The organism is Sphingomonas sp. ABOLE, from assembly GCF_003950455.1.
Taxonomy (GTDB): domain Bacteria; phylum Pseudomonadota; class Alphaproteobacteria; order Sphingomonadales; family Sphingomonadaceae; genus Sphingomonas; species Sphingomonas trueperi.
The window spans coordinates 1-57,671 of sequence record NZ_QQWY01000005.1; the positions used below are offsets into that span (position 1 = coordinate 1).

The 57,671-nt window shown below is 67.1% G+C and carries 44 protein-coding genes and 1 tRNA gene (1 of these 45 running past the window's edge); 14 read left to right on the forward strand and 31 right to left on the reverse strand.

Going from position 1 to position 57,671, the window contains the following annotated elements:
* Positions 1 to 531 precede the first annotated feature (531 nt).
* Entirely contained in the window at positions 532 to 1,047 is a 516-nt protein-coding gene (rplJ, locus tag CA234_RS04430; RefSeq protein ID WP_125972030.1) for a 50S ribosomal protein L10, read from the forward strand.
* A 60-nt stretch (positions 1,048 to 1,107) separates the two neighbouring features.
* Positions 1,108 to 1,485: a 50S ribosomal protein L7/L12 gene (gene rplL, locus CA234_RS04435; protein ID WP_121078416.1), complete on the forward strand. Its 378-nt coding sequence runs from the start codon at positions 1,108 to 1,110 to the stop codon at positions 1,483 to 1,485.
* A gap of 1,255 nt (positions 1,486 to 2,740) precedes the next feature.
* Here rplL and CA234_RS04440 read toward each other — a convergent pair.
* The 5 genes from CA234_RS04440 to CA234_RS04460 form a co-directional block, all read right to left on the reverse strand.
* Positions 2,741 to 3,274 carry a hypothetical protein gene (locus CA234_RS04440; protein WP_125972026.1) on the reverse strand — a complete coding sequence of 178 codons (534 nt, stop codon included), beginning with the start codon at positions 3,272 to 3,274 and terminating at the stop codon, positions 2,741 to 2,743.
* 122 nt (positions 3,275 to 3,396) lie between these two features.
* Positions 3,397 to 3,954, reverse strand: coding sequence for a hypothetical protein (locus CA234_RS04445; protein WP_125972178.1), 558 nt, complete (start codon positions 3,952 to 3,954; stop codon positions 3,397 to 3,399).
* Between the two features lie 193 nt (positions 3,955 to 4,147).
* Positions 4,148 to 6,055, reverse strand: coding sequence for a CocE/NonD family hydrolase (locus CA234_RS04450; protein ID WP_125972024.1), 1,908 nt, complete (start codon positions 6,053 to 6,055; stop codon positions 4,148 to 4,150).
* Between the two features lie 122 nt (positions 6,056 to 6,177).
* The gene (locus CA234_RS04455; protein ID WP_126001007.1) at positions 6,178 to 7,494 is read right to left on the reverse strand and encodes a hypothetical protein; all 1,317 of its coding nucleotides are present in this window, start codon (positions 7,492 to 7,494) and stop codon (positions 6,178 to 6,180) included.
* 211 nt (positions 7,495 to 7,705) lie between these two features.
* Positions 7,706 to 9,997, reverse strand: coding sequence for a TonB-dependent receptor (locus tag CA234_RS04460; protein WP_126001008.1), 2,292 nt, complete (start codon positions 9,995 to 9,997; stop codon positions 7,706 to 7,708).
* A 374-nt stretch (positions 9,998 to 10,371) separates the two neighbouring features.
* Between CA234_RS04460 and rpoB the strand changes: the two genes are divergently transcribed.
* From rpoB to CA234_RS24730, 3 genes are all read left to right on the forward strand, one after another.
* Positions 10,372 to 14,517, forward strand: coding sequence for a DNA-directed RNA polymerase subunit beta (rpoB, locus tag CA234_RS04465; protein ID WP_125972018.1), 4,146 nt, complete (start codon positions 10,372 to 10,374; stop codon positions 14,515 to 14,517).
* 162 nt (positions 14,518 to 14,679) lie between these two features.
* Positions 14,680 to 18,963 (forward strand): DNA-directed RNA polymerase subunit beta', encoded by a 4,284-nt coding sequence (rpoC, locus tag CA234_RS04470; protein ID WP_125972013.1) that lies wholly within the window; start codon positions 14,680 to 14,682, stop codon positions 18,961 to 18,963.
* Between the two features lie 301 nt (positions 18,964 to 19,264).
* On the forward strand, positions 19,265 to 20,533 hold the full coding sequence (locus tag CA234_RS24730) for a nidogen-like domain-containing protein (protein ID WP_126001009.1): 1,269 nt from the start codon (positions 19,265 to 19,267) through the stop codon (positions 20,531 to 20,533).
* 27 nt (positions 20,534 to 20,560) lie between these two features.
* On the opposite strand, the gene CA234_RS04480 is transcribed toward CA234_RS24730, so the two are convergent.
* A complete protein-coding gene (locus CA234_RS04480) occupies positions 20,561 to 21,712 on the reverse strand; it encodes a carbohydrate porin (RefSeq protein WP_241213238.1) in 1,152 nt (383 codons plus the stop codon).
* A 129-nt stretch (positions 21,713 to 21,841) separates the two neighbouring features.
* Between CA234_RS04480 and CA234_RS04485 the strand changes: the two genes are divergently transcribed.
* Positions 21,842 to 23,641 (forward strand): methyl-accepting chemotaxis protein, encoded by a 1,800-nt coding sequence (locus CA234_RS04485; protein WP_241213239.1) that lies wholly within the window; start codon positions 21,842 to 21,844, stop codon positions 23,639 to 23,641.
* A 47-nt stretch (positions 23,642 to 23,688) separates the two neighbouring features.
* Here CA234_RS04485 and CA234_RS04490 read toward each other — a convergent pair whose 3' ends face one another.
* Entirely contained in the window at positions 23,689 to 24,063 is a 375-nt protein-coding gene (locus tag CA234_RS04490; protein ID WP_126001010.1) for a response regulator, read from the reverse strand.
* Positions 24,064 to 24,179: 116 nt separating this feature from the next.
* The gene (locus CA234_RS04495; RefSeq protein ID WP_126001011.1) at positions 24,180 to 24,407 is read right to left on the reverse strand and encodes a hypothetical protein; all 228 of its coding nucleotides are present in this window, start codon (positions 24,405 to 24,407) and stop codon (positions 24,180 to 24,182) included.
* Between the two features lie 348 nt (positions 24,408 to 24,755).
* Between CA234_RS04495 and CA234_RS04500 the strand changes: the two genes are divergently transcribed.
* Entirely contained in the window at positions 24,756 to 25,124 is a 369-nt protein-coding gene (locus tag CA234_RS04500) for a response regulator (protein ID WP_126001012.1), read from the forward strand.
* Positions 25,125 to 25,135: 11 nt separating this feature from the next.
* Here CA234_RS04500 and CA234_RS04505 read toward each other — a convergent pair whose 3' ends face one another.
* From CA234_RS04505 to CA234_RS04525, 5 genes are read right to left on the reverse strand one after another with little or no spacing between them, the layout of a single operon-like run.
* Positions 25,136 to 25,750, reverse strand: a complete 615-nt coding sequence (locus CA234_RS04505) for an ATP-binding cassette domain-containing protein (protein ID WP_126001013.1) — start codon at positions 25,748 to 25,750, stop codon at positions 25,136 to 25,138.
* Positions 25,740 to 26,429, reverse strand: a complete 690-nt coding sequence (gene modB, locus CA234_RS04510) for a molybdate ABC transporter permease subunit (RefSeq protein ID WP_126001014.1) — start codon at positions 26,427 to 26,429, stop codon at positions 25,740 to 25,742. Before modB ends, CA234_RS04505 begins: the two co-directional genes overlap by 11 nt.
* Before the next feature lie 10 nt (positions 26,430 to 26,439).
* Positions 26,440 to 27,216, reverse strand: a complete 777-nt coding sequence (gene modA / locus CA234_RS04515) for a molybdate ABC transporter substrate-binding protein (RefSeq protein ID WP_126001015.1) — start codon at positions 27,214 to 27,216, stop codon at positions 26,440 to 26,442.
* Positions 27,217 to 27,273: 57 nt separating this feature from the next.
* Entirely contained in the window at positions 27,274 to 28,341 is a 1,068-nt protein-coding gene (locus CA234_RS04520; RefSeq protein ID WP_126001016.1) for a glycosyltransferase, read from the reverse strand.
* Positions 28,338 to 30,848: a DegT/DnrJ/EryC1/StrS family aminotransferase gene (locus tag CA234_RS04525; protein WP_126001017.1), complete on the reverse strand. Its 2,511-nt coding sequence runs from the start codon at positions 30,846 to 30,848 to the stop codon at positions 28,338 to 28,340. The genes CA234_RS04520 and CA234_RS04525 overlap by 4 nt, the downstream gene beginning before the upstream one ends.
* 399 nt (positions 30,849 to 31,247) lie before the next feature.
* Here CA234_RS04525 and CA234_RS04530 point away from each other — a divergent pair, with 399 nt between their 5' ends.
* Positions 31,248 to 33,698 (forward strand): TonB-dependent receptor, encoded by a 2,451-nt coding sequence (locus CA234_RS04530; protein WP_346962885.1) that lies wholly within the window; start codon positions 31,248 to 31,250, stop codon positions 33,696 to 33,698.
* A gap of 66 nt (positions 33,699 to 33,764) precedes the next feature.
* Here CA234_RS04530 and CA234_RS04535 read toward each other — a convergent pair whose 3' ends face one another.
* From CA234_RS04535 to CA234_RS04545, 3 genes are all read right to left on the reverse strand, one after another.
* The gene (locus CA234_RS04535; RefSeq protein ID WP_126001019.1) at positions 33,765 to 34,508 is read right to left on the reverse strand and encodes a hypothetical protein; all 744 of its coding nucleotides are present in this window, start codon (positions 34,506 to 34,508) and stop codon (positions 33,765 to 33,767) included.
* A 105-nt stretch (positions 34,509 to 34,613) separates the two neighbouring features.
* Complete coding sequence (locus tag CA234_RS04540) at positions 34,614 to 34,940, reverse strand: hypothetical protein (RefSeq protein WP_126001020.1); 327 nt, start codon at positions 34,938 to 34,940, stop codon at positions 34,614 to 34,616.
* Positions 34,941 to 35,079: 139 nt separating this feature from the next.
* Positions 35,080 to 35,679 (reverse strand): hypothetical protein, encoded by a 600-nt coding sequence (locus CA234_RS04545; RefSeq protein ID WP_241213240.1) that lies wholly within the window; start codon positions 35,677 to 35,679, stop codon positions 35,080 to 35,082.
* A 140-nt stretch (positions 35,680 to 35,819) separates the two neighbouring features.
* Here CA234_RS04545 and CA234_RS04550 point away from each other — a divergent pair, with 140 nt between their 5' ends.
* Positions 35,820 to 36,026, forward strand: a complete 207-nt coding sequence (locus tag CA234_RS04550) for a hypothetical protein (protein WP_126001021.1) — start codon at positions 35,820 to 35,822, stop codon at positions 36,024 to 36,026.
* Positions 36,027 to 36,140: 114 nt separating this feature from the next.
* Here the strand turns inward: CA234_RS04550 and CA234_RS04555 are convergent, their stop codons facing one another.
* Complete coding sequence (locus tag CA234_RS04555; RefSeq protein WP_164521707.1) at positions 36,141 to 37,349, reverse strand: reverse transcriptase domain-containing protein; 1,209 nt, start codon at positions 37,347 to 37,349, stop codon at positions 36,141 to 36,143.
* Between the two features lie 780 nt (positions 37,350 to 38,129).
* Between CA234_RS04555 and CA234_RS04560 the strand changes: the two genes are divergently transcribed.
* A complete protein-coding gene (locus CA234_RS04560; protein WP_126001023.1) occupies positions 38,130 to 39,146 on the forward strand; it encodes a hypothetical protein in 1,017 nt (338 codons plus the stop codon).
* 238 nt (positions 39,147 to 39,384) lie between these two features.
* On the opposite strand, the gene lepA is transcribed toward CA234_RS04560, so the two are convergent.
* Entirely contained in the window at positions 39,385 to 41,193 is a 1,809-nt protein-coding gene (lepA, locus tag CA234_RS04565) for a translation elongation factor 4 (RefSeq protein WP_126001024.1), read from the reverse strand.
* 162 nt (positions 41,194 to 41,355) lie between these two features.
* On the opposite strand from lepA, the gene CA234_RS04570 reads away from it, so the two are divergent.
* A complete protein-coding gene (locus tag CA234_RS04570) occupies positions 41,356 to 42,318 on the forward strand; it encodes a CsgG/HfaB family protein (protein WP_126001025.1) in 963 nt (320 codons plus the stop codon).
* A gap of 103 nt (positions 42,319 to 42,421) precedes the next feature.
* On the opposite strand, the gene CA234_RS04575 is transcribed toward CA234_RS04570, so the two are convergent.
* The 3 genes from CA234_RS04575 to pnuC all read right to left on the reverse strand — a co-directional run bounded on the left by CA234_RS04575 (position 42,422) and on the right by pnuC (position 45,950).
* Positions 42,422 to 44,701 (reverse strand): TonB-dependent receptor, encoded by a 2,280-nt coding sequence (locus CA234_RS04575; RefSeq protein WP_126001026.1) that lies wholly within the window; start codon positions 44,699 to 44,701, stop codon positions 42,422 to 42,424.
* Positions 44,702 to 44,874: 173 nt separating this feature from the next.
* A complete protein-coding gene (locus tag CA234_RS04580; protein WP_125971972.1) occupies positions 44,875 to 45,399 on the reverse strand; it encodes an ATP-binding protein in 525 nt (174 codons plus the stop codon).
* On the reverse strand, positions 45,396 to 45,950 hold the full coding sequence (pnuC, locus tag CA234_RS04585) for a nicotinamide riboside transporter PnuC (protein WP_125971969.1): 555 nt from the start codon (positions 45,948 to 45,950) through the stop codon (positions 45,396 to 45,398). Before pnuC ends, CA234_RS04580 begins: the two co-directional genes overlap by 4 nt.
* 187 nt (positions 45,951 to 46,137) lie before the next feature.
* Between pnuC and CA234_RS04590 the strand changes: the two genes are divergently transcribed.
* A tRNA-Pro gene (locus CA234_RS04590) sits at positions 46,138 to 46,214 on the forward strand.
* Between the two features lie 84 nt (positions 46,215 to 46,298).
* On the opposite strand, the gene CA234_RS04595 is transcribed toward CA234_RS04590, so the two are convergent.
* The 4 genes from CA234_RS04595 to CA234_RS04610 form a co-directional block, all read right to left on the reverse strand.
* Positions 46,299 to 47,663 (reverse strand): protein arginine N-methyltransferase, encoded by a 1,365-nt coding sequence (locus tag CA234_RS04595; protein WP_125971967.1) that lies wholly within the window; start codon positions 47,661 to 47,663, stop codon positions 46,299 to 46,301.
* Positions 47,664 to 47,842: 179 nt separating this feature from the next.
* On the reverse strand, positions 47,843 to 49,132 hold the full coding sequence (locus CA234_RS04600) for an outer membrane protein transport protein (protein WP_125971965.1): 1,290 nt from the start codon (positions 49,130 to 49,132) through the stop codon (positions 47,843 to 47,845).
* A gap of 48 nt (positions 49,133 to 49,180) precedes the next feature.
* Positions 49,181 to 49,588, reverse strand: coding sequence for a DUF2147 domain-containing protein (locus CA234_RS04605; RefSeq protein WP_126001027.1), 408 nt, complete (start codon positions 49,586 to 49,588; stop codon positions 49,181 to 49,183).
* Positions 49,589 to 49,745: 157 nt separating this feature from the next.
* Positions 49,746 to 50,468, reverse strand: coding sequence for a S8 family serine peptidase (locus CA234_RS04610; RefSeq protein WP_125971961.1), 723 nt, complete (start codon positions 50,466 to 50,468; stop codon positions 49,746 to 49,748).
* A gap of 132 nt (positions 50,469 to 50,600) precedes the next feature.
* Between CA234_RS04610 and ybaK the strand changes: the two genes are divergently transcribed.
* Entirely contained in the window at positions 50,601 to 51,074 is a 474-nt protein-coding gene (gene ybaK, locus CA234_RS04615; RefSeq protein ID WP_125971960.1) for a Cys-tRNA(Pro) deacylase, read from the forward strand.
* A gap of 3 nt (positions 51,075 to 51,077) precedes the next feature.
* On the opposite strand, the gene CA234_RS04620 is transcribed toward ybaK, so the two are convergent.
* The 4 genes from CA234_RS04620 to CA234_RS04635 form a co-directional block, all read right to left on the reverse strand.
* Complete coding sequence (locus CA234_RS04620; protein WP_241213241.1) at positions 51,078 to 51,665, reverse strand: hypothetical protein; 588 nt, start codon at positions 51,663 to 51,665, stop codon at positions 51,078 to 51,080.
* A gap of 61 nt (positions 51,666 to 51,726) precedes the next feature.
* On the reverse strand, positions 51,727 to 52,614 hold the full coding sequence (locus tag CA234_RS04625; protein ID WP_125971956.1) for a type II secretion system protein GspK: 888 nt from the start codon (positions 52,612 to 52,614) through the stop codon (positions 51,727 to 51,729).
* Positions 52,611 to 53,165, reverse strand: a complete 555-nt coding sequence (locus CA234_RS04630) for a type II secretion system protein GspJ (RefSeq protein ID WP_125971954.1) — start codon at positions 53,163 to 53,165, stop codon at positions 52,611 to 52,613. The genes CA234_RS04625 and CA234_RS04630 overlap by 4 nt, the downstream gene beginning before the upstream one ends.
* Positions 53,162 to 54,196, reverse strand: a complete 1,035-nt coding sequence (locus CA234_RS04635; protein WP_125971952.1) for a penicillin-binding protein activator — start codon at positions 54,194 to 54,196, stop codon at positions 53,162 to 53,164. Before CA234_RS04635 ends, CA234_RS04630 begins: the two co-directional genes overlap by 4 nt.
* A gap of 83 nt (positions 54,197 to 54,279) precedes the next feature.
* Here CA234_RS04635 and CA234_RS04640 point away from each other — a divergent pair, with 83 nt between their 5' ends.
* Entirely contained in the window at positions 54,280 to 54,912 is a 633-nt protein-coding gene (locus tag CA234_RS04640; RefSeq protein WP_125971950.1) for a type II secretion system protein N, read from the forward strand.
* Positions 54,913 to 54,955: 43 nt separating this feature from the next.
* Here CA234_RS04640 and CA234_RS04645 read toward each other — a convergent pair whose 3' ends face one another.
* Both CA234_RS04645 and CA234_RS04650 read right to left on the reverse strand, forming a co-directional pair.
* Positions 54,956 to 56,182 (reverse strand): type II secretion system F family protein, encoded by a 1,227-nt coding sequence (locus CA234_RS04645; RefSeq protein WP_125971948.1) that lies wholly within the window; start codon positions 56,180 to 56,182, stop codon positions 54,956 to 54,958.
* Between the two features lie 176 nt (positions 56,183 to 56,358).
* Positions 56,359 to 57,671, reverse strand: partial view of an ATPase, T2SS/T4P/T4SS family gene (locus CA234_RS04650; protein ID WP_125971946.1) — the 3' portion only. The gene runs 154 nt beyond the window's last position; 1,313 of the gene's 1,467 nt are visible here — the last part of the coding sequence; its start codon lies beyond the right edge, outside the window; the stop codon is at positions 56,359 to 56,361.

The following is a 57,671-nucleotide window of genomic DNA, read 5'->3' on the forward strand; positions in this document are numbered from 1 at the left end:
CAAATTCCTCCCCGGAATGGGGAGGGGGACCGCGCTGCGCAGCAGCGTGGTGGAGGGGCCGCCGCGCTAGCGGCGGGTTGCCCGGTGGGTTCAGCCGAACCGCGCCTGCGGCGCGGCCCCTCCACCACCGCCTGCGGCGGCGGTCCCCCTCCCCGTGCCGGGGAGGATTTGGTTCGGGGAGGATCTGCTTCCCCCACCCTTGACTCCCTGCCCGAATCCGCTATTGGGCGCGCTCCTTCTCCGGAAGGAATCCGTCCGAGACAGCGAGGGGCCGGGATTTGCCGGTCTTGAAAATACTCGCCTAGACGGGGACAGAATTTACCGGCGGCTTGGCCGGCTCTCTTGGCGCGATTGCGCGGGTGGGTCCAAGCGTTCCGGGTCACGCCCCAGGGACACGCGCCCCGGCCTCGTGACGATCCTTCCCCTCGGACAATTTGAGCCTGGCCCGCGTTCGCGCGCGGGTCGTGAACCGGGGTTGCCCCTGTCCGCCTTGTGCGGGGAACGGGCAGCCTCATGTATGAGGAGACCGGCATGGATCGTTCCCAGAAGGCCGACGCCGTTGCCGAGCTGAACCGCACCTTCAACGAGGTTGGCGTGGTGGTTGTCACCCGCAATCTCGGCATGACCGTCAAGCAGTCGACGGACCTGCGCAACAAGATGCGTGCAGCCGGCGCGACCTATAAGGTCTCGAAGAACAAGCTCGCCAAGATTGCCACCCAGGGCACCGATTATGCGGTGCTCGCGGACCTGCTGACGGGTCCGACGGCACTGTCCACCTCCGTCGATCCCGTGGCTGCGGCCAAGGTGGTCTCGGAGTTCGCCAAGACGAACGACAAGCTCGAAATCGTCGGCGGCGCGATGGGCAATGTGCTGCTGGATCCGGCTGGCGTGCAGGCACTCGCCTCGCTGCCGTCGCTGGACGAGCTGCGCGGCAAGCTCGTGGGGCTCATCGCAGCACCCGCGACCAAGCTCGCCACCGTCACCCAGGCACCGGCGGCGCAGATCGCCCGCGTGCTTGCGGCGTACAGCGAAAAGCAGGCTGCCTGAGCTTCGGCTTCGAGCGACCTTACTTCTATCCCGAAACTATTGAACTGATTGGAGTTTATCATGGCTGACCTTAACGCGATCGTCGACCAGCTTTCCGCCCTGACCGTGCTCGAGGCCGCTGAGCTCTCGAAGCTGCTCGAAGAGAAGTGGGGCGTCTCGGCCGCCGCTGCCGTCGCCGTTGCCGGCCCGGCCGCTGGTGGCGCCGCTGCCCCGGCTGCCGAAGAGCAGACCGAGTTCGACGTGATCCTCACCGGCGACGGTGGCAAGAAGATCAACGTCATCAAGGAAGTCCGCGCCATCACCAACCTCGGCCTCACCGAAGCAAAGGCCCTGGTCGAAGGCGCTCCGAAGCCGGTCAAGGAAGGCGTGTCGAAGGACGAAGCCGAGAAGATCAAGAAGCAGCTGGAAGAAGCTGGCGCGACCGTCGAGGTCAAGTAAGCACTTCCCAGCCGGTTTCAAGGCCTGGATACTGGAAGGAGGCGGTCCGGCGACGGGCCGCCTCTTTTCTTTTGCGCCAATCCACTCAGGATAGCGGCGGCACGTATCGGATCGCGGCGAGCGCCGGGGGTGCCGGCCGATCGAGCCAGATCGGTCCAGGCCGAGCGCTCCGCCCCGCCGCCCCGAGCAGGAAATCGGCACCGAAGCGATGAGGCTGAGGCCGCCGCGCCAGCGCAAGTCGCAGAGCAGCATCGCGACGAACATGGGCCTGCCGCCGTGCTCCACCACGTATAGCTGGTCCCGCCGGATGGTGCGCCGCGCCGGCAGCCGCACTCGGGCGCCGACCGCAAGGTCGAGCGGACCACTCTGGTTCTGCGCGGGTGGACCGGCATGAAAGGCCGCGCGCCACTTGTCCTGATCGGGGCTAGCGCTGATCAACGTGAGTGCGGGCCGCAACCCCTCGACTGCCCGGGCCTGTGCATTGATCAGTTCCACTTCCAGGTCGAACGCCACCGCGCCCGCCAGGAAGACAATCCGGGCGCTGACGATGTCGATCGCTACTGGCTCGGCGATGCCATGGGATTGTGCCAGTGGCGGCGCGGGTCGGCGCGGTCGCGCAGAGACCGCGCGCTTCGGCTCGGGCACGTCCCGGTCCGCCGGCGCCGGACGCCGCCGACGGGACCACCACGTCGCACCTGCCACCGCCGCCGTGCCGAACGCTATCAGGCCGAGCCACGGCCAGCCAGCCCGATCCTCGGGAGGGGCCACGGGCGCTCGCGGTGGCGTCGCCACGGGGGGCGTCGATCTCGGTACCGGCTGGACGGGCGTAGGGGCAGCGGCGGGCCTGGACACGGGCGACGCCGGTCGCGGAGAAGGCGCAGGAGGGGAAGCGTGGCTTCGCGGCACAGCAGGCGACCGCCTCGAATGCGACGTGACGTCCGGGATGATTACAGGCTGCACCAGCGGCGCGGCTGTCGTCGACGGAGACGGAGTGGGACTGGGAGCAGGCGTGGCGGGCAGACGAAACCGCTCCGGGAGGACGCCGGGAATGGCCTGCGGCGCGCGATCGCCAGCGGACGCGTCCTGGGCCCAAGCGGGCGCTCCGAGCGCATCGATCATGACCAGCCCAAATGCTGCGCGCTGCCTACCCCTGCTCACGCACCGGCATTGATCTGCCGAAGCTGAACGCCGGCTGCACCTCTCGGCCCCTCATCCGCGCCGAGCGACGACTCGTTCGGCGCCGTCGCCGGGCCGCTCAGTTCTTTTGTCGGGAAGCGCGCGTCTCGTTGCGGATGCGCTCGGAGCGGGCGCGCTCCATCCGCTCGATGCGCTCGCGTTCGAGCCGCTCGCGATCCTCGCGCGCAAGCTCGTCGCGCTCGCGATCCTCCTTGGCCATCCGCTCCGCGATGCGCAGGCGGATCGCTTCCAGTTCGGGCGAAGCTTCCTCACCGGTCGCCTGCTTGCGCCGCGCGTCATGGCGACCGACCGCTTCTTCCGCTGCGATACGATCGGACCAGTGGCGGACCGGCAAGGACTGCTTCTTCTTGCCCGTGGGCTTGCGATTCTGGAAGCGCAGCATCGCAATGCGATACATGCGGAACATCTTCCCCGCATGCAGTCCTGTAAGCAGCGCAGCGAGCAGCGCCACGCCGATATAGATGCCGCTGTTCGGCTGCGGCGCGCGCAGCACCAGCAGCACCATCAAATAACTGAGCAGCGTCATCAGCACGCAATAGGCGCCAAATTCCAATGACATCATCAAATAGTGACGGACGGTATCGGACTTCATGAACGCAACCCCCATCGACGGCCCCCATCGCGCGCACCCCACGCACGGCCGCCGTTGTTTGGCACTGCATCATGAAGCAAGCGCGTTAACGAATCCTAACCGGAGGTGAAACGATCGCTGCATCAGCTCCGGAAAATGGGCGGACGCGCCCCCTCCTCCTCCTCCTCCTCCTTTCGCAGCATACGATCGGCGATGCGGTCGCGGATCGCCTCGACCGACATGTTGGGATCGATCGTGAATTCCCCGCCTTCCTTGTCGGGGTCGACACCGAGCACCGAGCAGCGCTCGCGATAGGTGCGTTCGAGCGCTTCGAGCCGCTCAAGCAACCGCACCCTCTCGGCATCACCGCCACGCGCCTCAAGACGCTCCGCGGCAATCCGCTCGGACCAGCGCATCGTCCGTCGCTCTTCGTCGCTCATCTGCGACAGTTCCACGACAAGCTCGTCGGGCAACAGCGCCAGGCGCCGCATCGCGCGCCGGTAGCGCCGGAACATGCGCACCGCATAAAAGCCGGTGAATACCGCCATTCCGATGCAGGTGTTAATATACCAGCTGGAATTCGCTTGCGGCGCATAGTTGACGAGCACGTACATTGCCGCGCCGATGCCTGTCATGAACACGAAGTAGACGAAGAACTCGATCGTCTCGCGAAGATAGCCCCGAATAGCCGAGACGTTCATGGCTGCGCTCCCGAAACACAGCCCTGGCACGGCTGCTCGTTTCGGGGGCCAATTCAACCTGAATAAGCTTAAGAAAAGATGCAGACGCACAGGTAATTCTTCAGTGCTTCTACGTATATTTAGGTACTTATCCCTAGCCACGCGTACACCACAGCGGCGCCCGCCTTCGCAACCGCGAAGGCGGGCCCACGGTTCAACGTGCCTTGGCGGCGCTCTGGTCGACCGGCACCACCGGCAGCAACACCGCGCTCGACTGCTTGCCGCCGTACAGGATCGTCACCGTCGCCTTCTGATAGTCGCCGGGCTTAGCGAAGAAGATATTCTCCACATATTTCTGCGGGTTGCGATCATAGACCGGGAACAGGGTCGACTGGACCTGCACCATGATGCGGTGGCCGGGCAGGAAGGTATGGTTCACTACCGGCAGCCGGAACTTGTATTCCTGCACTTTGCCCGCCGGGATCGCCGAGGGATGCTCGAACGAGTTGCGGTAGCGGCCGCGGAAGATATCCATCGCGATGGGCAACTGAAAGCCGCCCATTTCCTTGTTGGAGGCGATCTCGTCCGGATAGACGTCGATCACCTTCACGACGAAGTCGCCGTCGGTGCCCGTCGTCTTGGCGAAAATGTCTGCGAACGGCGTGCCCGACAGGCGCACCGGCGCCGTCAGAATCGGGGTCGCATAGGTCAGCACGTCCTGGCGGCCGTCGACGAAGCGCTGGTCGGTGACGAGATAGGTGCTCCAGCGGCCGTCGCTGAAGTTGATCGGGCGCGGTAGGTAGGGCACCGGCTTGGCGGGATCGGAGACATAGCTGTCTTCCCCTGCCGCGGCCTTGTCGAAGCTGGCGGCCTCGCCCGTGCCGAGATAGAGCGGCGTCAGCTGCGCGCCGAGCGGCCACTTGTTGAGGAAGTCCCAGTGGTTCTCGCCGGTATTGTAGATGCTGGCGACCGGCGGGGTATAGGCGGGCGAACCGTCCTTCAGATGCGCGTTGAAGAAAGGCAGCAGGATGTCGCGACGCGCCTGCAGCGCGGTATCGCCCTCGAAGTTCAGCTCGCCGAGCTTCGAGCCGTTATAGTTGAAGCCCGAGTGGCGCCACGGGCCCATCAGCAGGAAGTTGTTGGTCGCCTGCGGGGTCTTCTGCAGCTCCTCCCAGGCGTGGATCGCGCCATACATGTCCTCGTGATCCCACAGGCCCTGCTCCCACAGCGTCGGCACGTTCGAGGGATTGGCGGCGAGGATCTTGTCGAGCGCCTGGCCCTGCCAGAAGGCGTCGTAGGCAACGTGCTGGCTCAGCTTCTGCCAGAAGGGCAGCTGGTCATAGCCATATTGCTTGGCCCAGTCGCCGGCCGAGCCGATCTTGCGGAAGGTGTCGTAATCGTCCCAGCCACCATTGGGGGGCGTCGGGCCGCCGGCCTTGTAGCCGGTGATTCCCGAGATCCAGCCGATATTGGGCAGGCGGAATGCGCCGTGGTGGAACCAGTCGTCACCCATCCAGCCATCGATCATCGGGCTTTCGGGAGCTGCGACCTTGAGCGCCGGGTGCGGATGGAGCAGCGCCATCACCACCGTCCAGCCTTCATAGGACGAACCGAGCATGCCGACCTTGCCGTTCGATTCCGGCAGGTTCTTCACCAGCCAGTCGATCGTGTCCCAGGCATCGGTCGTGTCGTCGACCTTGGTCGGGTTGAGCGGGCCGACCGGCGGGCGGGTCACGACGAAGTCGCCTTCGGAGCGATACTTGCCGCGAATGTCCTGGAAAACGCGGATATAGCCGGCCTGGGTGAACACCTCGTCGCCCTGGGCGAGCACCGAGAGCATCTTGTTGCTGTCGGTGCGGCGGACGCGGTTGTACGCGTCGTAGGGCGTGCGGGTGAGCAGGATCGGGGCGTTCTTCGCGCCCTTGGGGATCACGATGGTGGTGAACAGCTTGGTGCCGTCGCGCATCGGCACCATCACCTCGCGGCGGATATAGTCCTTCGCGCCTTCCGGCAGCACGAACTTGGCGGGGATGTCGTTGAACGGTTGCGCCTGCTGCGCCTGCGCGACCGGGATCAATGCGGTCGTCGCGAGCGCGGCGAGAAGGAAGGTACGAAGCTGCATAATGTCTCCCCAGAGAACCGGAGCTCGGGGTGATAGTGTTACATTTGCAGCATGGGAAGCGGCCGCGCGCGAAAAGGCCCGCGCTCCTTGTCGGGAGCGCGGGCCGGTTGCGGTTCAAGCGCTTAGGCGTGGGCGGGGGTACCGAGCAGTTCTGCTTCAAGGTCCTCGACCAGGTGCGGGCGGGTGGCACCGATCGGGCCAACCCCGTCCGCCGCCGGCGCGGCGCGGCCGATGCGGAAGGCGGCGCTGGTGCGGCCCTCGCGACCGTCGGGCAGGCGATAGCGGGCCTCCGCGACGACGACCGGGGTGAAGGTGCGGCCCAATTCGCCCTTGGGCACGGCGAGGTGCGCGTCGACGCGGGTGCCGTCACCGGCATCGATCGTCACCGGCGGTACATCGGCGGCCGGACCATGGCGGGTGAGCAACTGCTCCATCTCGCTCGTCTCGGCGTCGGCAAGCAGGAAGGTCGAGATGCGCACGTCGCGGGCGGGCGTGTCGCCGGCATTACCGACGGTCAGCTCGATATCGACCAGCGCTTCTTCCTCGCTGGTGCCGGCACGTACCGGACGCAGGCCCAGTTCGAGCCAAGGACGGTTGGCGACCGGCGCCGGCGCATCGACGACATGCTCGAGCACCGCCTCGTCCGCCGCGGCCAGCTTGGCCTCGACATGGGCTTCGGCGACCGGCTCGGCGATCGGGTGGCGATCGGCAGTGACGGGGGCCATCACCGGCGCCGCAGAGGCGGCCGCGAGACCAATATCACTGCGCGGTGCCACGGGCTGCGGCATGGGGCGATGCGCCACCGGCTCGGTGGTGGTCGCCGTCTCGCGCACCAGCAGGTCGGCGTCGTCACGGCGACGGCGGAGCAGGAAGATGGAAGCGGCGGCGGCAAGGATAACGGCGAGAGCGCCGAGGATCCACGGGACCAGCGAGGTCGAGCGCGTGCTCTCGGTGGTCGTCTCGTTCGTCTGCGTCACGTCGGCGGCAGGCGTCGCGGGCTGCGCGACCGGCTCAGCACGCTGCGGCTGGGCTGCCGGCGCGGACGCCGGGCTGGCCGCCTGCTGCGTCGGCGTCGCAGCGGGTTGCGCGGCAGGCGCTGCCTGGCGCGGCTGGGCTGCAGTACGCGCCTCGGCACGCGGGGCACTACGCTCGGCGCGCGCCGTTCGGGCCGGAGCGGCATCGGTGGTCGAGGGCGCCTGGTTGGCGCTGCCGGCCATCTGCTGCTCGACCGACGGCACCGCCTGCACGACCGGCGCGGCCGGGGCCATGCGGATTTCGGGTGCCGTCGCGGCAACCTGCGGCGCGGCAGTTTCTACTGCCGGCGGCGGGGTTACCGTCTGCTGAGGCGCGGCCTCCTGGGCGAAGGCGGGGGTGGCAAGGAACGCGGCACTGATTAACAGTGCGGCGCGGGGGCGGAGCGGGGTCTGACACTGTTTCATGACGCGGGTTCAACGGACGGACCCTGGATTCGGCCCTGGCATCTGCGACGAACCGTGAAGGCGGCCGGACGAGACGAGCCATTCACCACCCATTCAGGCACGGTTCTTGCCCGTCCAGCGTGCTGAAACACCCCAGCAACGCGTTGAAAAGAAAGGGGCTTGCCGCACAATCGCGGCAACCCCCTCCCCTTTCGCAACAGCAGTGAAACGATCAGAATCTGCCCGTCAGCTGCACCCCGTAGAAGCGCGGCTCGGCCGGGATATAGGTGGGATCGTTGAACCCGCCGCCGGTGTTGCCGGCATCGAGCAGATACTTCTCGTTCGCGGCGTTGCGCACGAAACCCGCGATCTCGTAGCGACCCTCGGCGAAGCGCATGCCCGCCTTCACGTTCACGAGCGTCACCGGCCCCTGCGAGATTGCCTCCTTGTTCGGGATCTCGAAGTAAATCTTGCTGCGATAGGTCACGCTCGGCGTCGCGAACACGCGAATGCCGTTGCCGACCGGTGCGTCGACCGTGAGGCCCGCCGCCCACTGGACGCGCGGCTGCAGGCGGAAGCGGTTGCCGGCATAGATGCCGTTCGCCTTGGTCTTGTCGATCCCGCCGTCGATATAGCCGCCATTGGCGAACAGCGTCAGCCAGTTGGTCGGGCGCAACTGGCCTTCCGCCTCGAAGCCGAGATTGCCTGCGGTACCCGCGCTCTCGGTGATGCTGCTGCCGACCGGGCGGCCCGAGGGATCGTTGGCGTCGGTCACCGTACGGCTGATCTGGAAGTTGCGGTACTTCTGGTAATAGACGCCCAGCGAGCCGGCGAACATGCCGCTCGACAGCTTCACGCCGCCTTCATAGTTCCACACCGTCTCCTCGGGGATGATGCCCGTGGTGGTGGCGGTCTGGTTCACCACCGGCGAGCGGCGTCCCTTCGAGATGGTGGCGTAGAGATTGACCGCATCGTTCAGGCGGTACAGCACATTGAAGCGCGGCAGGAAGGCCTGGAAGCTGTCCTGGCTCCACAATGTGCCCTTGGTGGTGACCTGGCCCGGAATCAGCGGCGCCTTGGAGAGCACCGAATTGGGCGCGATCGAGACATAGCCGGACTTGCGCTGCTCGATCAGCGCGCGGATGCCGGCGGTCACCTCCAGCTGATGCACGGGCATCCACGTCACTTCGCCGAACATCGAATATTGGTCGTTGATGCCCTTGTTGGTGAAGATCGAGCTGTAGGGGATCTGGGTCGCCGCCCCTTTCGTGAGGATCGAGGTCGCCTGCGCCGCAGTCACTACGCCCGTCGCCGAGACGCAGCCCAGCGCTGGGATCAGATTGGCGGCGCACTGCAGATAGATGCCCTCTTCGGTCGAGAAGGGTACTTCCTGGCGGTTGTTTTCGTGGAAGACGTTCCAGCCGAAGCTGGTGCGGACATGGTCTCCTACATAGGCGAAGCGCGATTCATGGCTGAGCTGCGCGCCATAGGCGCCCTCGGCGAATTCCAGCCACCATGCCGCCGAACCATCGGCATCGAACACTTCGAGCGAGTCGAACTTGCGATAGCCGTTCACGGTGGTGAAGCTCCAGCCGTCGCCCAGGTCGTAGCGCGCGGTGAGGTTCACGTCGTACACGTCGCGGGTCAGCCCGAGCTTGTCCTTGCCGAACACCTGCTTCGACAGGGGCGAGCCCGACAGGTTGGCCGCACCGAACGGATTGCCCGGCCCCTGCGACGTGGCGAAGCGCTTCGAGATGAACGGCGTACCGCTGTTGCGCTGGCGATCATAGGTACCGATCAGGTCTACCGTCAGCGCCGGGGTGGGCGTGTAGCGGACCGAGGCGCGCAGGCCGAGCTGGTTCTGCGCATAGAGATCGTCCTGCGTCGGCGAGAGGTTCTCGACATAGCCGTCGCGCTTCTTGAACTCGCCCGCGACGCGCGCCGCGATCACGTCGTTGCCGACGTTGAGGTGCCCGCCGACCAGATAGGCATTGTAGTTGCCGTAGCCGGCGGTGAGCTCGCCGGACACGCCGGGCTTCGGCCGCGCGGAGATGATGCTCACCGCGCCGATCGTCGAGGCAGTGCCGAACAGCGTCGCCTGCGGGCCCTTCACGACCTCGATCCGGTCGACATCGTAGATCGCCTGATAGGCGCCGCGCGAGCGCGAGATGTCGACGCCGTTATAATAGAGCGTGACGCGGGCCGCCTGCTGGGCCGAGCCGCTGTCCGAGGTGATGCCGCGGATCACGATGCCGGGATTGTTGGCGCTCTGCTCCTGGATGTTGAGGCCGGGGACATAGTTGGAGAGCTCGTCGAGATCGTCGACGCCCAGGCGCTTCATCTGCTCCTGCGTCACCGCGGTGATGGTGATCGGCACGTCGCGCAGCTTCTGCTCGAACTTCTGCGAGGTGACGATGATGTCGCCCCCGAGCCCCTCGTCCTGCACAGCCTCCTGCGCGTGCACGGCCGTCGCCGACACGGTGGCGAGCAGCGCTGCGATCAGACCCGTTTTCTTATAGTGCATTCTTTGCCTCCCTTGGTCGGAAGGGCGGTTGGCAATGGATTGTTAAGGCTTCACGGCGCCGCTGCGACAAAATTGTTGCGATCGCGTATACCGTCGGTGTCCAATGGTGCGGCCTGGAACCTTATTCCGGCGCACCGCCCGCGCCCTTTGACATCCCCTTCCCCACGCCCTATATCCCCGCTCTGGCCCTCCGATCGGGAAATGACGCGCCGTCGCGCAGCGTGTCGTACGAATGGATCGGAACGGCTTGTCAGACGCCTGTAGAGCTGCCGAATCCCGAGCATGGGGGTCGCGCGGCCTTTCGGCGTCGCTTTGCACGTCCTGGCTCCCGGACAGGGGCACCGAGTTTACGGCTGACGAGGCAACACACACCTATGGCTACCAAGGCAATTGAGGGCGGCACGCTGAAGCGCCGCATCCGCAAGGTGTTCGGCGACATCCACGAAGTGGTGCAGATGCCGAACCTGATCGAGGTTCAGCGCGAATCCTACGAACAGTTCCTGCGGTCGGACCCCTCGATCGGCTATGTCTCCGGCCTCGAGAAGACGCTCCGCAGCGTGTTTCCGATCCGCGACTTCGCCGGCACCGCCGAGCTCGACTTCGTGACCTACGAGCTCGAGGATCCGAAGTTCGACGTGGACGAGTGTCGCCAGCGCGGCATCACCTATGCCGCGCCGATGCGCGTGACGCTGCGCCTCATCGTGTTCGAGGTCGATCCCGATACGGAAGCCCGGTCGGTGCTCGATATCAAGGAGCAGGACGTGTACATGGGCGACATGCCGCTCATGACCGAGAACGGTACGTTCTTCATCAACGGCACCGAGCGCGTCATCGTCAGCCAGATGCACCGCTCGCCGGGCGTGCTGTTCGACCATGACCGCGGCAAGACCCATGCTTCGGGCAAGTATCTCTTCGCCGCGCGCGTGATCCCGTATCGCGGGTCGTGGCTGGACTTCGAGTTCGATGCCAAGGACATCGTCAACGTCCGTATCGACCGCAAGCGCAAGCTGCCGGTCACCAGCCTGCTGTACGCGCTGGGGCTGAGCTCGGAAGAGATCCTCAACTATTTCTACAACCGCGTCACCTTCCTGCGGGGTCCGAACGGCTGGCAGATCCCCTTCCAGGTGGAAAACTGGCGCGGTTCGAAGCCGATGTTCGACATCGTAGACGCCAAGTCGGGCGAGGTCGTGTTCCCGGCCGGCCAGAAGATCAGCCCCCGCGCAGCCAACAAGGCGGCGAAGGACGGTCTCGAGACGCTGCTGATCCCGACCGAGGAAATCTTCGGCCGCTACAGCGCCTATGACCTGATCAACGAGCAGACCGGCGAGATCTACATCGAAGCCGGCGACGAAGTCTCGGCCGAGAACCTGGAGAAGCTCGACAAGGCCGGCATCGACCGGATCGAGCTGCTCGACATCGATCACATTGCCACCGGTCCGTGGATCCGCAACACGCTCAAGGTCGACAAGGCCGAAGAGCGCCAGCAGGCGCTGGCCGACATCTACCGCGTCATGCGCCCCGGCGAACCGCCGACGCTCGAGACCGCGGAATCGCTGTTCGCCGGCCTGTTCTTCGATCCGGAGCGCTACGACCTCTCGGCCGTCGGCCGCGTGAAGCTCAACATGCGCCTGGGCCTCGACACGCCCGATACCGTGACCACGCTGCGCACCGAGGACATTCTCGAGGTCGTCAAGACGCTGGTGAACCTCAAGGACGGCAAGGGCGAAGTCGACGACATCGACAATCTCGGCAACCGCCGCGTCCGTTCGGTGGGCGAGCTGCTCGAGAACCAGTACCGCGTCGGCCTGCTCCGCATGGAGCGCGCCGTGAAGGAGCGCATGTCGTCGGTCGACGTGTCGACGGTGATGCCGAACGACCTGATCAACGCCAAGCCCGCGGTCGCCGCGGTGCGCGAGTTCTTCGGTTCGTCGCAGCTGTCGCAGTTCATGGACCAGACCAACCCGCTCTCCGAAGTGACGCACAAGCGTCGCGTCTCGGCGCTCGGGCCGGGCGGTCTCACCCGTGAGCGCGCAGGCTTCGAAGTCCGCGACGTCCACCCGACCCATTATGGCCGTATCTGCCCGATCGAAACGCCGGAAGGCCCGAACATCGGTCTGATCAACAGCCTCGCGACGTTCAGCCGCGTCAACAAGTATGGCTTCATCGAGACGCCGTACCGCAAGATCATCGACGGCAAGGTGACCAACGAGGTCGTCTATCTGTCGGCGATGGAAGAGCAGAAGCACACGATCGCGCAGGCATCGGCCGAACTCGACGAGAACGGTGCGTTCGTCGACGATCTCGTCTCGGCCCGCCAGGCCGGCGAATTCCTGATGGCGCTGCGCGATCAGGTGACGCTGATGGACGTGTCGCCGAAGCAGCTCGTCTCGGTCGCCGCCTCGCTGATCCCCTTCCTTGAGAAGGACGACGCGAACCGCGCGCTGATGGGCTCGAACATGCAGCGCCAGGCCGTGCCGCTGGTGAAGGCGGAAGCGCCCTTCGTCGGCACCGGCATGGAAGCGACCGTGGCCCGCGATTCCGGCGCCGCGATCGCCGCCAAGCGCTCGGGCGTGGTCGACCAGGTCGACGCGACCCGTATCGTGGTCCGCGCCACGGGTGACGTCGATGCCAGCGAGAGCGGCGTCGACATCTACACGCTGATGAAGTTCCAGCGCTCCAACCAGTCGACCTGCATCAACCAGCGTCCGCTGGTGAAGGTGGGCGATCTGGTGCAGGCCGGCGACGTGATCGCCGACGGCCCGTCGACCGAGTTCGGCGAGCTGGCGCTGGGCCGCAACGTGCTCGTCGCGTTCATGCCGTGGAACGGCTACAACTACGAGGACTCGATCCTGATCAACGAGCGCATCGTGAAGGACGACGTGTTCACGTCGATCCACATCGATGAGTTCGAAGTGATGGCGCGCGACACCAAGCTTGGGCCGGAAGACATCACCCGCGACATCCCGAACGTGGGTGAAGAAGCGCTCCGCAACCTCGACGAAGCCGGCATCGTGTATGTCGGCGCCGAAGTGGAGCCGGGCGATATCCTGGTCGGCAAGATCACCCCGAAGGGCGAAAGCCCGATGACGCCGGAAGAAAAGCTCCTCCGCGCCATCTTCGGCGAAAAGGCCAGCGACGTGCGCGACACCTCGCTGCGTCTGCCCCCGGGCGTGGCCGGCACGATCGTCGACGTCCGCGTGTTCAACCGTCACGGCATCGACAAGGACGAGCGTGCCCTGGCGATCGAGCGCGAGGAAATCGAGCGCCTGCGCAAGGACGCCGACGACGAACGCAACATCCTCAACCGCGCGACCTGGTCGCGTCTGCGCGAGATGCTGCTGGGTCAGGTCGCCACCGCGGCGCCGAAGGGCCTGAAGAAGGGCGTCACGATCGACGAGGACCTGCTCGACAGCGTCGACCGCCACGAGTGGTGGAAGTTCGCGGTGCAGGACGATGCCATGCAGGGCAACCTGGAAGCGGTGAAGGGCCAGTATGACGAGGCCGTGAAGCGCATCAAGGACAAGTTCGAGGACCGCCGCGAGAAGCTGGAGCGGGGCGACGAGCTGCCGCCGGGCGTGCTGAAGATGGTCAAGGTGTTCGTCGCGGTGAAGCGCAAGCTGCAGCCGGGCGACAAGATGGCCGGCCGCCACGGCAACAAGGGCATCATCTCCCGCATCCTGCCGCAGGAAGACATGCCGTTCCTCGAGGACGGTACGCCGGTCGACTTCGTGCTCAACCCGCTGGGCGTGCCGAGCCGCATGAACGTCGGGCAGATCTTCGAGACCCATCTGGGCTGGGCCGCGCGCGGCCTGGGCCGGAAGATCGGCGATGCGCTCGATGCATGGCGTGCAGCCAACCCGAACCCGCAGGCCGGCGAAGCGCCGGAAGCGGTGAAGGAGCTGCTCGGCACCGTCTATGGCGACAACTACAAGGCCGAGCTGGATCGCCGCTCGACCGAGCAGCTGGTCGACCTGGCGCAGAACGTCCGCTCGGGCGTGCCGATGGCCACCCCGGTGTTCGACGGCGCGGTGGAAGCCGACGTCTCGGCGATGCTGCGCATGGCGGGCCTGGACGAATCCGGCCAGGTGACGCTGTTCGACGGCCGCACGGGCGAGGCGTTCGACCGCAAGGTGACGGTGGGGTACAAGTACGTGCTCAAGCTGCACCACCTGGTCGACGACAAGATCCACGCGCGGTCGATCGGGCCGTACAGCCTCGTCACCCAGCAGCCGCTGGGCGGTAAGGCGCAGTTCGGTGGCCAGCGCTTCGGTGAAATGGAAGTGTGGGCGCTCCAGGCCTATGGCGCGGCGTATACGCTCCAGGAAATGCTGACGGTGAAGTCGGACGACGTGGTCGGCCGCACCAAGGTCTACGAAGCGATCGTCAAGGGCGACGACACCTTCGAGGCCGGCATTCCGGAGAGCTTCAACGTGCTCGTTAAGGAAATGCGCTCGCTGGGCCTTAACGTCGAGCTGAAGAGCCAGGAAGAAGACGACGGTCTGGCCGAGGCGGCCGAATAAGAGAATGCACTCCCCCTCCCGCGTGCGGGAGGGGGCCGGGGGGTGGGCTCCCGGCCTGTAGCGGAGTGATCGGTTGAAACCGGGTGCCCACCCCTTCCCAGGCCTGCGGCCTGGGCCCCTTCCCCTCCCGCTCGCGGGAGGGGAGTTGAAGGACCAAATGCCATGAACGAACTTACCAACTTCGCGAACCCGCTCGCCAAGCCGGAAACCTTCGACCAGATCCAGATCGGGATCGCGTCGCCGGACCGTATCCGCAGCTGGTCGTTCGGCGAGATCAAGAAGCCCGAGACGATCAACTATCGCACGTTCAAGCCCGAGCGTGACGGCCTGTTCTGCGCGCGCATCTTCGGTCCGATCAAGGATTACGAGTGCCTGTGCGGCAAGTACAAGCGCATGAAGTACAAGGGCATCGTCTGCGAAAAGTGCGGCGTGGAAGTGACCGTCTCGAAGGTCCGCCGTGAGCGCATGGGCCATATCGAGCTGGCCGCGCCGGTCGCGCATATCTGGTTCCTGAAGTCGCTGCCGAGCCGCATCGGCCTGCTGCTCGACATGCAGCTCAAGCAGCTCGAGCGCGTGCTCTACTTCGAGAGCTACATCGTCACCGAGCCGGGCCTCACCCCGCTCGAGAAGTTCCAGCTCCTCACCGAGGACGAGCTGCTCGACGCGCAGGATGAATATGGCGAGGACGCCTTCTCCGCCGGCATCGGCGCGGAAGCGGTCAAGATCATGCTCATGGATCTCGACCTCGAGGGCGAGCGCAAGGAGCTTCTGGAAGAGCTGGCGACGACCAAGTCGGAGCTGAAGCCCAAGAAGATCATCAAGCGCCTCAAGGTCGTCGAGAGCTTCATCGAATCCGGCAACCGCCCGGAATGGATGATCCTGGACGTCGTCCCGGTCATCCCGCCCGAACTGCGCCCGCTGGTGCCGCTGGACGGCGGCCGCTTCGCGACCTCGGATCTCAACGATCTGTATCGCCGCGTGATCAACCGTAACAACCGCCTCAAGCGGCTGATGGAGCTGCGCGCGCCGGACATCATCGTCCGCAACGAAAAGCGCATGCTGCAGGAAGCCGTCGACGCGCTGTTCGACAATGGCCGCCGCGGCCGCACCATCACCGGTGCGAACAAGCGTCCGCTCAAGTCGCTGTCCGACATGCTCAAGGGCAAGCAGGGCCGCTTCCGTCAGAACCTGCTCGGCAAGCGCGTCGACTATTCGGGCCGTTCGGTCATCGTGACCGGTCCGGAGCTCAAGCTGCACCAGTGCGGCCTGCCGAAGAAGATGGCGCTCGAGCTGTTCAAGCCGTTCATTTACGCCCGTCTCGACGCCAAGGGTCTGTCCATGACCCTCAAGCAGGCGAAGAAGTGGGTCGAGAAGGAGCGCAAGGAAGTCTGGGACATCCTGGACGAAGTGATCCGCGAGCACCCGGTTCTGCTGAACCGCGCGCCGACGCTCCACCGTCTTGGCATCCAGGCGTTCGAGCCGGTGCTGATCGAGGGCAAGGCGATCCAGCTCCACCCGCTGGTCTGCTCGGCGTTCAACGCCGACTTCGACGGTGACCAGATGGCCGTCCACGTTCCGCTGAGCCTCGAGGCGCAGCTGGAAGCGCGCGTCCTGATGATGTCGACCAACAACATCCTGTCCCCCGCGAACGGCAAGCCGATCATCGTGCCGTCGCAGGACATGGTGCTGGGTCTCTACTACATCACCATGGAGAAGGAAGGCGAGCCCGGCGAAGGCATGATCCTCGCCGACATGGCGGAGGTCCACCAGGCCCTCAACGCCGGCGCGGTGACGCTGCACTCGAAGATCACCAGCCGCGTGCCGCAGACGGACGAGAACGGCCAGACCTACCTCAAGCGCTACCAGACCACCCCGGGCCGCATGCTGCTCGGCGAGTGCCTGCCGCACAGCCACAAGGTGCCGTTCGACGTCGTCAACCGCCTGCTCACCAAGAAGGACGTGGGCGACGTGATCGACGAGGTCTATCGTCACACCGGCCAGAAGGAGACCGTGCTGTTCGCCGACGCGATCATGTCGCTGGGCTTCCGCCACGCGTTCAAGGCCGGCATCTCGTTCGGCAAGGACGACATGATCATTCCGGAAGCCAAGGTTGCCCTGGTCGACGAGACCAAGGCGCTGGTGAAGGACTTCGAGCAGCAATATCAGGACGGCCTGATCACGCAGCAGGAGAAGTACAACAAGGTGATCGACGCCTGGAGCCGTTGCGGCGACCAGGTGGCCGCGGCGATGATGGACGAGATCAAGGCGGTCAAGAAGGACCCCGAGACCGGCCGTCAGAAGCCCGACAACGCCATCTACATCATGGCGCACTCGGGTGCCCGTGGTTCGGCGGCGCAGATCAAGCAGCTGGCCGGCATGCGCGGCCTGATGGCCAAGCCGTCGGGCGAGATCATCGAAACGCCGATCATCTCCAACTTCAAGGAAGGTCTGACCGTCCTTGAATACTTCAACTCGACCCACGGCGCTCGTAAGGGCCTCGCGGACACCGCGTTGAAGACGGCGAACTCGGGCTACCTCACCCGTCGTCTGGTCGACGTGTCGCAGGACTGCGTCGTCCTCGAGGACGATTGCGGCACCGAGCGCGCGCTGGAGATGAAGGCGATCGTGCAGGGCGGTTCGGTGATCGCCTCGCTCGGCGAACGCATTCTGGGCCGCACCACGGCCGAGGACATCGTCGATCCGAAGACCAACCAGGTGGTGATCCCGGTGGGCACGCTGCTCGACGAAGCGATGATCGCGCAGATCGAGGCGCTCAGCACGCCTGCGGTGAAGATCCGTTCGCCGCTGGTCTGCGAAGCCAAGCTCGGCGTGTGCGCCAAGTGCTACGGGCGTGACCTCGCCCGCGGTACCCCGGTGAACATCGGCGAAGCGGTGGGCGTCATCGCGGCGCAGTCGATCGGCGAGCCGGGCACGCAGCTGACCATGCGTACCTTCCACATCGGCGGTGCGGCACAGCTCAACGAGCAGTCGAACCTCGAAGCCCCCGTGGACGGCAAGGCCGAGTTCCGCGACCTGCGCCTGATCGAGGATCAGCGCGGCCGTCGCGTGGTGCTCAGCCGCTCGGGCGAGATCGCGATCATGGACATGGATGGCCGCGAGCTGGCCGTGCACAAGATCCCGTACGGCGCCTATGTGATGTTCGACGACGGCCACCTGGTCAGCGCCGGCGATCGCATGGCCGAGTGGGATCCGTTCACCATGCCGGTGATCACCGAAACCGGTGGTGTCGTGAAGTATCAGGACATCATCGAAGGCAAGACCATGACCGAGCAGGTCGACGAAGCGACGGGCATCGCCCAGCGCGTCGTCACCGAATTCCGCGGTGCGGGCAAGAAGGAGGACCTGCGTCCTCGCATGACCCTCACCGGCGAGAATGCCGCCGAAGCCGCCCGCTACATGCTGGCGCCGGGCGCGGTGATCTCGGTCGAGGACGGTGCCACGGTGCAGGGCGGTGACGTTCTGGCCCGTGTGGCGCGCGAGTCCGCCAAGACCCGCGACATCACCGGCGGTCTGCCGCGCGTCGCCGAGCTGTTCGAAGCGCGCAAGCCCAAGGAAAATGCCATCATCGCGAAGGTCTCGGGCCGCGTGGTGTTCGGCAAGGACTACAAGGCCAAGCGCAAGATCGGCATCCAGCCGGAGGACGGCGGCGAGGTCGTCGAGTATCTGGTCCCGAAGTCGAAGGTGATCGACGTTCAGGAAGGCGACTATGTCAAGCGTGGCGACAACCTGATCGGCGGTTCGCCGGATCCGCACGACATCCTGGAAGTGCTCGGCATCGAGCCGCTGGCCGAATATCTCGTCAGCGAAATCCAGGAAGTCTATCGACTGCAGGGCGTGAAGATCAACGACAAGCACATCGAGGTGATCGTTCGCCAGATGCTGCAGAAGGTCGAGATCACCGATGGCGGCGACACCACGCTGCTGGCGGGCGAACAGGTCGATCGCGACGAGATGGACGAGCATAACGAAAAGCTCCAGCCGGGCCAGCAGCCTGCGCAGGGCAAGCCGATCCTGCTCGGCATCACCAAGGCGTCGCTGCAGACCCGCAGCTTCATCTCGGCCGCGTCGTTCCAGGAAACCACCCGCGTGCTCACCGAAGCCGCGGTGCAGGGCAAGAAGGACACGCTGCTCGGCCTGAAGGAGAATGTGATCGTCGGCCGCCTGATCCCCGCCGGTACCGGTGCGGGCATGGGTCGCCTGCGCGTCGCGGCCACCTCGCGCGATGCGGCGCTGCGCGTCGCCCAGCGCAAGATGCAGGAAGCCTCGCTCATCGCGCCGGCGAGCGCGGCGGAAGAGCATGCCGCCGAACTGGCCCGCTCGGCACGCGATGCGGCCGGCACCGGGGACGATCCCCTGGCGCAGGTTGCACCCTCGGGCCACGGCACCGACGCGGATGCCGGCGAGTATCTGAACGAGGCGGAGTGATCCGCCCCGTTCGGGGGCGCCGAGCCTGACCGAGCATGACACGAAAGAGCCGCCGTCCGGGATGCCGGGCGGCGGCTTTTTCGTTGCCGTGCCATGACCGCCGGAAAGGTTCGGAGTCGATCAACTTGGCCGCAGCACCGCCCGCGCGCGTCCCCTGCCCTCCGCTTTTCCCAAGCCAACCGCGCGACATGCGCCGCGAGGGTGATCCTGTCCGGGGCGGAGGCGATTGTCCCGCGGGAGGGATCAACAGCCGCCGCCCGCTTTGCTACCCAATACGGGACAGTCGGGGTGGGAGAGGATCATGCGGGACATGGCGACGGCCGTGGCGAGCGCGCTGGCGCTCGTCCTGGCGACATCGGCGGGGGCGGCAACGCTGCGCGGGGGCATGGGCGGCCCGGCAGGCTATGGCAATCTCGTCCTGCAGCCCAATGACGACGATTTCAGCGCGGTGCAGAACAGCCCGTTCCTTATCAACTTCTTCGGCTATTCGGGGCGATCCTTCTTCGTCAACAACAACGGCAGTATCAGCTTCGGCCAGGGGATCTCCAGCTTCACGCCGGTGCCGTTCGACGGCCATGCGGCGGCGCCGCTGATCGCGCCCTTCTGGGCGGACGTGGACACGCGCTGCAGCGGCTGCGGGGCGGTCTATCTCGGCTCCCAATCCGCCAACAGCTTCACGGTCACGTGGAACAATGTCGGCTATTTCGAAGAGAATGGCAGCAAGCTGAACAATTTCCAGATGACGCTGGCCGGAATGACCAATTCCGGCGACTTCGACATCGAGTTCCGCTACGATCGCATCGAATGGACGACCGGCGACGCCAGCGGCGGCACCGGCGGGCTGGGCGGCGTACCGGCGCAGGCCGGGTTCGATGCCGGCGACGGCGCCCATTTCTATTCGCTCCCCGGCTCCTTCTCGTCCAGGGGCGCGCTCAACTTCACCAACATCACCAACGTGACCGGCGGCGATGCAGGCGTGTTCAAATTCTCCATCCGCAACGGCGCCGTCCTCGCCGACGGCACCTCACCCGCCACGCCGCTGCTGCCCAGCAACGTCACCAACGGCAATGGCGGCCCCGGCTTCGGCTTCCAGTTCCAGGTCCAGCAAAACCAGCGGGTCTTCGTCGATCCGATCGTCGCGACCGGCTATGATTTCGAGGTCGGCGCGGGCAGCCCGGACATCCTCAGCGCGCTGTTCCCCGATCTCGGCGATCCCGACGGCTATACCATCTACCTGCTCAGCGACCTGACGACTCCGTTCGCTACCGGGGTGGGCGCGGGCGGCACCCCCTTCCTCGTCGACTTCGCGGCGATCGGCGGCGTGTCGGGCTTCCGCATCGCCGGCATCGATCCGGCGCTGGAGCTGGATCCGGACAACCCCAACGCCTTCGTGACCGGCCTGACCTTCGAGGTGACCGGGCCCACCATGGTCGACCTGACCCAGACGCCGATCCGGTTCGACACCGACAGCGCGGTGCCGGAACCTGCCAGCTGGGGCATGCTGCTGCTCGGCTTCGCGGGCATCGGCGGCCTGTTGCGCCGCCACCGGCAAGCGCCGGCCCGCGCCTGACGCACGCGCGGCGCGCAGCCCGGCCGATCAGAAGGCGATCGTCAGCCGCAGCGTGCCCACCACCACCCCGCGCGCCTTTTCCACGCCGCCGCGATCGGCGATGAACTGGAGGTCGGGCTGGACGGTCAGCCATGTGGCGAGCTGGTCCGAATAGGTCAGCTCGAAGGTCGTTTCGGCACGCGACGGGCGCGCGCCCGCGTCGAGCAGCACCGCGCGGTAGCCCGGGGTGGTCACGCCGCGGCTCATCCCGAACGAGGCCTGCGAATCCGGGCGCCCGGCAATGAGCCGCTCGACCAGGAACCCCGCCTGCCAGCCGCCCTGGAACGGCGTCGCGGCACCGCCGGACATGCCCGCGCGGCCGAAGACGGTCAGCGATCGCTTGCCCTCCCCGCCGGTCAGCTGCAGTTCGGCGATCGCATAGCCGCCATGATCGACCCGCTGGAGGGGAACGCCGTCGGCGTCGACCTCGGTATAGTCGTCATGCCGCTTGGTGTAGCGCCAATAGCCGCCGGCGATCTTGAGGCCCGGCCGCTCGATCCCGGCCTCGCCGATCAGCAGCAGGCCGTCGCGGAAGCTGAAGTCGAGCCCGTGGGGATCGCCCAGGCATCCCGCCGCACCGTTGAGCACCGCCGCGCGGGCATAGGCGATGTCGCCGAAGCGATGCTCCACCCGCACCGTCAGCGCGGTCGACGGAAAGATCGACGGGCCGTTCGGTCCCGTCGCCGCGAGCTCGGATCCCGCGCCGAACGAGGGCGAGAGCAGCAGCCCCGCCGCGCCATTGACGTAGAATTCGCTGTTGAGATCATAGGCGCCCGCGCGCACCGTGCTGTGCTGCCCGATGCGCTGCTCCACCCAGGCTTCGAACAGCCGGACATGGTGGCTCGCCACCTCGATGCTGTCGACGCCCTGCAGCGTGCCCGCCGCCCCGTTGGGCCGCCCGCCCATCGTGCTCATCACATCGACATGCGCGGTAGCGCCCTGCCAGCCGACCAGCCGCGCCAGATCGGCATCGGCGGTGAGGTGGGTATCGTCGAGCACATAGGTCCGTTCCCGATCACCGCCGCGCGCCACGCTGACGACGTCAATCGTTTCCACAAGGTGCACATCGACCACCCTCTGGGCAAATACGTAGTCCGGCAATGTACAGCCCAGCACGAGGGCGAACAGAAAACGCTTCATCACCAAGCATCCCATCACCCCACGACCAGAGTTTTAGGATGCCGGACTCTGTTTTATCGAATCTTGTCTATAATTTTTCTGGAGAGGGCGCTTCTCATTGCTGACGCGTCAAAAGCCTGGAGCGAAGTCGTGCAGTCGATCGCGTACGCAACCCGCAAGCTAACCATCGCCATCATCCTGCTTTTCCTGCTCTGCGGGGGGACCGGCATCGTCTCGTCCTGGCTGCTCGGCGCAGCGCTGAGCGAGCAGGCGACGGCGTCGGGGCTGCTCCGCAATCATATGGAGGCGGACATGATGCACGATGCGGTGCGCAGCGACGTGCTTGCCATTCTCGCCTCCAGCGAGCCCGGTATCGGCATCAAACTGGAGGATGCGCGCAAGGATCTCGACGAGCATCTCGGCACGCTGCGCACGCGCATCGCCGAGGACGTCGCGTTCAAGGGCGACGCCGCGATCGAAGCCGCCGCCGCCAAGGTGGGCGACCCGATGGTCGCCTATGCCAATGCCGCCCAGCAGATCGCCGACGCCGCCGCCGCCGGCAATCCGGCCGCTGCCAAGCGCCAGCTGCCCGGCTTCTTCCAGCAATTCTCCGTTCTCGAAGACTCGATGGCGGCCGCGTCGGATGCGATCGAGCACTATTCCGACGGCACCGCCAAGGCAGGCGCGACGCTCGGCTGGATCACCACCGGTCTGCTGGCCGCGACGCTGCTCGCCGCGATCGGCGGTGCGCTCTATGCCGCGCGCCTCGCCCGTCGCCGGCTGGTCGATCCGCTGATCGCCCTGTCCGACACGGTGGAGAAGCTGGTGACCGAGCCCGGTACGCCGCTGCCCGAAACCGATCGCCAGGACGAACTCGGCGCGCTCGCCCGTTCCATCGCGCAGTTCAACCAGCAGGTCGAAGCCGCCAATGCCGAGAAGCAGGCGACCACCGAACTGATCGTCGAAACGGTCGGCTCGGGGCTGCAGAAGCTGGCGGGCGGCGACCTCACCACCCATGTCGATGCCGACCTCAGCGGCCCGTTCGCGCGGCTCAAGCAGGACTTCAACGTCGCGGTGGACAGCCTGCGCACCCTGATCGGCTCGGTCCATAGCGGCGCCGGCTCGCTGCGCCGCGCCTCGACCGAGATCACCGCCGCGTCGGAAGACCTCGCCCGGCGTACCGAAGCCAATGCCGCGAGCCTCGAGACGACCACCGCCGAGATCAGCCAGATCGACGAACGCCTGCGCACTTCGGTCCGCGCCGCAAGCGAAACCGTGGGCCGCGCCGACCAGACGATCGAGGCGGTCAGCTCGGGCCGCGCGCGCGTGAGCAATGCGGTGACGGCGATGAGCCGCGTCTCGGAGAGCGCCAAGGGCATCGACGCGGTGATCGAAGGCCTCGACAAGATCGCCTTCCAGACCCGCGTTCTCGCGATGAACGCCGCCGTCGAGGCAGGCCGCGCCGGCGAGGCGGGCCGTGGCTTCGCCGTCGTCGCCGACCTCGTCTCCGCGCTGGCGATGCGCGCCGAGGAAGAAGCCGGCCGCGCCCGCGACCAGCTGACCGTCACCCAGGTCGAGATCGGCACCGCGGTGGCGGCGGTCGAGGATGTCGACGGCGCGTTCAGCTCGATCTCGGAAAACGCCCAGTCGGTGCACAAGCTGCTCGGCCAGGTGGCGGCGGACAACCGCGTCCAGTCGGAATCGATCTCGCGGCTCAGCGAGACGATCCGGGTGATGGACAATTCCACCCAGCAGAACGCCGCGATGGTGGAGGAGACTTCGGCAGCGGCGCGCAACCTGATGGCCGAGATCGGCCAGCTGGTGGAGCAGGCTGGCCAGTTCCGTATCGAGGGCGGCGGGGCTGCGGCGCCTGCGTGGGATTCGGGACGCACGGCTTATGCACTGCCGGTCGCCAGCGTATCGGCAATCAGCGAGGAGGCTTGGGTGTAAGGTCGTACGCCGAACCTTCGCTCGGCTGCACGCCCGAGCGTAGCCCCCTAGGCGAGGCGCCCCGCCTGCTGCCCGACAAGCCTGGCCAGTTGCGTCGGCCGGTAGGGCTTGGGCAGGAAGAGGCTGTCGTCGGGCAACTCTTCCGGCTCCAGCCATTGCTTGCCCGAGGTGACAATCACCTTCACGCGCGGAAATCGGGTGGAGACGATATCCGCCAGCTCCAGCCCGTCGATCGGCCCCGGCATGTTGATGTCGGTGAATACGACCGCAACTTCATGCTTTTCCAGAAGCGCGAGCGCCTCCGTTGCATCGGGCGCCTCAAGAACCTGAAAGCCGCTTTCGGCGAGCGCGTCTGCTGCGATCATGCGCACAAAGGTCTCGTCTTCAACGACGAGAACCGTGGGTTCTTCCGAGCTGGTCATAACTGCCTCCAGCACATCAACGTCTTAACGTATCGCAAGTTGCTCCAATGATTTTCCGGACGTGGATTGGTTCTCCGACATATACTTGAAAGGGGGAACGCCCCACACACACAAGTTCAGACGCGGCCAGACAGTACGCAGATGCAATCCGCGAACCGGAGAACGCGCAGAAGCTCGCCGCTCGACCGTACCACTTCGATGCGCCCACGCAGATCGAGAAGGCCGTTGGTGAGGTCCTCGCAGAGAAGCGAACGGACGAACCCGATTGCGGTCCGCAGCGCCGCGTCGTCGTCGAGGAGGTCGGTGCCCTCGGGATCGAGGAGTGCGCCGCCACCGTCGTGCACGTGGAAATAGTAGCGCTACATCGCTGCGATCCAACCGGCCCCTGTCCGATAGCCAGAAGAGCCCGCCGAGGGGGAGGCGGGCTATTCCTTGTGCCGCACGGAGCTTGCGGGGGAATGCTCCGGCGCCGTGCGACCCGGCTTGTCTGAGAGACTGTCCCGGTAGCGCCCTTCTGCCGATCTCGAACGGGGTCGACAATTAGGTACTAAGACCATGGCACGGAGCAACGAAGCGTTAGGAGCGTTCGACAGCAACAAGTCCAGACAAGACGTGGTTAATATACGTCAAGCAAACTTAGGTTGTGGAACGAGCGCACCCCGATTTCATTCTCACGTGCTAAGGGAGCGAAGATGGGACACGAATTCTCCTCGACCATCCTTATCGTGGACGATGAGGATTACATCCGAATACTGGCAGCCTCCCTGCTCAAAGAGGAAGGCTTCCAGGTTCTGGAGGCATCCGACACTTCGGAAGCGCTGGCACTGGCGGCCAAGCACGATATCGACGTCCTGTTGACGGACCTGCACATGCCCGGGTTGCTCGACGGATTACAGCTTGCTGCCGAGATTCGCGCGTCGGATCCGCTGGTGCACGTGATCATCTCCTCCGGAGGCGATCCATCGGTGCTCAAGGACGACGAGATGGGTGCCGTCTTCCTGCCGAAGCCGTACCGGCCCCACCAGCTTACGCGCGCCGTTCGCATGAACGCGATCGGCTGAGCGCCCCCCCCCTACTCCCCGAACGCCACAATCCGGTCCCCCAGCCGCTCCGCCTCGGCGCGTTCGTGGGTGACGAGCAGGATCGGCAGGCCGATGTCGTCGCGCAGGCGCTCCAGCAGCGTCAGAATCTCCTCGCGCCGGGGGCGGTCGAGCGAGGCGAGCGGTTCGTCGAGCAGCAGGAAGGCCGGATCGGTGAGCAGTGCGCGGCCGATCGCCACCCGCTTCGCCTCGCCGCCGGAAAGCGTGCGCGGCCAGCGATCGAGCAGAGGCGCGATGCCGAGCAGGCCGATCACCCGGTCCACGTCCACCGCCCCACCCTTGCGCCAGCCATAGAGCAGGTTGGCGCGGGCGCGCAGGTGCGGGAACAGCCGCGGCTCCTGGAAGACATAGCCGGCACGCCGCGCCTCGGGCTGGAGGTCGACGCCTGCGGCGGCATCGAACAGCGTGCGCCCGCCCACCCGGATATGCCCGGCATCGGGGCGCAGCAGCCCGGCGACCATGTTGAGCACGCTCGACTTGCCCGCGCCCGAGGGGCCGAACAGCACCGTCACCCCCGCGCCGGGCGCGACGCGGCAGGCGATCTCGGTCTCGCCCAGCGTGCGGCGCACGTCGATGTCAAAGGACATGGGTACCCCTGCCCGTCCGCCGCGCGACCAGCTCGGACGCCAGCAGCGCGATAAAGGCGATCGCGATCGACACCCCCGCCAGCCGCAGCACCTGCCCCTCGCCCCCCGGCACCTGCAGCGCCGAATAGATGGCCAGCGGCAGCGTCTCGGTCTCGCCGGGTACGTTGGAGACGAAGGAGATGGTCGCGCCGAACTCGCCCAGCGCGCGCGCGAAGCCGAGCACCAGCCCGGCCAGCACGCCCGGCAGCGCGAGTGGCAGCGTAACGGTGGCGAAGGTCCGCACCGGCCCGGCGCCGAGGCTGCGCGCCGCCTGCTCCAGCCTTTGGTCCACGGCTTCCAGCGAGAGCCGGATCGCGCGCACCATCAGCGGCAGCGCCATCACGCCGGCCGCGATCGCCGCCCCGCTCCAGCGGAACAGCACGGTCACGCCGAACCAGCGTTCGAGCAACCCGCCGATCGGCCCCGCCGGTGCAAAGGCGAGCAGCAGCATCCAGCCGGTCACCACCGGCGGCACCACCAAGGGCAGATGCACCAGCGCATCGAGCAGCAGCTTGCCCGGAAAGCGCACCCGCGCCAGCAGCCAGGCCAGCGCGAAGGCCAGCGGCAGCACCGCGAGCACCGCCACGCCCCCCACCTTCAGCGAGAGGAGGACGATGCCCCATTCCTCGGCGCTCAGCACGCGGCCATGCTCATAGCGGCGTGAAGCCGTAGCGTGCGAAGATCGCCTTGCCGCGCGCGCTGATCAGAAAGCGGCGGAACGGCTCGGCATCGGGGCTGGCGGCGGTCTTCAGCCGCGCCACCGGATAGCGGATCGGCGGATGGCTCGCTGCCGGGAAGATGCCAGCGATCCGCACCTTGGCAGAGGCACGCGCATCGGTGGCGTAGACGATGCCGAAGGGCGCCGCCCCGCGCTCGACCAGCGCGAGTGCGGCACGCACATTCTCGGCGCGTACCACCCGGGGCGCCAGCCGATCCCAGGCGCCGATCTTCTGCAACGCCGCCTTGCCGTAGAGCCCCGCGGGCACCGCATCGGGATCGGCCATCGCCAGCCGCGCCTGGCCGATCGCGGCGAGCAGCGGTCCGGCGCGGTCGAGCGGCACATTGCGCCGGTCCGCCGCCGCACCGGCGAGGACCAGCCGATTGCCGAGAAAGGCGACGCGGGTGCCGGGGGCGAGCTTGCCCGCCTTGTCCACCGCGTCCATCCAGGGCTCGTCGGCCGAGACGAACAGGTCCGCCGGCGCCCCCGACTGGATCTGCCGGGCGAGCGCCGAGGAGGCGGCGAAGGACAGCACCGGCCGTGCATGCCGCAGCCGCGCCCACGCATCGGCGGCCGCATTCATCGCTTCCTGCAGGCTCGCCGCGGCAAGCACCAGCGGGGCGCGGGGCGCAGCCTGGGCGGGAACAGCAAGCGTGGCGGCGAGCGTGGCGAGCAGCCAGCGGCGGGTCGGGGTCGGCGAAACGGGCATGGACGCGAAACCTCCGGGGAAGCGATCATATCCGGTTCGCGGGTCGACGGCGGCCTGTCAAGCGAGGCGGCGCCATGCCCTGCGCTGCCCAACCGCCCGGGCCGCGCCGATCAATCCGCTCGCCACGAGGTCGACCGGCCGCGCATCGCCCAGCGCCGCCGCCGGCGGGCGTGCGGCGAGCGCCTGCTGCAGCGGCAGGCGGCCGGAGCGCACCGCCGTCCGGCACAGGCGCCACCAGAGCCGCGAAATCTCCCGGTCCACCCGCGCCAGTGTCGCCGCATCGTGCCCCTGCTGCCCGAAATGCGCCCGAAGCACCGCGATCCCGTCGATCAGGCGGCGCAGCAGCGCACGGTCACCGATCGGTGTCTTGGCCATCACATACCGCACCAGCAGCCCGGCAATGTCCGGCGCGGTCTCGCCCAGCAGCGCCCGGTGCCGATCTCGCAGCAGCGTCTCGGCATGCGCGGTCATGGTCCCGTTGAAAACCTGCGAGGCGCCGCCGGCGTGCTGACGGTACCGCGTCAGCACGGTATCGATCTGGTCGATCCGGCCGAACGCGCGCAGGCGATGGTAGAGGTCGAAATCCTCGACATAGCGGCATTCGGGCCGCTCGAAGATGTCGAGCCGGCGCGCGGCGTCGGCGCGGAACAGCACCGAGGACCAGACCAAGGGGTTCTGCACCAGCATCAGCCAGTCGATCAGCCCCGGCGTCAGCGGCCGCACCCACTGCCCCGCCCGCACCCGCCCCTCGACCAGGCAATCGGCGGCGGTGCTGACCAGCACGGTGTCGGGATGCGCATCGAGCCAGGCGACCTGCCGGGCGAAGCGTTCGGGCAGGCAGAGATCGTCCTGGTCGAGCCCGGCGATGTAGCGCCCGCGCGCGGCGGCGAAGGCGCGGTTGCGCGCGACCACCGGCCCGCCGTTCACCGCGCTCTCGATCACCCGGATCCGCGGGTCGCCCGCGCCCCGCAGCACCACCACGGTATCGTCGCGCGAGCCGTCGTCGACCGCCACCAGCTCCCAGTCGCCGAACGTCTGCGCCTGCAGGCTGGCCAAGGTCTCGGGCAGCAGCGCGGCGCCATTATAGGTCGCCATCACCACCGAGATGGCGGGTGTCGGGCTCATGCCGCCGCGCGTGCCCGATCGGCGAGGATCTGGTCGACGATCATCCGGCCGATATCGTTCTGCCACAGCCACAGGCCATTCGCCTTGCCGCTGAAGCTCGCCTCGCCGCCCAGCTGCCCGTCGGGCACATGGCCCGAGGCGAGCCCGAGGCCATAGACGCCGGGCAACACCCGCCCCTCTGCATCGAGCACGCGGCATTGCTGGTCGACCAGCCTTGGCCGGCCGGGATGGTCGGCCATCAGCGGAATGCGCGCACCGTCGACGTCGTAGAGCGGCAGCGCGCGCGGGCGATAGCCGAGCGCACCGATCACGACGTCCGCCGCTTCCAGCTCGGCGCGCATCTCGGCGTCGTTCTCGCCGGTCAGCCGGCACAGCGCCATGCGGGGATCGGGTGCGCGCCCACCGACGCCGAGCATCCGCAGCACCAGTTCGCGCGCCTCCAGCCGGAAGCCCGCGAGACGATAGACGAAGCCGCTCAGGGGGCAGATGTCGTCCGGCCCGAAATCGGTGAAGCCGTCGCCATGCGCTTCCTCGACCGAGCGATAGAAGGGCCGTAGCGGCCGGCGATGATAGAGCCGCAGCGCCCCCGCCCCCAATGGCAGCGCGGGGCTCGCCTTGAGCAGCAGCACCGCCGCCGCCATGGCGCTGGTCGATCCGCCGACGATGGCGATGCGCGGCGCCCGCACGCCCGCCAGCCGCGCGCGCAGCCGGTCCAGTCCGCCGAGCCGCAGGAAGTCGTCGCCCAGCACGAGCCGGTCGCCCGCCAGGTCACCGATCGGTGCGCCGGCAATCATCTCCGCGGCAACATGCGCGCGATCCTGGTAGCCGCCCGTGGCGATCACCAGGTTCGCCGCGCGCATCACGCGCTCGTCGCCGGTGAGCAGGTTGCGCACCCGCGCCGCCCAGTCGCCCTGCGGGGTGCGCCGCGCATCCACCACTTCGGAGCGCGTCGCGACCACGCCGCCATGCTGCGCGACCAGCGAGCCCAGCCGCGCCCCGGTCGCCTCCAGCAGCGGCGTGGAGCGCGCCAAGGGCACCCCCAGCCGCCCGGCATAGAGCGCCACTTCGCGGCCGGCAGGGTGCTCGGTCAGCGCGGCGATGTCGCCATGCACATTGTCCTTCACCGCGGTCAGGAAGGTCTCGGCGGTGCTGTCCGAGGTGATCGCATAGCTGCCGATCTCGCCGCGCCCGAGCACCGCGTCGCGCTCGACGATCGCCAGCCCGCTTTCGGCCAGCGTCACCAGCTGGTCGCCCTTGGTCGCGGCGGTGAGCAGCGCCGTCCCCGCCGGCCCGCCGCCGATAATCAGCGACGAATGCACCGTCCACCCGCGCCGCTCGACCCGCAACCCTTCGAGCCCTGCGGTGCGGCAGGCATCGATCAGCGCGGAGCACACGGTGTCGACATTGGCTTCGGTCATCCCGTCGGTGACCGGCAGCGAGAGGATGCGGCCGGCGATCTCGTCGGCGACCGGCAGCGCGCGGTCGATTACGCAGCTGCTGCGGAACCAAGGCTGCTCGCCGAGATGCGGACTGAAATAGTGGCCGGCGCCGATCCCCTGCTCGGCCAGCGCCGCGATGATCGCGGCGCGGTGCCCGGCAAAGGCGCGGGGCAACAGCAGCGACTGGAATTGCAGCGCCGGGCGCGCGCCGCGCAGCGCCTGGAACTGGAAGCCATGCGCATCGGCAAAACCGGCCAGCCGTTCGCGATAGGCTCGGTCGAGCGCGGCGCGGTGCGCGGCGATGCGTTCGAGATCGTCGAGCTTCGCCGTGGCGAGCAGCCCCAGCACCTCGGGCAGCTTGGCATTGAGCCCCGGCCCCTCCGCCGAACGGCCGCCGTCGAAGCCGAAATTGCTCATCCGCCGCAGCGTCTCGACCAGCGCGGTGTCTCCGCTATGGATCAGCCCGCCCTCGGCGGTGGCGAACACCTTGGTGGCGTGCATCGAAGTGACCACCGGGAACGGTGCGCCGGTGCCGAACTGGTTGCCGTCCGCGTCGATGGTGCCGAGCGAGGCTGCCGCATCCACCACCACGCCGATGCCCCGATCGTGGTAGGTGCGGTACCGCCCCAGATCCAGGCTCGCGCCGAAGGTCGCATAGGGCACCACCACCGCGATGCGATCGCCGTAGCGGTCGAACGCCGCCGCCTCGGCATCGGCACGCATCGTCCAATCCTCGGGATCGATGTCGCACAGCACCGGCGTGAGCCCGGCCCATTGCACCGCCTGCGCGGTCGCGGCGAAGGTGAAGGCGGGCACCAGCGCCAGCGCATCGCCGCCCGCGCGCGGCCCCGCGGCGTGGCGGATCGCCAGCATCAGCCCGATCGTCGCATTGGCGACCGCGAGGCACTCGCCCTGGCCGCCGAACAGCCGCGCCGTCGCCGCCGCCTCGAACCCGCGCATCACCGGGCCGCCGTTGGAATAGGTGCCGCGCGCCTCGATCGCGCGGAGCGCGTCGGTCATCAGGCTCAACCGCGGCGGCTGCGGCGCGATCAGCGGCAGGCGCTGCATGGTACTCTCCCCGGATGCTGCTTCGCCGGAAGCGGCGGAGAGGCGGACCATGGCAGACCCGGCTTAGAAAACCGTAAAATGCCGGGCGATCCTGCCTCGGCCTATCTGCTCCCCCATCGATTGGCGGTGCAACGCGGCCCACTGGCACGCGCCTGTGCACATCCCCGTACAACACTCGTCAAAGTAACATCTTTCCTCTTCAAACATTATATTGACAACGCAGGACAAGCCCCAAATCAACACCTCCGGTCGATTACGTATGGAACGACAATTGCAAGTATAACTGCACGCCGCCGCAACCCTGGCACCCCGTTGCCCGCCTATAATTGCGACAAGAGGGATCACGCCCGCAACGAAAAAAGGGTCGCACCGGTGAGGATTTCAGCGCTACTGTTAACGTTGATCGCAACCACGTCCGTTTCCACCCAGGCCATGGCACAGGCCAACGCCAAGCCCGATCGCCCGGCCGAACCGCAAGAAGCGCAGGCGGAGCCGGAGAAGGAAGTCTTCTCCACCGGCGTCGCCAAGGGTCGCGACCGGCTGGACAGCGCCACTTCCACCAGCTCGCTCAAGGGCAGTGAGGCGCAGAAGCTGGGCCCGGTCGGGCTCGCCGACATCCTGCGCACCATGGCGGGCATCCGGGTCGAGAACGGCATCAGCGAGGGCAACAACAACTATACCGTGCGCGGCCTGCCGATCGGTTCGGGCGGCTCGAAATATGTCCAGATCGAGGAGGACGGCCTGCCGGTCGTCGAGTTCAACGACATCTTCAACATGGCCGGCGATTCGTTCGTCCGCGCCGACTTCACGATCGGCCAGATCGAGACGATCCGCGGCGGCTCGGCGTCCACCTTCGCCACCGGGTCGCCCGGCGGCCTGATCAACCTCATCTCCAAGACCGGCGAGGTCGAGGGCGGCGCGATCCAGGTGACGGCGGGGCTCGACTACGATCTCAAGCGCGTCGACTTCGATTACGGCGCGAAGCTCAGCGACAGCCTGCGCTTCCATGTCGGCGGCTTCTACCGCGTCGGCGAAGGGCCGCGCGAAACCGGCATGACCTCGTTCAAGGGCGGCCAGGTCAAGCTCAACGTCACCAAGACCTTCGCCAACGGCTATATCCGCGCCTATGCGAAGCTGCTCGACGACCGTGCGCCGAGCTATGCCACCTATCCGGTGACCATCACCGGCACCAACGACAAGCCGGTGATCGGCAACATCGCGGGCTTCGACATTCTCAAGGACACGATGTTCTCGCCGAACGTCAGCGCGATGATCACGCTCGACGGCAACAACCAGATCGCCCGCTATCCGGTGAAGAACGGCCAGAACCCGCAGTCCAAGTCGCTGGGGCTCGAAGCGCAGTTCGAACTCGGCGGCTGGACGCTGACGAACCGGATGCGCTACGCCAACACCTCGGGCGAATTCCTGCGCGGCTTCCCCAGCACCGTCGCGCCGCTCGCCACGCTGGCCGCCTCGCTGGCGGGCACCGGGGCCACCGCCACCTACGCGACCGGCCCCGATGCCGGCAAGCCGGTGCCGGCCAATGCGAACGGGAACGGCTTGCTCGCCAACTTCTTCGTCAACACCTATAATCTGCGCAATGGCGATCATTTCGCCAATGATTTCCGTGGCACCCGCGTCTGGAAGCTCGGCCAGGGCGACCTCACCGTCACCGGCGGCGTCTATGTCGCGACCCAGACGATCGCCGTCGAGGCGCTGCAGATCTCGATGGTGACCGACGTGGTCGGCGGCGGCCGCGGCGCGCTGGTCAACCTCACCAGCGCCGCGGGCGTCGCCCAGACGCAGGACGGCATCTACGCCTATAGCCGCAACGGGCCGCGCCTGCGCCGCTCGTTCGACGTCGACTACAGCTTCTTCGCGCCCTATGCCTCGGTCAACTATCACTTCGGCAAGCTCGCGATCGGCGGCAGCCTGCGCTACGATACCGGCAGCGCCCGGGGCTGGATGGTCGGCGCCGATCTCGGCGACGGCCGCAACGGTACGGTCAGCGTCGACATGAACGGCGACGGCAGGATCAGCGCGCCGGAAACCCGCGTCTCGGCGCTGCCGCTCGGTCGGCCGGCGCCGGTCGACTACACCTTCAAATATCTGAGCTATTCGGCCGGCATCAACTATCGCGCCGCCGAACCGCTCGCCTTCTTCGCCCGCTATAGCCGCGGCGGCCGCGCCAATGCCGACAAGATCCTGTTCACCAGCGCGATCGACAACGGCACCGGCAAGCTCACCGCGTCCGAACACGGGTTCGATATCGTCCGACAGCTCGAAGGCGGCCTCAAGTTCCGCAAGAACGGCATCACCTTCAACGCCACGACGTTCCTCGCCTATGCCGACGACCACAACCAGCTCAACGCCACCGCGACCTGGACCTATCGCAAGTACCGCACCTATGGCCTCGAGCTGGAGGGCGGCATCCGCCGCGGGCCGTTCAGCATGGTCGCCGGCGCCACCTACACCAAGGCCAAGATCACCGAGGACAAGATCGACCCGACGCTGACCGGCAAGGAACCGCGCCACCAGCCGGCCTGGACGCTGCAGGCGACGCCGCAGGTCGAGACCAAATACGCCACGATCGGCGCGAGCGTGGTGACGATCACCAGCAGCTACGCACAGGACAGCAACCAGCTGAAGATGCCCGGCTTCACCACCGTCGGCGGCTTCGTGATCCTGCACCCGACCAAGGCGATCGACGTCGCGCTGACCGGCACCAACCTGTTCAACGCCAAGGGCTTCCTCGACATCAGCCAGGCGAGCATGCCGACCACCGGCATCGGCTGGGCGCGATCGGTGCAGGGCCGCACGCTGGCCGCCTCGGTGCGCTTCAACTTCTGATCTTCGCCCCCCCGAAGAACCCGCCTCGCCCGGTCGCTCCCCAGCGGCCGGGCATTTTCTTGTGGCTCAGCGCGCCGCGACCGACCGGACGTGGAGCGCGGGGAACACCTCCTCGATCGGCTTGCTGTCGGGCAGCACATACACATAGCCGCCCTTGCCCTTGTACATCGGGCTGAGCAGCTTGGCGTAGAAGCTCGAGGGCACGTTGATGCAGCCGAAGGTGATGCGGTTGTCGTCGGGCGTCGGCGAGGCGAGCCGCTCGCGCCTTTTCTCCTTGCGCGCCGCGGCCCCCGTCGGCACCGGGTGCAGCGCGACCGAGGTGTAGTAATCCACCCACAGTACCCGCTCCTTGCCGATCGCCAGGCCGAACTTGGCGAGGTAGCGCCCGGCCGGCGTGGTCTTCTCCGCAGGGCCGATCTCGGAGAGCTGCTTGGCGCCGATCCCCGGCGTCGCGTCATCGCCCGGGGCGATGCCGATCAGCACCGGCACCGCGGCGAGCTGCTTGCCGTGCGCATCGTAGAGGAACAGCGCGGCATGGGGCTTGTCGACGATCAGATAGGGCAGCCCGTGATTGTCCCCGGCCGAGGACACCCAGTCCTGCACCCGCAGCGTCGCCGCCGAGGGCTGGAGCTTGGGCGCGGCGGGCTTGGCGACCGCGGCCTTGGGCTTGGCGGCAGCGGCGCGCTTGCCCTTCTTCGGCGCGGCCTTCTTGGGCGCGGCGGCCTTGGGCTTGGCATCCTGGAGGGGAACAGCGGCGGCAGGGGGAACGAGCAGCGCCAGCCCGGCCAGCGCGAGTAAGCCTTGGATCATCGATACGTCGCTCACGAAAAGGGGCGCTCAAAAGAAAGGGTGACCGCCCCGAAGCGCGGCCACCCGAAACCCGCGGCCCGAAGGCCGGTGCGGCAAGGTTTCCGCTTAGTTGCGCGGACGCTTGCCCCGGGCACGCTGCTGCTGGACCTGCTGCGACAGCGCCTGGGTCTGCTGGTCGAGCGTGTCGACGCGGCCGTTGATCTGGTCGAGGCGCTGGCCGTTCTGCTGGGCCTGGCCGGCAGCGGCCTGGGCCTGCGACAGCGCCTGCTTGGCGGTGCCGTCGGTCTCCTGGAGGCGCGTCTCGAGCGCATCGACGCGCTGGCTCACCGGGGCGATCTGCTCGCGGACGAACTTCTTGGTGGCGCAACCGCTCAGCGCGACGCTGCCGATCATCAGAGCCGCGAGGGGAGCAAACTTGATACCAGTACGCATATACACACCTTTCACTCGTTAAGAAAACTTAAGGCTCCGTCACCAAGCCGGAGCAACGGGCCTGCAACAATCCCGATTCGGCCCGGCTGTGCCGGATGTCCGTCGGACCGAGCCGTGCACGGGGCGAAGTGTTCCCGCATCACCGCTTGCGCCTCGGCTTGGGGCGCTCGGCGAAGGGATCGCGGGGAATTCCGTCGTCGCTCGCCGCCGCCTTGGCCGGCCCGTGCTGCGCCGCGACGCAGCGCCGGAGCTCCGCCACCGCAGCCCCGCTGCCGTCGAGCGGCAGCCGCGCCACCGGCGTCGACCCGCGATCGATGTGCAGCGCCCTGGAGCCGGCAAAGGACGTCGGGAATTTGGGATCGAACGCCGCGACGAAGCCCTGCTTGCCGTCCGCGACGATGCCGATCGCCTGGTGATTGGGGTAGCCGCCCTGGCTGAGGCGGAAGGTGAGCTTGAGCCGGTCCTGCGGGCGGATCGACCAATTCTCGTTGAGCACCGAGAAATGGTTGCTGCCGTCGCGGTCCATGCCCAGCAGCAGCGTGGTGCCCCCGGGCTGGTCGAAGCTGCGGCTGATGAAGCAGCCCGATCCATCCTTGCTCGCGGCGACCGTCCAGTCGCCGAGCTGCCTGGCGGCATAGCCCTGCGCGAGGGCCGGCGCGGCGCAGACCAGTGCCGCCGCGACTCCCGGAATCCCCCAGCGGCGAGACCGCGCTGGCTGGGAGGGACGGGGCTGCGACACGTTCTGACTCACGCTGGAAACCATCTGATAAGGACGGCCCCATAACGTTGGTCTGCCGGAATGGTTCATTCGGCGGCGGAACGATCGCGCGACCGGCACGCGGCGCGTGCCTCAAAACGGGATTCGCGGTAGAAGCGGCCATGTCCGATCCCCTCCCCATGCCTTCGCCCCGCGCCGCCCCGACCGGCGCCCATGCCACCCTGCGCGTCGGCGACAGCGTGGCGCTGGAGGCGCGGATCACCACCGGCGGGCTGGTGGCGGTGGCGGCGATCGTCTCGGCAGCGCTGCTGGGGTCGGCGGTGATTGTGCAGGCGGCGCGGCGTGGTGGGGAGGTGGAGCAGGCGTAGGATTGGCAGAGCGGCTGGACAGACAGCCTAATTCTGACAGATCTGATCGAACAAGCTTAGACACACAACGCCAAGCTTCCCAACGTGTCCGCCAGCTTGCGCATTTTGCGCGCTCTAGTGCGCCTCTACCTGCTCGGATACGAGAGACACCCGTGCGGCCATTCGCTGCTGCGCTGGTGTGCGGTTTCTAATCTTATCTAGATAAAAAGCTCGGAAGTCATGTAACCGGCGGTCGATCTCTCTATCGAGCTGCTCAAACACAGCTGGACATTTAGAGCTCTTAAACGATCTACGCCAACCTCTGATGGTCTGATCAAGACGCACCAGAGTCTGTGCGTAACATCGGTCTTGACTAGTCAGGGCGCGTCCGGAGACGGCTTTTGTGATTGCCTTTTGCCCGCTAGCTATCAATGCGGCAATCTGCTCGTGCAATCTCGCGCGCGCGTCGAGCGATGGCGGATAGCTTCCTGGCCGCAGTTCATAGCCGAGGAATGGATGCCCTTCATCGACTTCGCCGATAAACGCCTTTTTGGGAGATGTCGCCGGATCGTAGATACTCATGCCGAGTTCGTTGAGCATACCTCGAGCAGCGCGCATTGCCGCTTCGACGGAAGCGCGCGTTTTTCCAATCACAAGAAAATCATCGATGTATCGGATGCACGTGATGCCGCGGCCGTTCATCTCGCTATCAAAAGACTCGAGCACGATATTGCCCGCCAGCGCCGATAGAGGACAGCCTTGCGCAACACCATCGGCGCCAGTGGGAAACATCTTCAGATCGTCGTCGCTCAACTTGTCGACGTTCGACAACTCTACCGTGAGACCGTCACGAATAAGTCGTAGAAAATCCGCTTCAACGCCCTCACGTTCAAAAAACGCAAGAACACGCTCGCGAGGTATCTTCGTGAAAAACCCGGATATATCGGACCCCGCGACAAAGCGATCGCCAGCCTTCACCCGCTCGTCAAAGATGGCGATAGCATGGTCTACACCACGCCCCTTGATGCCCCCTATCGACGTGGGGGTTCGCAAAACGCGCTGCACCCCCGCAACCTCAGTCGCGTCCTGCAACACGTCAAGGATTGCCCGCTGAACGATCCTATCTTCGAGGGGAGCGACAACAATGGGTCGCTTGCCAACTTTGCCGCCCCCCTTGGGCGGCGTAGCTCCATAAGCCGGGGCGAACTTGTAGCCCTTCTTCAATCGGTCCTGAATAACGCGGAGATTCTTCGGAAGATCTTCACCAAATATCTTAGCTTTATTCTTGGTTGCGTCCTGTTGAGACGTCTCAGCATTACGCCGGATCGCATGCCACGCCCGCACTAAGACGCGAGTCGAGCGGACGCGTTTGCAGAGTGACTTATAGTTGGGCTGCCTAGCTGTGGGGCCTGCCGACATCGATTCCCCCCGGCCAGATGCGTCCTTCAGGCGAAGCGCCGACGATAAGTGTCGCCGAAGCATCGACCTGCACCGCGAGGCTCATCGCCACGCGATGGTCCCCGCCTTCCGAACCTGCACCCGCAAGGGGCCAAGCGGAAATAAGGGCCAGTGACCAAACGGTCGCAATCAGTCGGGACCACCCCGCCGAGCGCGCCGAACCAACTCCGCGTCCACGCATCGCAATAACTCCCCGGTCCAGCTTAGCAGCTTTTTCGGCGCGTCAAGCCCTTGCGCGGCTCGTCGCCCTGGCCAACACTTATGTTCGGAGACTGTTCGGCAGGCCGCCAGTGACGGAACCCCAGTCTCGCACGTAAAGGCCGAGGCGTGCGGGCGTCCTTCAGGCGAAGCGCCGACGATAAGTGTCGCCGAAGCATCGACCTGCACCGCGAGGCTCATCGCCACGCGATGGTCCCCGCCTTCCGAACCTGCACCCGCAAGGGGCCAAGCGGAAATAAGGGCCAAGTCAGCTCGTCTTCTATACAAAACTTCCAGCCAGAAGAAAAGGGGAACATCTTCCGAATGGCGCCAACTGAATTTCGCATCATTCCCAGCATCTTATGCCAACGCTGGTAGTTCAGCGAACCGTCAATCGACAGCAAGTCTGACTCTCGCGAGTGAGAGCCCCCCTTTCCTACACGAACCTATTTGGTTATATGCGTAGGCATGAAGAACCGCTCGAACCCCGACTTCGTCGTGCCGGACTTCACCCCGGTACCCCGCCAACATCGCGTCGACGGCTGGACGCCCGCGCGGCAGCGGGCGTTCATCGCCGCGCTTGCCGCCACCGGGTCGGTCACCGCGGCGGCGCGGTCGATCAACATGGCCAAGGAGGGCGCCTATATGCTGCGCCTCCACCCGCAAGGCGCCGGCTTCCGCGCCGCCTGGGAGGCGGCGCTCACCGCCGGGCTCGATCGGCTGGGCGACATCGCGATGGAACGCGCGATCGAGGGCGTGCCGGTGCCGGTCTTCTACAAGGGCGAGCAGTGCGGCGAGAAGCGCTGGTACAATGATCGCCTGCTGATGTTCATCCTGCGCCACCGCAATCCCGAGAAATATGGCGCACCCGCCGCGCTGCCGCCCGGCACCCGCCATCCCGATACGCTTAAGCGCGAGGAGGGCGCGCGCGAGGAGGCGCCTGCCCCCTGCCCGGTGTGCGCGCGGCGCAAGGCGGAGTACATGGCGCTGGCCGAGCCCGACGCGAAGATGCCCGAGGAGATGCGCCAGGTCCTCGACACGCTGTTCACCCGCTATGCCGCCAAGGTGCGCAGCGAGCGCCAGCTGCGGCTGGAGGGCCGGATCGTCGCCGCCGACTATACGCTGCGCCAGCTCACCCATATCGAGCTGATCCTCGCCAATGCCGGCATGTCGGACGCGATGATCACCTTCTTCACGACCGACTATGGCAAGCACGGCCGCGAGCAGGAATTCGCGCATCCGATGAGCGCGAAGCTCGACGCGATGCGCCGAAAGGTCTGGGCCGAGTGCGGCGAGCCGGAGCGCCCGCCGCTGCCCCTGTACGCGCGGTCGCCGGGCACCTCGACGGTCAGCGGCCCCGACTGGGACGAACGCCGCCGCGCGCAACGCGACGCCGAACGCCGCATGGCCGCGGCGCAGGTCGAATGGGAAGCCGCCGCGCGGTCGGACAGCTGGGCGGAATGGAAGGCGGCGCGGGGGCGGTGAAGCGGCGAACCTGAATTCCTCCCCGGCACGGGGAGGGGGACCGCGCGGCGCAGCGGCGGGGTGGAGGGGCCGCGCCGCAAGGCGCGGTACGGGTCGAGCGCGCGGGAACCCCGCCGCTTGCGCGGCGACCCCTCCACCATGGGCTCGCGCCCATGGTCCCCCTCCCCGTTCCGGGGAGGAATTTTCAGGACGCGGCGCACCCAATTCCTCCCCGTTCCGGGGAGGAATTGGGTTTCGCTTACTCCTCGCCCATCCGCAGCGCGGCGATGAAGGCTTCCTGCGGGATCTGCACGCTGCCATATTCGCGCATCCGCTTCTTGCCTTCCTTCTGCTTGTCCAGCAGCTTGCGCTTGCGGCTGGCGTCGCCGCCATAGCATTTCGCGGTCACGTCCTTGCGCATCGCGGCGATCGTCTCGCGGGCGATCACCTTGCCGCCGATCGCCGCCTGGATCGGGATCTTGAACAGGTGGCGCGGGATCAGGTCCTTGAGCCGCTCGCACATGCCGCGGCCGCGGCTCTCGGCGGTCGAGCGGTGGACGATCATGCTCAGCGCGTCGACCGGCTCGTTGTTGACCAGGATGCCCATCTTGACCAGGTCGCCGGCGCGGTAGCCGATCTGCTCATAGTCGAAGCTGGCATAGCCGCGGCTGATCGACTTGAGGCGATCGTAGAAGTCGAACACCACTTCGTTGAGCGGCAGCTCATAGGTCAGCTGGGCGCGGCCGCCGACATAGGTGAGGTTCTTCTGGATGCCGCGGCGATCCTGGCAGAGCTTGAGGATCGGCCCGAGATATTCGTCGGGCATGTAGATCACCGCCTGGATCCACGGCTCCTGGATCTCCTCGATCCGGTTGGGATCGGGCATGTCAGCGGGGTTGTGGAGCTCGATCTCCTTGCCCTCGGCCTCGCCGGCGGACTTGGTGAGCTTCATCTTGTAGACCACGCTCGGCGCGGTGGTGATGAGGTCGAGGTCGTACTCGCGCATCAGCCGCTCCTGGATGATCTCCAGGTGCAGGAGGCCCAGGAAACCGCAGCGGAAGCCGAAGCCGAGCGCGGCCGAGGTTTCCATCTCGAAGCTGAACGAGGCGTCGTTGAGGCGCAGCTTGGAGATGCTCTCGCGCAGCTTCTCGAAGTCGGCGGCGTCGACCGGGAACAGGCCGCAGAAGACGACCGGCTGGACTTCCTTGAAACCCGGGAGCGGCTCGGCGGCGGGCTTCTTGGCGTCGGTCAGCGTGTCGCCGACGCGGGCCTGCGCGACTTCCTTGATCTGCGCGGTGATGAAGCCGATCTCGCCGGGGCCGAGATCGGGCAGCTGCTCGATCTTGGGGCGGAAGGCGCCGACGCGGTCGACCAGATGGGTCGTGCCGGTCTGCATGAACTTGACCTGCTGGCCCTTCTTGATCGAGCCGTCGATCACGCGGACGAGAATGACGACGCCGAGATAGGGGTCGTACCAGCTGTCGACCAGCATCGCCTTGAGCGGCGCGGCGGGATCGCCCTTGGGGGACGGGATGCGCTCGACGATGGCGTCGAGGATCTCGTCGATACCGATGCCGCTCTTGGCGCTGGCGAGCACGGCGTTGGAGGCGTCGAGGCCGATCACGTCCTCGATCTCGGCGCGGACCTTTTCGGGCTCGGCCGAGGGGAGGTCGATCTTGTTGATCACGGGAATGATCTCGTGGTCGTGCTCGATCGACTGGTAGACATTGGCGAGCGTCTGCGCTTCCACGCCTTGGGCTGCGTCGACGACGAGCAGCGCGCCCTCGCAGGCGGCGAGGCTGCGGCTCACCTCATAGGCGAAGTCGACATGGCCCGGCGTGTCCATCAGGTTGAGGACATGGCCCTTCCATTCCAGGCGCACGGTCTGCGCCTTGATGGTGATCCCGCGTTCCTTCTCGATATCCATGTTATCAAGGACTTGCTCGGACATTTCGCGGTCGGCCAGCCCGCCGGTGCGCTGGATCAGCCGGTCGGCGAGCGTCGACTTGCCATGGTCGATATGCGCGATGATCGAGAAATTGCGGATCTTGGTGATGTCGGTGGCCATGATTCCGCGGCCGATAGCAGGCTGCGGGCAAAAGCCAAAGTACCGGATTGCACGAGGTCGCAAGCGCGCTAGGCCGACGCGATCCATTCTGTTACGCACGCGACCGGGGGGCGGTCTCTTCCCACTTCGGGCCGCCTGGTTGTACAGGGAGGTTTTAGTATCATGATGAAGCAGTTGCTCGGCGCCGCCGGGGCGATGGCGTTGTGCGTGGGCACGGTTCCCGCGCTCGCCCAGAGCAAGCCGACCAAGACCCAGCGCACGCAGGAACAGGCGATGCAGGACGTGCCGCATTGCGCACGCAAGCTGGGCACGCTCTCGATCGTTGACGGCGACGATCCCCGCGGCTGGACGCAGTATTCGCTGGCGCCGCCGCAGAAGCTGCTGAAGGTGCTGGTCCAGCGTTCGGGCTGCTTCAACCTCGTCGACCGCGGCTCGGGCCTGCAGGCGGCCGAGCTGGAGCGCAACATCGGCGGCAATCTCGGCCACCAGCGCGGCGCCAATGTCGGCCAGGGCCAGATCAAGGCGGCGGACTATGTTCTGGTCGCCGAGGTGCAGGCCTCGAACCGCAATGCGGCGGGCAGCGGCGTGGCCGGTGCGGCCGGCGGCATCATCGGCGGGCCGATCGGCGGCCTGCTGGGCGGCATCAAGTCGCGCAAGATGGAGGCGAACACCGTCCTCTCGCTCACCAATGTCCGCACCACCGAAACGATCTCCACCCAGGAAGGCTATGCCTCGAAGAACAGCGTGAGCTGGGGCGCGGGCGGCGGCGTCGGCTTCATCGGCGGCGGGCTGGGTGCGGTCGGCGGCGGCTATGACAATACCGATATCGGCCGGATCGTAACGCTGGCCTTCATCGACGCCTATTCGAAGATGGTCAACGAGCTCGGCCTGGTGCGCCCCGGCGACGAGGGCACTGCGCAGGCGGCCCCGACCAAGACCTTCACCGCCCAGGCGCCGGTGGCGATGCGCACCCTGCCGGCTGCGACCGGCAAGGTGATCCGCACGCTGCCGGTGGGCGCGATCCTCTACCCCACCGGCAAGAAGGACGGCCTGTGGTGGGAAGTCGCCGACGAGAACGACAATGTCGGATGGGTGCTGAACACCAAGCTCGCCCCGTCCAACTGATCGGGCGCGGGTAAAGGAAAAAGGGCCGGCGCGGAGATCCCGCGGCGGCCCTTTTCTCTTGTCCGTCGCACCTCCCCGGCGGGGGAGGCGCAGCCGATTGGGCTTACTTGAACTTGCCGCTCAGCGAGACGCCGAACACCCGCGGCTCGTTGAGCACGGCAGCGCGATAGTTCTCGATCACGCCCTTGAGATTCATCTCGTTGGTGATGTTGCGCACGAAGCCTGCGATCTCCCAGGCGTCGTCCGGCGCGGCATAGCCGATCTTCAGGCCACCCTCGAAGTTGCCGTTCGCGGTAAACTCCTTGGTCTCGTACAGGACGAAGTTGGTGTAGCCCTGCAGGTTCCAGTCGGTCGAGACGAACACGCGGCCGCTATTGGCGAGCGGCACATCGTACCGCGCGTTGAGGCTGAGATTGTATTCCGGCGCGTTCGGCAGCGGGTTGCCGTCGATCTTCGCCAGGAACAGCGAGCCCTGCTTGCGCAGCGGATCGAGCACGGTGCAGGTTACCGCACCGCCGAACGCGCAGACCTGCGCTTCGAGGTTCTGGTCGTCGATCTCGCTGTGCAGCAGGCTCAGGCCCGCCTGGATCGACAGGTTGCGCACCGGCTTCCAGTCGAGATCGGCTTCCATGCCATAGGCCTTGGCCTTGTTGGCGTTAAGCAGCACGCCGTTGCCGTTGAGGTCGTTGCCGTTGAGCTGGATGTCGTCGACCGTGTAATAGAAGCCCGACAGGTTGAAGCGCAGCGTGCGGCCGATCTGGCTCTTCAGGCCGGCTTCCCACGACAGGATCTTCTCCGAGGTGGCGGTGGTGAAGTCCGAGTTGAACACCGCCGAACGCCCCTGGATGGTCGGACCACGGAAGCCCTTGGCAACCCGGGCATAGACGCTGAGATCGGGGTTGACCTCGTAGCGCGCGCTCAGGTCCCAGCTCGGCTGCGTGTCGGACAGGCGGACGTGGCGACGGCCAGTATAGGTGACGGCGTTTGCAATCGTGTTTGCGGTCTTCAGCAGATCGGTGGTCTTGGTGTCCTCGGTCACGCGGCCGCCAGCGGTGATCGTGAGCTGCGGGGCGACCTCGTAGCTCGCCTGGCCGAACACCGCCCAGCTGGTGTTGACGTTGTGCAGCCGGACCCAGTTATTCGGGTTGTTGGCGGTGCCGCTCAGGAAATAGGCGCGCTGGTAGAAATCGGTGATGTCGCGCGCGTCGAAATACATCGCGCCGACCTGCCACTTGAGCGGGCCGTTGCCGTTGCTGGCGACGCGGAATTCCTCGGTCCACTGGTCGAGGCCCTTCACCCGGCCCATCGACTCGCCGAAGCCGGCATTGCCGAAATCGGCCGCAGCACCGCCATCGGTGTCTCCACGGCTATAGCCCGACAGCGTCTCGTAGCCGGTGATCGAGGTCAGCGTCACACCGCCGAGATCCCAGTTGACGTGGACCGAGCCGCCGGCGGTCTTGTAGTTCTGCGGATTGTCGGCGCCCTCGTCCCAGCGCGCGCTGGTGAAGTCGACGCCGCGGATCTTGTTTGAACCCAGGTTGAGCGCGCCGCGGCGGAACACGGTGGCGGTGCCGTCATACCAGCGGGCGTGCCCCGAGGCGAGGATCGACAGCGTCTCGCTGGGCGTCGCGAGCAGCTGCAGGCGCACGTCCTTCTCGTTGAAGCCGCCCGCGGCATCCTTGCGCCCGACGCGCGTGCCGTCGGCGCTCGGGCCGGTGTAGCTGTTGTCGATATAGTCGTCGCGGTGCTGGTACAGCCCCGAGATGCGGAAGGCGAGCTTGTCCTGAATGATCGGCCCGCCGACGCCCGCATCGACATTGACGCTGTTATAGCTGCCATAGCTGGCGGTGCCGCGGCCCTCGAACTGCTGCGAGGGGCGGATCGAATCGAACTTGATGATGCCGGCGGTGGTGTTGCGGCCGAACAGCGAACCCTGCGGCCCACGCAGCACTTCGATCTGGTTCACGTCAAACACCGGGTTCGACTTCATCACGACATGCTCGAGGACGATGTCGTCCTGGATGATCGAGACCGGCTGCGAGGCGCCGAGGTAGAAATCGACGTTGCCGAGGCCGCGGATGTAGAAGCGCGGGAAGATGCGGCCGGTCGAGGATTCGACATACAGGCCCGGCACCTTGCCCGAGAGCGCGAGCAGCGTGTCGTCGCCGCCGGCGGTGTAATCGCGCGCCTGCGACGCCGGCAGCACCGCGACCGAGAGCGGCACGTCCTGCTGGTTTTCCGGGCGGCGCTCGGCGGTGACGACGATTTCACTCAGGCCGTCATTCGCCTGCGTATCCTGGGCGAAGGCGAAATCGGACGTGAACAGCGCGCCAAGGGCGGCGCCGAGCAGCAGGCTGCGCTTGTCGCGCGCGAGTTTCAGCATTGGTTTTCCCCGAATGGATATTTGGTCTTGTGTTTGAACGGCACGCGGAACCGCAGCCCGGCATTTCACCGGCGATGCCAATTATTTGATAGTGGGTTCCCGTTGCCGTCGGGGGCGGCGCTAGGCTCGGATTGTGAACTTCCTGTGACGGAATTCCGGCGGCCGCCGGTTCCTCAGATCTGTTGCCCAAAAGCCTCGATTGCGGCGAGCGCGGCGGCGGTGCGCGCCTCCCCTTCTCCCTGCACCAGCGCCCAGCGCACCCCGCGGCGCTCGAGTTCGGCGCGCGACAGATCGAAGAAGCGCTGCCGCAATGGACGCGTGCCGAACAGCCGCGTGCCGTCCGCGACCCAGGGCAGATCGATGTCGAACAGGAGGTAGACGTCCGCCGTGCCCTGCCAGGCATCGAACCAGGGATCGCGCGTGCCGAACAGCATGTCTGCCCAGACGGCGGTCATCAGCGGATCGGTGTCGAGGATTAGCGGCGGCGCGGTCGTCTCCAGCATCATGCGGGTGCCGGCATCGTGCGTCTTGGCGATCTCGACCAGATCGGCCATCGTGAAATCGGTGCCGCGCGCCTCGGCATATTCGCGGCCATATTCGTCGAGCACCGTGCCCCCGAGCGCCGCTGCGAGCCGCGCCGCGACCGTGGTCTTTCCCGTGCTTTCGGGTCCGTGGAGGCAGATGGTGCGAGGAATCATGCGCGAGCCTTGGTCCAGTCGATCGCTCCCCACACCGAAAGCGCGAGGAAAAGACAATAGAGCACGGCGGTGAGCCACAGCCCCTTCACCAGGAACAAGGGAATGGCGAGCAGGTCCACCACGATCCACAGCGGCCAGCATTCCCAGGCGCGGCGCGACTGGAGGATCTGCGCGACGATGCTCAGCACCGCGATCGTGCCATCCCACCAGGGAAAGGCCGCATCGGTCAGGCGAGACATCAGTGCGCCCCAGCCGAGCGCGACGAGCGCAGCGCCCGCCGCGCAGCCGAGCCGCGCGCGGTTGGACAGCCGCACCACCGGCACCTCGCCCGCTTCCGCCTTGGCCTGCCGCCAGTTCCACCAGCCATAGCCGTTGACGATGAAATAGAAGCCTTGGAGCAGCGCGTCGCTGTACAGCCGCGCCTGCAGGAAGATCCAGGCGTACAGCGTCACCATCGCCAGCGCGAAGGGATAGTTCCACAGGCTCCGCCGCACGACCAGCGCGACATTGGCGAGCCCCAGCAGGGTGGCGACGGCTTCGATCGGTGACATTGGCGGCGAGGCTTATCGGTCCGCCGAGGGGCGGTCGAGAGCGGGAAAGGGAGCGATGCGGAAAAAAAGCATGGGTTCGTCTTTTTGCTGCAACGAACCGCTTGACGGCTCGGCCAACCCACCCTTATAGGCGCGCCTCCAAGCTCAAGCCGGTCTGCTCCCGAAAGCATTGTAGACCGGACTCCGTCGGGGAGTAGCTCAGCCTGGTAGAGCACTGTCTTCGGGAGGCAGGGGCCGGAGGTTCGAATCCTCTCTCCCCGACCATTACTTGCATTTGGGATAAAGCGGGTGACCTTCGGGTCGCCCGCTGCCCCTTTTCTCCCTTAGAGCAAACGCAGGGCCCGCGCCTCAGCCACTCTCCAGCGGCATCAGGATCAGCGTGATCCGGTCATGGCCGACCGCGATGTCGAGCGTTTCGCCCGCCGTGACCTCGATCGGCTCGGGGAAGCTATGCAGCACCTGCAGCCAGCCGCCATCGTGATAGCCGCTCGGATGATTGTCGAAGGTCACGCCTTCCCACAGATCGATGTGCATCCACTGCACGATGCCCACCGCGCGGCCGCTGGCGGTGACCGGAATGCGCAACCGTGCAAGCGTCGCGTCGTGCTTCTTCTGCGTGAGGTCCAGCCGCACCAGTTCCTGATCGTCGGACAGCCGCTGCCAGCCGGTCATCGTGCCGTGGATCGGCAAGCGCTGCGGCCCGAAGGCGGTGAAGGCCGAAAGGTCGAACCCGGACACGTCACCGACAAAGACATAGTCGGCGAGATTGTCGCTGGCGACGAGGCAGCCCATCGCGGTGGCGGCGCGCGGGATGACGATCGCGTCGGGCGCGAGCAGGCGGCGATGGGCGTCCTCGAAAGTGTCGAGCACCTTCTCGGTCAGCAGGTCGCTGGAGAGGATTTCCGAGACCAGGATGTCCGCCGGCGCATCCAGTTCGGCGCCGATGGCGAGTTCGGTCGAAGGCTTGGCATGGACGGTAACCCGACCGGCATAGCCGTTCTGCGCGACGATGGTCTGCGCCATCTCGGCGATCAGCGGCTCCATCTCGCAGGCGACGACCTTGCGCACCCCTGCCCGCGCCGCCATCAGCGACAATAGCCCGCTGCCCGCGCCGATGTCGAGCACCCGCGCATCGGGCCCGGCGACGGCGATCGCCGCCTTAATCGCCGCCTCGAACGCATCGTTGCGCGGCGCGTCGTTCATCATCGGGATATGCCAGAAGGGCACCGCGCCCGAGCCGAGGCGCCGGACCTGGTGGCGCAGGTGGAGATTGTCCGGCTGCAACGCGAGCGCGCGGCGGAAGCAATGCAGCGCCTCTTGGTTGCGCCCGACATCGGCCAGCACGACCGCGAGGTTGCCCAGCGCGGTGGGATTGTCCGGATCGAGGGCGCAGGCGCGTTCCAGCGGTGCGATCGCCGCGTCGCTGCGGCCGAGCCAGTGGAGCGTCAGGCCCTTCTCATGCAACGCGACGGCATGATCGGGTTCGGTTGCGAGCAGCTCGTCCCAGGCGACCAGCGCATCCTCGGGGCGCGAGAGCCGCCCCAGCAAGCCAGCCAGCAATGGCAGGATCTCCACCGCGCGATAGCCGTGGGCGAGCGCCACGCGATACTGCCGCTCGGCCGCCGCCAAATCCCCCTGTTCGTGCAGTGCCATCGCCTCGGCGAGCGCGGTACGAGCCTCGTTCAGGCGATCGGGGGACGCGAGGTCGGTCACGGGAACATCCTTAAGATTTGGTTTCGGTGCGGGTCGCTTCGGATAGGTGTTCGCGGGCCCGGGCGATAGTCCTGGGGTTGCCCCTAAAAGCCCCTCCTCCAACGAGGAGCGGCTTGAAAAGGAAACGCCGCCGACCCGAAGGTCGGCGGCGCTGCCATTGGTTCTAGCGAATTAGCCCGTCAGAACTGCACGCGGCCGCCCAGCGAGAAGACGAACGCCCGCGCATTGCGCAGCTCGCCCCGGGTCAGGATGGTCGAGCCCGCGGCGATCGTCGCGCGGTCGATCGGCGCGTTGGCGAAGTCGACATAGTTCGCCGCCGCATCGAGCACGATGTTCCGCGTCACCGCATAGGAACCGCCCGCGCCGAAGTTCCACCGGTTGGAATCGGGCACGCGCGCATCGCGCTGGCCGTTCTGGGTCGGCGTCGTCGCCCGCTGCACGCCCGCACGCAGCGTCAGCGCGGGCGAGACCATATAGTCGACGCCGCCGGCATAGCTCCAGCTCTCGCGGTAGTTTTCGGGGATCGCCTGGTTCAGCGGCGCGCCGAGGCGGATCGCGTCGAACTTGTCCCAGTTATAATGAACCACCTGGCCGTTGAGCGTCAGCCTGTCGGTGGCGCGCCAGCGCAGGCCGGCGATCTGCTGGGCGGGCGTGTAGAAGTCCGCGCGGACGTCCGACAGTGCCGTGTTGCCGGTCTGGAGCGGCCCGACCAGCCCGCTCACGGTCAGGTCGCCCTTCAGCTTGTGGCGGATGGCCGACTTGTAGCTGAAGCCCGCGGTCACCCGGTCGCTGTGCATCTGGAAGCCTGCGCTCCAGCCCACATCCCACCCATCGCCCTTCAGTTCCTGGCGGCCGTCGGGCAGGCTCGCGAGCACGTTGGGCAGCGCGTTGCTGAGGCTGGCATCGGTATATTCGACGTTCGCCGCCGCGCCGACGCGCAGCCAGTCGGTCACCGACACCGCGATCGAGGGCTGGATGTCGACCGTGCGCAGCCGGGTCTTGTCGGCGCTGTAGCGCGCCCAGCTGGTCGACGCGTAATCGGTGGTGAAGCTGTAGGGCGAGGTGACCGCGAGGCCGAGCGCGACGCGGTGGCCGAGCGGCACCGCGACCGCGCCCGACGGCAGCACGCCGTTGTTGATCGGATTGCGGCTGGTGGTCTCGCCGCCGATCGGCGTGAAGGCCGTGCTGCCCGGGCGACGGATCAGCGTGCCGGTATCGACCACCTCGCCGCGCGGCAGGATCGCTGCGGCGTTGAGGTTGACTTCGATGCGCTCGGCATCGGCGATCGCGGCGGGGTTCCACCACAAGGAGGCAGCCCCCGTATCGGCGACTTCGCCCGAAAAGGCGCGACCGGCGCCGCGGGCAGACTGTTCCTGCAGGTAGAAGGCCTGGGCATGGGCGGCACCGGCAAAACCGGCGCTGGCCGCCAGCGTGGTACCGGCGGTGAGGAGGAAATGCAGCTTTTTCATGGTTATTCTCACGCTACTGGGGTTCGTAAACGGCGCACGCGCGCGCCGTCAGCGAACCCGGGTCCAGGTCTGGGTACGGCAGAAGGGCTTGAACACGCAGCCGCGCAGCTTGAGCTGGTCGGCGCCCGCCAGCGTGATATCCGCGGTGTAGGTCTTGCCGTCCTCGGCATTGTAGATCTTGCCGCCGCTCCAATTGCCGCCGTCGGCGGTGAAGCCGCTCAGGATCTGCATCCCCTTGAGCGGACGGGTGCGCAGCTGCGCGTTCGAATTCCTGGTATCGCGCAGATCGGGATTGGTGCGCAGCGCGTCCGAGGTGAGAAGCCGCCCACAGATCGAAGCACCGCAGCGCTGGATCTCGACGATCGCATTTCGTGTCTGGGTCTTCCAGCGACCTTCGACACCCTCTCCGGCTTGCGGTGCTGCTACCAGCATCGCGGCAAGCAAACTTATCCACATACTTGTTTTTCCATTATCGCTTGTTCCCGCCACGGTTAACCCGAGGCGAGGACAGACATGGCGTATGTTTACGTTCCAGCCTCTCCTGGGCCGGAACCATACCCATTCCTCAAAGTTCCGCAATAACGGCTGTGTTTCAGAAAATTTCAGCGAGCAATCAGGCCGTGCGACGGCGGTGCGCGATCCGCCGCGCGGTCTCGATCGGCGCGGCGAAGGAGGTGCCGGTGCCGGTCACCGCCCGCCCGTCCGCGCGCGTGGTCGGCACGTCGACGCCGCGCTGCCAGACATAGAGATAGCCCTGCGCCTGCGGCTCGGGCCGGTTGGTGCCGGTCCAGGGCTGCCCCGCCGCATCGAGCGCGCCGACCAGCACCGCATTGGGAAAGCCCTGCCGCGCCATGGCGAGGTTGCCGGGGTGCGACAGGCCGTTGTTGCCGGCCGCCAGCACCACCACGATCCCCGCCGATGCAGCATCGTGCACCGCGGCGGTGATCGCGGGATCGTCGGCCAGTGCGAGCGAGATGTTGATGGCGTCCACCTTGAGCGCGATTGCCTTGCGGATCGCGCCGACGATCGGCGCGGCACTCGGCTGGCAGGGCGGATTGGCGCCCGGACGGCAGCCGGCTGGATCGTCGATCCGCAGCGACACGATCGCCACTTCCCCCGCCGCCGCGCGGCTGAGAATAGTGGCGACCATCGTTCCATGGTCGTAGCGCGGGCGGAACGCGGGGCGGTCGGCGCCCGCCATGTCATATTCGGCGATCAGCTTGCCATGGAGCTCGGGCGTCTCCGCCACGCCGCTGTCGATGATCGCGACGCGCGGCGCCGCTGCCGGCGAGCTTCCCGCAACCGCTGCGAACAATGCCATCCCCAGCAGGCCCATGCCCACCTCCGCCCATCTTGCCGAAACTTTCAGCAGGCTAGGCGGCAAGCGTTAACAAGGACTTCATCATGCCCCAGGGCTTGCACGTAGGTCGCGCGCATGCCACCGAGCCGAGGATCGGGGAGCAGAACCATGTCCAAGGCAACCCGCGCCACGCGGATGCTCGAAACGGCGAAGATCGCCTTCACCGTACACAGCTATGCCTATGACCCGGACGCCGATGCGATCGGGCTCCAGGCGGCCGAGGCGCTGGGCGAGCCGCCCGCGCGCGTGCTCAAGACGCTGATGGCCAAGGTCGACGGCAAGCCGGTGCTGGCAATCCTGCCTTCGGACCGGCAGGTGGCGATGAAGAAGCTGGCGGCGGCGGTCGGCGGCAAATCGGCGGAGATGATGAAGCCGGCGGACGCCGAACGCCTCTCCGGCTACAAGGTCGGCGGCATCAGCCCGTTCGGGCAGATGAAAGCGCTGCCCGCGGTGATCGAGGAAACCGCTATCAGCGAACCCTATGTCTTTATCAATGGCGGACAACGCGGATTGCAGGTGCGGCTCGCCCCGCAGGATGCGGCGAATTTACTCCGAGCAACGGTAACCGGGATCATCGCCTGACGGTCACAGCGGCTGCGCATGGCGTGCGGTGTCCTGCAGCAGCGCGACGACATGCTCGAGGAGCGCCGGCCGCCCCTTGGGGCCCTGCACTACGGTCGCATGGACATAGGCGTGGACCTTCGCCCGCAGCCGCGCCTCGGCACGCAGCCGCATCCAGTCGCTCGCCGGACCGCCCCGCCCCAGCCCGCCGGCGATCGGCAGCCCCGTCGCGGCGCCGCGCACGAGGCCGGTGAGCGCGGCGCCGCCCGCCGCGGCCCAGTCACCCAGTTCCTCCATCATGTCGCGCATCAGATTGGCGTCGACCGGCAACGGCTGCCATTGCAGGTGGTGGAAGGCGATCGGCGCCAGCGCGCGATCCGCCTCCTCGATCACCCGTCGCGCCAGCGGATCGGCGACCTGGCGCACGACGGGGGCGATGCGGGTGGCGACGAAGCGGGTCTGCTCGATCAGCCCGTCGCGCCAATCGGCCTGGGAGAGATCGGCATCGAAGCTCTCGACCAGATCGGCCGCCGCCTGCTGCAGCACCGCGCGCGCCATCGCGACGTGCAGGTCGCGCCAGCGGCGGATCTCGCCGCGACCGAACCACCGCATCAGCACCATGGGAAACGCGCTCGCATCATCGCGGCGATCAGACCAGAAAAGCCGGGCAATCTCAACGCCCGGTGCCGAAGGCCGGCACGCCCGGCGGCACCGCGGCGTTACGCCAGCGCTCGACGGGCACCGTTTCCAGCTTGCCGTCCTTGGTCCGACGCCGCTGGATCAGCGTCGCTTCCTGCTGCGCGGTGCCGCCGATCGTCGCTCGGGTGCGCACCCAGAAGCTGCTCGACTTGAACGACGTACCCCAGGGCAGGGTCGCATGCTGGTCGTCGAGATCCTTGAGCGTCAGGAACCCCTGCCGCTTGCGCACCTGCAGCAGCCGGTCGGCGACCAGCGGATCCTTGAACAGCATCTGCATCAGTTCGGGTTCGGCGGCGTTAAGGTTGATCGTGGTGATGCCCGGCAGCGCGGTCACCACCTTCTCCAGCCGGTCGGCCACCTTGGGATCGAGACCGGCGAGCCGCAGCGGGCGCAGATCGGTCACCGGGCCCTGCAGGCGGACATATTGGATTGCCGCCACCACCTGTTCGGGCGGCATCTCGATCTCGTTGGCGATGTCCTGGAGCAGCACCACCGCGCCCGCCTCGCCGCTGCGCACCGAATTGATGTTGAAGCGCCCCTCGGCATCGCCGATCGCGAGGTCGAAGGTCCCCCCTTCGATCGGCGCAGCGGTCGCGGCGAGCTTGGCCCAGGGCTCGCGGGCATGATCGACATCGCCCGCCGTCTCGCCGTCGCGGCGCAGCGCGATGAGCGCCGACAGCTCGCCGCCGCGCACGATCGCCTGCGCCCGCGCCGCCTCGCGCATGCGCAGGCCCCGATCAAGCGCGAGTTCCTCGCGATCGATCATCAGCAGCACCAGGCCGCTGGCGATGGCGACGAACATCAGCACATTGACCAGGATCATGCCGCGCTCGTCGTCGCGGATTTCGCGCGGACGGCTCATTCCGGCTGCGGATCCTGCGCGCGCAGCGGCAAGGTCACCACCCGGTGGAGCGCAACGGGCGTGCCGCCCGGCCCCGCCGCCTGCACGTCGAGCGCGATGGCGCGCGGCCAGCGGGCCTTGGCCTCCTTGCTGTCGTCCACCGGCCAGCGATCGATCCAGGCGCCGTCCCAGAAGCGCCACCGCGCGGTGACCACGCCCGGCAGCAGCAGCTGCGGCGCGGGTGCGGCGCGGACCAGCGTGCCGCCCGCCACCGCATAGCGGACCGGGGTAGCCGTACCGCCGGTACCAGGGGCGCTGCGCACGAAGGAGAGCTGGTCGCCCCGCCCCTCGATCGGCCCGCTCGCCACCTGGTCGAGATCGCTGGTCAGCACGAACATCGTCCGCTGGAGCGCCGCGAGCCGATCCAGCCGCGCTTCGGTGCGGCCATTGACCCGCAGGATGCCGTCCACCAGCGCCAGCCCGGCCACCGCGATCAGTGCGAACAGCCCCAGCGAGATCATCAATTCGATCAGCGTGAAGCCGGACTCGCCGGCTTCGGGCTGCCCGGTCACGATCCCGAACTCACCGCCACGCTGGCATAGCCGTCGCGCGAGGCGACCACGATCGCGAAGTCGCGCGCCACCGATCCGTCGGTGCGGAAACGCACCGGCCCGGTGACGCCGTGGAAGCCCTTGGCGTCGACCAACCCGTTCATGTTGAGCGCATTGGCCTCGCGCAGCTTGTTGGCGACGCCGGCAGCGTCATAGGCAAGCGCGGTGATTGTGCCGGGGTCGCCGCCATTCTTGGCGGCAAAGGCCTGGGCAAAAGAGGAGAAGGCGGCAGGGTCCGGACAGGCCAGCCAGGCGCCGTCGAGCGCCTCCAGCGAGTCCGGCCGGTTGTCGAGGCCCTGCAGCGTGCCGAGCAACTGCACCCCGCTCCCCTTCAGCGCCCGCGCGGCGGCGAGCACGCCCTCCCCGCTTCCCGGCAGCAGCACCGCATCGGGCGTATCGCCGGCCTGGGGCAGCGGCTGGCCCGGCTTCACCTGCAGCACGCGCAGCGAAAGACCGATCTCGCCCTCCATCCGCCCGGCGGCGAGGCTGGCGGCGGCGCACCAGGGAGAGCCGTCGTCGATCATCACCACCGATCGCACGCCGCGCGTCCGCGCATAGCGGAGCACCGCGCTGGTCACCTGCGTGGCAGTGATGCCAAAGATCCACACGCCCGGCTGGCGCAGCACCGAATCGTTGCTGAAGGATATCACCGGCACGCGGTTCGCCACCGTGCTGCCGACGGCGGGGACTTCGGCGGCGGTGAGCGGCCCCAGGATCAGCGCGGGATGGCGGCGCAGCGCTTCGCCAGCGGCGCGCGCGGCGCCTTCCGCAGTGCCGCCGGTATCGAACGCCAGCACATAGTCCGCGTTTTCCGCGAGCAACGCGGCCTGCTGCATGCTACGGCCCAGCCCCGCTCGCGGTCCGTTGAGCGGGAGCAACAGGGCGATCGGACGCTTGTCCTTCTTTTCGCCCGCCCATGCGTTGGAGGATAGCGATGCCGCGGATAGGACGAGGCCCGAGGGCAACAGCCGCAGCAGGGACCGACGGTCCATTGCGAACTCCGGATTCAGCGAATGAGGCACGGCGGCGTCTTATCCTCTTCGCCGGGCTGGGCATAGGGGCCTATGCGCTCGCGATGCTGGCCACCGCGCCGGCGAGCCTGCTCGTCCGAAACGTGCCGTGGCGGAGCGGCGTGGCGGGGACGATCTGGAACGGCGAAGTCGGTGTCGCCGGGGGCAGCAAGCTCGAATGGCAGTTGGCGCCGCTCCGCTCGCTGACCAGCCTGGGGCTGGCGGCGGACTGGAAGGCGAGCGGGCCGGATACCGATCTCGGCGGGCGCGCGCTGGTGCATCTGGGCGGGCGGACGGTGCTCGATCATGTCAGCGGCGCGGCGGATGCCAGCCTGCTCCAGGCGATCCAGCCCGACCTGCCCTTTACCTGCAAGCTGGTGATGCAGGTGGAGATGGCGCGGATTGCGGTGCGTGGCGGCAGCCAGATGATGGATGGCAAGGTGACGACCGATCCCGGCAGCTGCCGCCCCAAGTCTGGCGGCGGATCGACCGCGGTGCCGGCGCTGCTGCTCACAGCGGAGCATGTCGGGCCGCGCACGACGATCCGGCTGACCCCCGCGACGCAGCGGCGGCAGCTGTTGCTCGACGCGGTGCTGGGCGAGGACGGGATGCTCGACCTCGGCATGAGCAAGGACGGCGCGGCGGCGCTTCCGTTCGTCGGCCTCCCCGGCGGGTCCAGGATTCAGGGCAAGATGTGATTTAGCCCTCTCCTGCAGGCGGGAGAGGGCTTTCAAGGGCGTTTTACACCCCCACCAGGTTGTTCAGGTTGATGATCGGCAGCAGGATCGCGAGTACCATCAGCAGCACCAGCCCGCCCATCACCAGCAGCACCAGCGGCTCGACCAGCGCGACCAGCGTGGCGACCAGCGCGTCCAGCTCGCGCTCCAACTCGCCCGAGGCGCGGCCGAGCGCGGGGGCGAGCTTGCCCGAGCTTTCGCCCGAGGCGACGATCGCGACCAGCATCGAGGGGAAGATCTCCGCCTCCTGCATCGCCGCGCGCAGACTGATCCCCTCGCGCACCCGCATCGCCACGCCCGTCGCCTTCTCGCGAACGAAATGGTTGGGCGTCACTGCGGCGGCGGCATGGAGCGCCTCGACCAGCGGCACCGCGCTCCCCACCAGCGTGGCGAGGCTACCGGCGAAGCGCGCAGCGTTCATCTGGCGGCTGAACCGGCGGAACGGGCGCCGCTCGGCGAAGAAGCGATGGACGCGCAGCCGGTTGGCCGGCACCCGCATCCACCGCCCGAACCCGACGATGCCGATCCCGATCGCGATCAGCAGATACAGCCCGAAGCCCTGCAGGAAGGCACTGATCGCGATCAGCGCCCGGGTGAGCAGCGGCAGGTCAGCCCCGCGCGAGACGAACACCTTGACGATATCCGGCACGACATAGACCATTAGCAGCACCATCATGCCGAACGACACCAGCGCCAGCAGCGCCGGGTAAAGCAGTGCCAACTGCAACTTCTGGCCGTTGGCCTGACGGTTCTCGACGAACTCGGCGAGGTGATTGAGCACGTCGATCAGGCGGCCGGAGGCTTCGCCCGCCGCCACCGAGGCGCGGTAGAATTCGGGGAAGGCCTTGGGGTGCTGCGCCAGCGCTGCGGCGAAGCTGCGTCCGTCGAGGATCGCGCCGCGCACGTCGAGCAGCAGCGAGCTTACCGCCGGCTGCTCGGACTGGCTGGCGACGAGCCGCAGCGCCTCCTCGATCGAGATGTCCGAGCCGACGAGCGTCGAAATCTGCCGGGTGACGGTGGCGAGCGCGCGGGCGCTCACCCCGCTCCGGCCGAAGCGCGGCAGGGTGATCGACCCGATCGACCGGCCGCGCTCGGCAGCGGGTTCGACCGAAAGCGGCAGCAGCGCCTGCTCGCGCAGCAGCGCGCGGGCGGCGGCGGGGCTGGAGGCCTCGATCACGCCGCGCTTGGCGGCGCCGGTGCGATCCGCCGCGCGATAGGCGAAAGCGGGCATCTAAAATCCTCCCCGGCACGGGGAGGGGGACCATTCGCGCCAGCGAATGGTGGAGGGCCCGCCGCGGCACGCGGCGGTATCCCACAGCTTCGACGCAGACCGCGCCTCGCGGCGCAGCCCCTCCACCATGCTTCGCATGGTCCCCCTCCCCGTTCTGGGGAGGATCTTTGGCACACTCACGCCTCGTCCCTCACGACGCGGGCGACTTCCTCCACCGTGGTCACCCCGGCCTTGAGCTTGGCGACGCCGTCATCGAGCAGGCTGGGGTTCTCCCCACGTGCATGGCGTTCGATCTCCGCCTCGCTGGCGCCGTCGTGGATCAGCTTCTGGAACGCGTCGTCGACCGCGACGACCTCGTACAACCCCGCCCGCCCGCGATAGCCTTCGTCATGGCACTGGTCGCACCCGACCGCGCGCCACACCGGCGCGCCTACCGGCAGCGCGCCGCCGAGCAGCACCGAATCCGCCGCGTTCGCCACATCCTCGCGCCGGCAGCTCGGGCACAGCCGCCGCACCAGCCGCTGCGCGCAAAGCCCGACGACCATGGGGGCCAGCAGATACCGCTCCACCCCCATGTCGATCAGCCGGGTCACCGATCCGACCGCGCTGTTGGTGTGGAGCGTCGACAGCACGAAATGCCCGGTCATCGCCGAGCGGACCGCCACCTGCGCGGTCTCCTGGTCGCGGATCTCGCCGACCATGATCACGTCGGGGTCCTGGCGCAGAATCGCGCGCAGGCCGCGGGCGAAGGTCATGTCGGTGCGCGGATTGACCTGGGTCTGCGCGACACCCGGCAGCTCATATTCGATCGGGTCCTCGACCGTCATCACGTTGCGCTTGCGGTCGTTGAGCCGGGTGAGCGCGGTGTACAACGTCGTCGTCTTGCCCGAGCCCGTAGGCCCGGTGACGAGCAGGATGCCGTGCGGCCGCTCGAGCAGCCGGCCGAACACCGCCTGGTCGCGCTCGCTCATGCCAAGGCCGGACAGGTCCAGCTTGAGCGAGCCCTTCTCGAGCAGACGCAGCACGACCCGCTCGCCATGCTGGGTCGGGATGGTGGAGACGCGCGCGTCGACATCGTGGCCGCCGATGCGCAGCGTCACGCGGCCGTCCTGCGGCACGCGCCGTTCGGCGATGTCGAGCTTGGCCATCACCTTGATGCGGCTGACCAAGAGCGGCGCCAGCGCACGCGGCGGCTCGATCATGTCGCGCAGCACGCCGTCGATGCGGAAGCGGACGACGAGGCGCTTTTCCTGCGTCTCGACATGCACGTCCGACGCACCTTCCTTCACCGCTTCCATCAGCAGCGCGTTGATCAGGCGGATCACCGGCGCATCGTCGCGGGTGTCGAGCAGGTCGTCGACGCTCGCCGCGCTGTCGGCCAGCGCGGCCAGGTCCATGTCGCCCAAGTCGATATCCGCCGCGGCGCCCCCGGCCCCGCCATAGGCCTGGCCTAACGCGGTATCGAAGGCCGCGCCTTCCAGCTTCACGA

Coding starts and splice junctions, on each gene's coding strand:
- CA234_RS04490 (WP_126001010.1), bottom strand. CDS start 24,063: ATGACCAGCTCGGAAGAACCCACGGTTCTCGTCGTTGAAGACGAGACC.
- CA234_RS04450 (WP_125972024.1), bottom strand. CDS start 6,055: ATGCAGCTTCGTACCTTCCTTCTCGCCGCGCTCGCGACGACCGCATTG.
- CA234_RS04500 (WP_126001012.1), top strand. CDS start 24,756: ATGGGACACGAATTCTCCTCGACCATCCTTATCGTGGACGATGAGGAT.
- modA (WP_126001015.1), bottom strand. CDS start 27,216: ATGCCCGTTTCGCCGACCCCGACCCGCCGCTGGCTGCTCGCCACGCTC.
- CA234_RS04525 (WP_126001017.1), bottom strand. CDS start 30,848: ATGCAGCGCCTGCCGCTGATCGCGCCGCAGCCGCCGCGGTTGAGCCTG.
- CA234_RS04505 (WP_126001013.1), bottom strand. CDS start 25,750: ATGTCCTTTGACATCGACGTGCGCCGCACGCTGGGCGAGACCGAGATC.
- CA234_RS04610 (WP_125971961.1), bottom strand. CDS start 50,468: ATGGGCCTGCTGGGGATGGCATTGTTCGCAGCGGTTGCGGGAAGCTCG.
- CA234_RS04580 (WP_125971972.1), bottom strand. CDS start 45,399: ATGATTCCTCGCACCATCTGCCTCCACGGACCCGAAAGCACGGGAAAG.
- rplJ (WP_125972030.1), top strand. CDS start 532: ATGGATCGTTCCCAGAAGGCCGACGCCGTTGCCGAGCTGAACCGCACC.
- CA234_RS04600 (WP_125971965.1), bottom strand. CDS start 49,132: ATGAAAAAGCTGCATTTCCTCCTCACCGCCGGTACCACGCTGGCGGCC.
- CA234_RS04640 (WP_125971950.1), top strand. CDS start 54,280: ATGCTGGCCACCGCGCCGGCGAGCCTGCTCGTCCGAAACGTGCCGTGG.
- rpoB (WP_125972018.1), top strand. CDS start 10,372: ATGGCTACCAAGGCAATTGAGGGCGGCACGCTGAAGCGCCGCATCCGC.
- CA234_RS04440 (WP_125972026.1), bottom strand. CDS start 3,274: ATGAAGTCCGATACCGTCCGTCACTATTTGATGATGTCATTGGAATTT.
- rplL (WP_121078416.1), top strand. CDS start 1,108: ATGGCTGACCTTAACGCGATCGTCGACCAGCTTTCCGCCCTGACCGTG.
- CA234_RS04570 (WP_126001025.1), top strand. CDS start 41,356: ATGATGAAGCAGTTGCTCGGCGCCGCCGGGGCGATGGCGTTGTGCGTG.
- lepA (WP_126001024.1), bottom strand. CDS start 41,193: ATGGCCACCGACATCACCAAGATCCGCAATTTCTCGATCATCGCGCAT.
- CA234_RS04550 (WP_126001021.1), top strand. CDS start 35,820: ATGTCCGATCCCCTCCCCATGCCTTCGCCCCGCGCCGCCCCGACCGGC.
- pnuC (WP_125971969.1), bottom strand. CDS start 45,950: ATGTCACCGATCGAAGCCGTCGCCACCCTGCTGGGGCTCGCCAATGTC.
- CA234_RS04445 (WP_125972178.1), bottom strand. CDS start 3,954: ATGAACGTCTCGGCTATTCGGGGCTATCTTCGCGAGACGATCGAGTTC.
- CA234_RS04605 (WP_126001027.1), bottom strand. CDS start 49,588: ATGTGGATAAGTTTGCTTGCCGCGATGCTGGTAGCAGCACCGCAAGCC.
- CA234_RS04645 (WP_125971948.1), bottom strand. CDS start 56,182: ATGCCCGCTTTCGCCTATCGCGCGGCGGATCGCACCGGCGCCGCCAAG.
- CA234_RS04535 (WP_126001019.1), bottom strand. CDS start 34,508: ATGATCCAAGGCTTACTCGCGCTGGCCGGGCTGGCGCTGCTCGTTCCC.
- CA234_RS04455 (WP_126001007.1), bottom strand. CDS start 7,494: ATGAAACAGTGTCAGACCCCGCTCCGCCCCCGCGCCGCACTGTTAATC.
- CA234_RS04625 (WP_125971956.1), bottom strand. CDS start 52,614: ATGAGCCGTCCGCGCGAAATCCGCGACGACGAGCGCGGCATGATCCTG.
- CA234_RS04635 (WP_125971952.1), bottom strand. CDS start 54,196: ATGGACCGTCGGTCCCTGCTGCGGCTGTTGCCCTCGGGCCTCGTCCTA.
- CA234_RS04540 (WP_126001020.1), bottom strand. CDS start 34,940: ATGCGTACTGGTATCAAGTTTGCTCCCCTCGCGGCTCTGATGATCGGC.
- CA234_RS04620 (WP_241213241.1), bottom strand. CDS start 51,665: ATGCGGTGGTTCGGTCGCGGCGAGATCCGCCGCTGGCGCGACCTGCAC.
- ybaK (WP_125971960.1), top strand. CDS start 50,601: ATGTCCAAGGCAACCCGCGCCACGCGGATGCTCGAAACGGCGAAGATC.
- CA234_RS04560 (WP_126001023.1), top strand. CDS start 38,130: ATGAAGAACCGCTCGAACCCCGACTTCGTCGTGCCGGACTTCACCCCG.
- CA234_RS04460 (WP_126001008.1), bottom strand. CDS start 9,997: ATGCACTATAAGAAAACGGGTCTGATCGCAGCGCTGCTCGCCACCGTG.
- CA234_RS04480 (WP_241213238.1), bottom strand. CDS start 21,712: ATGAAGCGTTTTCTGTTCGCCCTCGTGCTGGGCTGTACATTGCCGGAC.
- CA234_RS24730 (WP_126001009.1), top strand. CDS start 19,265: ATGCGGGACATGGCGACGGCCGTGGCGAGCGCGCTGGCGCTCGTCCTG.
- rpoC (WP_125972013.1), top strand. CDS start 14,680: ATGAACGAACTTACCAACTTCGCGAACCCGCTCGCCAAGCCGGAAACC.
- CA234_RS04520 (WP_126001016.1), bottom strand. CDS start 28,341: ATGAGCCCGACACCCGCCATCTCGGTGGTGATGGCGACCTATAATGGC.
- CA234_RS04575 (WP_126001026.1), bottom strand. CDS start 44,701: ATGCTGAAACTCGCGCGCGACAAGCGCAGCCTGCTGCTCGGCGCCGCC.